Genomic DNA, 57,671 nt, shown 5'->3' on the forward strand with positions numbered 1-57,671 from the left:
GGATCGGAACCTCAGCCCTCATCCTGAGGAGCGCTCGCAGAGCGCGTCTCGAAGGATGCTCCAGCTGTCTCCGGAGCCTCCTGAAGCATCCTTCGAGACGCCGCTTCGCGACTCCTCAGGATGAGGGTTCAGATGGGATGCCGCCCGGCGTCAGTGCCGGGCGGCGATGTGCTGGTCAGACCAATGTCACTTCATCAGCGCTTCGGTCTCGGAGACCATGCGCTCGAGGCCGGCCTTGGGCTGGATCTCGCCGCGCATCACGCCGGCGATGACCTCGCGCTGCTGGCGCCAGATGCGGACCGAGTTGCCGCCCGGATAGCCCTGCCAGGGCGAGGCGCGGTTCACCTGGCCGTTGATGGTGCGGAAATTGGCATTGTCCTTGTAGAACGGGCCGAGAAAGGCCTCCTCGCCGGCGCGCAGATTGGTCGGCATGTAACCGGATGTCTCGACGACGATCTTCTGCGCCTCCGGCCCGGTCACGAACTTCACGAACTCCCAGGCCGCCTTCTGCTTGGCCGGGTCCTTGGCGGTGATGATCGCCGCATTGCCGCCGGTCGGCAGCGTGCCCTTGGCCTTGTCGTCGATCGGGAACACGGCGGTCTTCAGGGTGAAGCGCTCGCCGATCAGGTCGGTGACCTGGCGCAGGCGGGCCGGCGTGTCGAAGAAGATGCCGATCTTGCCGGCGATGAACTGCTGGCGCGACTGGTCCCAGTCGATCAGCGGCATGCCGTCCTCGGTGACGAGGCTGCGCAGCGTCTCCAGCGCCTTCAGGCCGACATCGCCGCCGAAGGCGACCTTCTTGCCGCTGGCGTCGAGCAGGGTGTGGCCGCCCTGCTGGACGATGCCGCGCCAGAGCCAGTCATCCGGCCAATCGTGGATGTTGTAGGCGAGGCCGGCGACATCGGCGGTGCGGATCTTCTTGGCGAGGGCGATGGTGTCGGCCCAGTTGTCCGGCATCTTCTCGGGGTCGCCGCCGGCCTTCTTCACCAGCTCGGCGTTGAAATACATCAGCGGCGTCGAGGCGTTGAAGGCAAGGCCCGCCTGCTTGCTGCCGACCTGCCCGAGCGAGAGCAGCGCGTCGGAATAGTTGGCCTTGCGCCAGGCTTCCGGCTCGGCCTTGAGCAGTTCGCCGAGATCGACAACTTGCTTGCGCTTGTCGAGCGTCTCGACCAGCTCGGTCAAAAGGTGGAAGCCGGAGTAATAGACATCCGGCAGCTGGCTGGTGACGGAGGAGCGCAGCATCGCCTGATGCCCCTCGTCATAGCTCGCCGCCGGGGCCCGGAAGTTGATCTTGATGCTCGGGTTCTTCTTCATGAACTCCGCGGCGATCGGCTCGTGGAACTTGGCGAAGGCCGGGAAGGCATAGAGCACGTCGAGCGTGACCTCCTGGGCGCGCGCCGCCGTCGAGGCGGCCAGCGCGAACGCCGCGGCGGCCAGGGTTCTGCCGAAAGCTTTCATCGGTCATCTCCTTGAGAGAACTGGATTTTCGTCAGGCTTAGGCGTTTCGGTGGTCGGCTTATTTCACGCCGGTCATTGTGATGCCGTCGATGAATCTGCGTCTGGCGATCAGGAAGGCGAGGACGAGCGGCGCGGTCAGGATCGTCGCTGCGGCGGTCAGCGCGCCGTAGTTCGAGCCGGTCTCGGCATCGGCGAAGAACATCATCCCGAGCGGCGGCGGCGCGAGCTTGGCGTCGGAGATGACGATCAACGGCCAGTAAAGGTCGTTCCAGTGCGCCACGGTCGAGAACACCGCAAAAGCGGCGATCGCCGGCCAGGCGCTGGGTGTGACGATGCGCCAGACGATCTCGAACTCGCTCATCCCGTCGAGCCGGGCGGCGTTGATGATGTCGTCGGGAAAGCTGCGGAAGAACTGGCGGAACAGGAAGATGGCGAAGACTGACAGGAAGAACGGCACCATCATCGCAAAATAGGTGTTCAGCAGGCCGAGCTGGGCGAGGCCGATATAGAGTGGCATCGCCGGCACCTGCACCGGGATGCACAGGCCGAGCAGCACCAGCACGAAGAGCAGGTTGCGCCCGGGGAAATCGAGCTTCGCCAGTGCATAGGCGCAGGGGATCGCGACGAGGAGCTGCACCACGAGGATGCCGGCGCAGAGGATGACGCCGTTCAGCGCGAAGCGCAGCAGCGGCGCCTTCTCCATGGCGAAGCGATAGTTCTCGATGCCATAGAACTGCTTCGGCCAGAGCGCGATCTCGGCACTGAAGATCTCGGCCGGCGGCTTGATCGAGGTGACCAGCATCCAGATGAACGGCGCCAGCATGAACAGCGCCCCGGCGATCAGCACGCCGTGGATCAGGACGAGCGAAAGAAAGCGGCGCGCCGTCGAATGTGCGGGAGAGACCGTCGCAGCGGGGAGAGCTGAGGCCGACATCAGTAGTGCACCTTCTTGTCGAGGGCGAAGGTCTGCACGGCCGAGAAGACGAGGATGAAGGCGAGGAAGATGAAGGTCAGCGCCGCGGCATAGCCGGTGTGGAAATACTGAAAGCCTTCGAGATAGATGTTGTAGAGCAGCACCTCGGTCGAGCCGACCGGGCCGCCGCGCGTCATCACCGCCACCGTGTCGAAGATCTTGAAGGCGGTGATCATCGTCGTGATCACCACGAACATCGTCGTCGGCCCGAGCAGCGGCCAGGTGATGGTCAGGAAGCGGTCGATGCCGCCCGAGCAGCCGTCGATATCGGCGGCCTCGTAGAGATCGCGCGGGATCGCGGTCAGCCCGGCCAAAAACAGGATCATGTTGAAGCCGAGGATCTGCCAGATGCCGAGCACGGCGAGCGTCGCCAGCGCGGTAGAGGGCTCGCTCAGGAAGGCGACGGGCGCAAAGCCGAGCCATTTCAGCAGGCCGTTGATCGGCCCGAGCGAGGGATGCAGCAGGAACTGCCAGACCGTCGCCATCGCGATCAGCGTCGAGGTCACCGGCAGGAAATAGATGACCTCGTAGAGCGAGCGCGAGCGCGTCCGCCGATGGATCAGGATGGCGATCAGCAACGCCCCAAAGACGCCGCCGGGCACCAAGATCGCGACGTAGATCAAGGTGTTGAGCAGCGAGCGGCGGATGATCGGGTCGGCCAGCGCCTTCTGGAAATTGGCGAGCCCGACGAAATCGAGGTCGACGCCGCCGAACTCATAATTGGTCAGGCTGAGCGCGACGAGCACGGCGAGCGGCGCCAGGATCGTCAGCACCAGCAGCAGCAGCGCGGGCGCGGCGAAGCCGAGCCCGGTGACCCGCTCGATCCAGAGCCGACGGCGCCGGCTGGAGGCGAGTTGCACGGGCATGTCGAGCGCGAGCGTCATGCTCAGGCCCTCAGCGGGACGATGGAAGCGGTCGCGACGCCCGGTCCGCGCGGCTCGATCCGCTCGCCATCGGCGGCGAAGAGATGGCAGGCGGCCTCGTCGAAGCCAAGCGTCACCTCGGTGGCCTCGCTGACGCCCGCTGCGATCGCCGGGCTCGTGCGCATCGTCACGCCCGGCACGTCGCGGCCGGCGAGATCGAAATGCAGGATGTACTCCGAGCCGAGATTCTCCTTGCGCCGCAAACGGGCCGAGAACCAGGCGCGCCCTGCCCCCGCGGGCTCGCCCTGTATGAGCGACAGCGCTTCGGAGCGAACGCCCAAGGTTACCGCCTGCCCCTGGGCCTGCTGCACGGCCAGCGAAAGCGGCCGGCCGAACAGCTCGAGCCGGCCGCCGACGCCTACGCTTGCGGGCAGGAGGTTGATCGCCGGACTGCCGATGAACTGCGCGACCTTGAGCGAGGCAGGCTTCTCATAGAGCTGGGAGGGCGTGCCGAGCTGCAGGATCGTGCCTGAATCCATCATCGCGACGCGGTCCGACATCGTCATCGCTTCGACCTGGTCATGCGTGACGTAGATGAAGGTCGCGCCCAGCCGCTTGTGCAGTTCGGCGAGTTCGGTGCGCATATGGACGCGCAGCTTGGCGTCGAGATTGGAGAGCGGCTCATCCATCAGGAAGACGTCGGGCTGCCGGACCATGGCGCGCCCCAGCGCAACGCGCTGGCGCTGGCCGCCGGACAATTGAGCCGGCTTGCGATCGAGCAGATGCTCGAGCTGGAGCTGGGCAGCGGCGGCGGCGACATCGGTTTCGATCCCACGCATCACCGTGCGACGCTGGGCCGAAAGCGCCCGCAGCAGCGGCAGGCGCTGCCAGAGCTTCAAGCGCGACATGGTCAGCGGCAGCGCGATGTTCTGGCGCACGCTCATATGCGGGTAGAGCGCATAGGACTGGAACACCATCGCCACACGCCGCTCATGCGGACGCAAATGATCGACCGGCTGGCCGCCGATCGCGACCGCGCCGCCACCCTGATGCTCCAGCCCGGCGATGATGCGGATCAGGGTCGACTTGCCGCAGCCGGACGGGCCGACCAGGGTCAGGAACTCGCCATCGGCGATGTCGAGATCGATGCCGCCGAGCACGCGGGTGGTACCGAAGGATTTGGCGATGGAGGACAGGGTGACCGTTGCCACGTCGCTCACCTTTCTGTGCGGGGGCCTGAGGGCTTCTTGCGTTTGACGTCGTCGGAGAGCGGCCCTTTCGGGCCAGCGACAGTCTCAGGCGGCGCGCGGCGGGTAGACCTCGTGAATCACATCGTCGATCCAGAGCGTCTTCAACGCAGCGATCTCATGGATCGCAGCGGCATAATCCCTGCCGTCGAACTCATAGGTCACGGCGCCCAGCGTCGTCGTGCCGGCCATGCCGGGCTGCAGCTCGGGACCGACCACGAAGCCGGAGGACGGGCCCCAGATGTAGCGGGTGCCGTCGACCGCGAAGTCGTGGGCGCGGTGCAGATGGCCGCTGGCGACGAAGGCGACCTCGTGCTTGCGGACGAGATCGAGCAGCTGTGCCCGCGGCTTGGGCGGCACGCTCCAATAGCCCTTGTCGCCCTCGTCGGGCGCTTCGATGAAGAGCGGCCGATGCAGGAACCAGCCGAGGCGGCGGCCATCGGCTTCGCCGATCTGCTGCTCCAGCCAGTCAAGCTGGCGCGCCTCATCGGCCTCGTCGCTGCCGAACAGCATCGAGTTGAGGCCGATCAGCCGCCAGCTCTCGACATCATGAACCCAGAAATCCGCACCGAGATGCCCGCGCCAGCGTGCCAGGCGCGGCGCATCGACCGGCTGGTGCGGATGATGGGCCTCGCCGACATCGTGGTTGCCGGGGACGCTGAGGACCGGCACGCCGAGGGCCGTCAGGAGGCCGCTGCAATAGCCGAAATCCTCGTCGACATCGGCGCCATCGACGGTGACGTCGCCGGTATGGATGACGAGATCGGGCTTCTGCGCCGCCAGCCAGGCCTTCAGCGGCTGCCAGTTGCCGGCGAAATGCGGCTTGTTCGGACTGAGATGAGTGTCCGAGATTTGCACGATCCGACGCATGACCACCCTCCGAACCGCCCCCCCATGCTGAGGATGCGGGCTGCCTCCATCCATGCGGGGCAGCGGTTTTGCCATGGACCATACAAATGAATGTTTGATGACACAAATGTATTTTCAGGGATCCCGTCGAGTTTCTCTGGGCTTCATGGCGGCTTGGTGCAGAGCTCGATGTCAGGCTCCGCGAACGAGACGCCATTCGCAGGGCCGTTCTCGATGCTCAGGATCGGCGTTCGACAAGACTTGTCTCGGAGGCCTGAAGCCACCGAGAGCGTGTGAGGAGGATTCCGTCCCAGGCCCATAGCTGCACTCGGAGAGCCTGCTCGTGGTCAAGCCGGTGAATGCCCCTCCCTTCCGCGCGACAGCTGCCTCAAACGAAGGCGAGCGGCCTGCCGCTGTCCGGATGGGGCATCACGCCGACCTCGACGCCGTAGATCGCGCGCAGGATATCTGGCTGCACGATCTGCTCTGGCGTCCCGCGCGCGACCAGGCGGCCGGAATGCAGCGCGACGATCTCGTCGCAGAAGCGGGCCGCCATGTTGACGTCGTGCAGCACGACGACGATGCCGAGGCCGCGCTCATGCGAGAGCTGCCGCACCAGCGTCAGCACCTCGAGCTGATGGGCAAGGTCGAGCGCTGCGATCGGCTCGTCGAGCAGGAGGCATTCGGCGTCCTGCGCCACCAGCATGGCGAGCCAGGCACGCTGGCGCTCGCCGCCCGACAAGGTGTCGACCAGGCGATCGGCGAAACGCTCGACATCGGTGAGCGCCATCGCCTCGCGAACCTTGTCGCGGTCGCGCTGGCCGAAGCGACCGAGGGCGCCGTGCCAGGGATAGCGACCGAGCGCGACCAGTTCGCGCACGAGCATGCCGGCGGCGGGGGGTGTCTGCTGCGGCAGGTAGGCGACCTTGCGGGCGAAGGCGCGGCTGTCCCAGCTCTCGATCGGGCGTCCGGCAAAGCGAAGGGTGCCGCGCGAGAGGCGCTGCTGCCGCGCCAGCAGCTTCACCAGCGTCGACTTGCCCGAGCCGTTATGGCCGAGGAGGCCGATCACCTTGCCCGCGTCGAGATCGAGCGACAGCGGTTCGAGCAGGACACGATCCGCGATCGAGAAGCCGACGCCCTCAAGGGTGAACCACGGGGTGCTCGTCTGCGGTATCGCCTCGATCGCTAGCGGCATGGCAGGGGAGCGCTCGGCCGCGCTCGCAATCGCTTCAGTCTGCATCACTCACCATGATCGTGCACATCGGCATGGCCCCGACGCCAATAGGCGGCGACGAGATGGCGGTCCTTCGGCAGCTGCCGTTCGCCGCGAAGATGCTTGCGGATAGCCCGCGCAGCGGCCTGCTCGCAACCGGCGAAGACGAAGGGGCTGCCCTGTTCCGGCAAGGCGATGCTGCGCACCGCTTGTGGCAACAGGTCGGTCGAGCCGGCCGGCGCGCCGTCGCGGTGCAGCCAGGTCACCTGGATCGATGCGTCGGAGGCGATCTCCTGCCGCTCGGCGGCGTCCGCCACTTCGATGACGATGCTGGCGCGGGCGGAGCTCGGCAGGCTCTCGGCGATGCGCGCAATCGCCGGCAGCGCGGTCTCGTCGCCGCAAAGCAGATACCAGTCGGCGGAGATCACATCGCCACCGCCGGGGCCGAGCAGACCGACACGGTCGCCCGCCTTCGCCTCGCGCGCCCAGAGCGAGCCTGGCGAGTCGTCATGGAGCACGACGTCGATATCGAGCTCGCCGCGGGCATGATCGATCGCACGGATCGTATAGGTGCGCTTCGCCAGGGCATCCTCGCCATCCGGCCAGATCACCCGGCTGTCGGGGCCGACGCTGGGCCAGACCGGCTCGCGCCCGCGCGGCGGGATCAGCACACGAACATGCAGGCCGCCGCTGGTGAAATGGCCGGGATCGTCGCAGGCAACGGTGACTCGGCGCATCGCCGGGGTGATGTCGCGGGCGCCGCGCACCACCACTTCGCGGAAATAGGGGATGCGGGTCTCCCCGACTGCGTCGCCTTGCCAGTGCAGCGCGATGCTCTCGCCATCAGCGAACTCGACGAGATGCTCGGCGATCGAGGATTTGACGACGAAGAGATAGCTTTCGCTCGGCGAGGTGACGGCGATGGCGAGCGCATTCGCTTCGAGCGTCAGCTGGACCGCTCCGAAGGTGCCATCAAGCCGGGCATTGCCAACCTCTCGCGTCACCGTGCCATGGTCGACGAAGTGGTCGCAGAGCCGGTCGAGCATGCCGGCCGGGTCGGTCAAGGCGACCCGCGTGCTCGCGTGCAGGGTGATGTCGTCAGGCATGCCGGCTTCCCGTGCGGTTCAACAGCCAGATCAGATAGGGGCCGCCGATCAGGGCCGCAAACAGTCCGGTCGGCACCTGATAGGGGAAGGCGACGAGGCGGGCGAGCCAGTCGGCCAGGATCATCACGCCGCAACCGATCAGGAGCGAGGCGGCGAGCTGATCGCGACTGCGGGCGAAGCCGGCGAGGCGCGCCACATGCGGCGCGATCAGACCGATCAGGCTGAGCGGGCCGATCAGCAGCGAGGCGACCGCGGTCGCCAGCGCCGCGACGGCAGCAAGGATGAGGCGGCTGCGCTCGACGCCGAGGCCGAGACTGCGGCTCGTCGCTTCGCCGAGCGGCATCAGATCGAGCCAGCGCGTCGCCAGGAAGAGCGGAGCGAGCAGGACCAGGCAGCCGGCCAAACCGACCCAGACTTCGATCTCGCCGGCCCGGTTGGTCGAGCCCGAGAGCCAGGTCAGCAGCACATAGGCGCGCAGATCCCCCTTGGCGAGCGCGATCGAGACCAGGGCCATGCAGAGCGCGCCCATGGCGATGCCGGCCAGCAGCAGGCGCTGCCAGCCGATAGCCGGTCGGCCCGCAAGGACCAGCATGAGGAGAAGCACGGCGAGCGAACCGCCGGTGATGCCGGCGAGCATCGAGAACGGGCTGAATGGCAGCAGCGCGAGCGCCAGCGTCAGGCCGACACCACCGCCGGCACTGACCCCAAGCACTTCCGGCCCGGCCAGCGGATTCGCCGTGAGACGTTGCATCAGGCAGCCGGCGGCGCCGAGCAGGGCTCCCGCGGCCCCGGCCGCAATCAGGCGCGGTCCGCGGAACGGCAGCAGTTCGGCAAGGAGGTCGCCGGTCGCCAGCCCCCAGCCCTGTGGCCCACGCCCAAGGACGAGACCAAGCATGGCGACTGCGGCAATCGCCAGGGCGAGCGCGGCAAGCCAGAGCGACGGCCGCGCGATCCGGCGCGTCAGAGCCATGGCATCGACGGCTTGCGCGGGCGGCGACGGCGGCACGCGATGCATCAGCCAGAGCAGCAAGGGGCCGCCGAACAAGGCGGTGGCAGCGCCGGTCGGCGCGAAATCGGCAAAGCCGGACCCGAGCAACTGGACGGCGCTATCGGTGATGGAGAGCAGCAACGCACCGACGGCCGGGGCCGCCAGCAGGAGCTGGCGCGGGGTGCGCGCGCCGATCTCGCGCGCCAAGGCCGGGGCGGCGAGGCCGACGAAGCCGATGACGCCGACCTCGACGGTGACGCTGGCCGCCAGCCAGATCGCGACGCCGAGCACGGCGATGCGGGTGGCGTGCAAGGCAAGCCCCAGGCTTCGTGCCGTAGCGTCGTCGAGGCTGAGCAGGGATAGAGGGCGCAACAGCAGCGCCGCAGCGAGCCAGCCGAGCAGAAGGCGCGGGCCGAGCGACAGGGCAGAATCCCAGCTCTGCTGGCTGAGCGAGCCCGCACCCCAGATGAAGAGCGAGAGCATGTACTCGCCCTTGGCCAGGATGACAGTTGCGCTCAGGGCGGCCGCGAGCATTGCGACGATCATGCCCGAGAGCACCACGGTCAAAGGTTCGAGCCCACGCCGCCAGCTCAGTCCGAGCACCAGCGCAACGGCCGCGATCGCCCCGGCTAGCGCGACGCCTTCGCGCGAAAAGACGATGGCCGCGGGAGCGAAGGCGGTCGCGAAGGTCAGCGCCAGTTGCGCGCCCGAGACAACGCCGAGCGTCGAGGCGTCGGCAATCGGATTGCGCAGGACGCGCTGCAGCAGCAGGCCGGCAAGCCCGAGCGCGGCGCCGCAGATCAGCGCGGTGACCGAGCGCGGCACGTGGCTGTGCCAGAGCAGGATCGATTCCAGCGTGCTCGCGAGTTCGGCCGGAGCCGCAAGCGGTGGCCGCGTCATCACGACGGCGGCGAAGAGCGCCGCGGCCGCGAGGGCGCCGGCGAGCCAGATCGCCGATGGGCGTAGCGGCGGCGAACGCATGGGCAGAGCCGCTTCAGCCATGAGCCCGCTCCGTCAGCAGCGCCTCGCTGAGAAGCCGCGCAAAACGCCGCGCCGCCGGCAGGCCACCAAACGGATTGATCGAGGCAAGCTGCAGCACGCGCCCTGTGCGCATGCTCGGCAAAGCGTTCCAGAAGGTGCTGGCCGCGAGGACGTCGAGCGCGCCAGGGGGGACCGGCGGGATCAGCGCGATCCAGGCATCGGGAATGCGAGCCAGCGCCTCGATGCCGACCGGAGCCATGGCGGAATAGCTCGTCGCCTCCGTCCAGGCATTGGCGAGGCCGAGCCGTTTCAGCACCTCGCCGAACATGCTGTCGGCGCCGAAGACGCGGAAATGCCTGGCATCGCCGAGATTGATTGGGATGACCGGCCGCGCCGCATGCGGCTTCAACCGCTCGCGCAGGCCGGCGAATTCCACCTCGGTCTCGGCGATATAGCGCTCGGCCTCATCGCTCCTGCCGAGGCGCGCGCCGATGGCGCGCATCATCGCCGCTGCCGGCTCGTAAGGCGGGCGACTGGGCACATAGATCGAGAAGCGCTCGACCGGCGCGATCCGGGTGAGCCTGGGCTCCGAGCTGACATAAAAGCTCGAGGAGTAGATCAGCTCCGGCCGCGAGAGCAGCAGCAATTCGAAATTGACGGTGCCGCGCAGGCCGAGATCGGTGACACCTGCCGGAATCACAGGCTCGACCGCGACCTCGCGGAACTGCAGCAATTCGGGAGCGGCAACCGGGGTTATGCCGAGCGCGATCAGGGTCTCCAGCACCGACCAGTCGACGGTCGCGACGCGAAGGTCGTTGGCCAGCGCTGGGCGCGGCAAGGTGGCCGCCGCCAGAATGGCGAGCGCGTCGCGCCGTCTCGGGAGACTAAAGCTCATGCGTGCGGGTCTAGCATGGACGAAGGCCGCGGCGGGGAGCCGCGGCCTTCCTATGTCGTGCGGGTCCCTTGCCCCTACCACCGGTAATTGGCCGAGACCGTGACGGTGCGGGCGTCGCCATAGCCGCAGCCGGACTGGCCGTTGCAGCTCTTCACATAGACCTTGTCGAACAGGTTGGTGACGTTGAGCGCCATGCCCCAATTGCCGATCTGGTAGCGGATCGCGGCATCGACGACGGTTGCCGCCGGCACCTTCAGCGTATTCTCGGCATTGGCGAAGGAGCGGCCGACATAGCGGACGCCGGCGCCGAGACCGAGGCCCTTGAAGGCGCCATCAGGCACGGTGTAGTCGAGCCAGGCCGAGCCGGTGACCTCCGGCACGACCACCGGCGTCTTGCCGACCAGAAGCGGGCGGGTGTCCTTCTTCGTCGTCAGGTCGAAGGCGGTGAACGAGGCGAGCAGCTTCAGGTCCTTGGTGATGTTGGCCTTGGCCTCGAGCTCGAAGCCGCGCGAGGTGACCTCGCCGAGCTGCTGCTGCGCGAACGGGTTGAGCGCGGTCGGGGCGGGATTCAGCACATTGCGCTTGCTGATGTGGAAGACCGAGGCCGTCAGCAGCGCGTCCATGAAAGTCGGCTTGTATTTGATGCCCGCCTCGAACTGCTGGCCTTCCTCGGGGCGGAAGGGCTGGCCGGGTCCGCCGAGCAGATTGGGCACGGCGTCGAAGACCGGGGTGAAGAAGGTCGCGGCGCTGACATAGGGGGTCAGGCCATTGGCGAACTCGTAGCCGAGGCCGGCGCGCCCGCTCCAGGACGCCTCCTTCTTGTCGTATGTCGGCGAGAACAGCAGGCCGGCCGGACTGACCGACTTCTTGTCGACATAGTCGTAGCGGCCGTTCAGCGTCAGCAGCCAGCCGCCGCCGAAGCGGATCTGGTCCTGGGCATAGAAGCCGATCTGGTGATGCTTCAGGTTCTGGTTGAGATAGACGCCGGTCGGGCCCTGCGCCGCGCCGTAGACCGGATTGGTGACGCTGATCGTGGTCGCGCCGCCCGAAGCCTGAGTGTGGTCGATGTTGAAGTATTTGTAGTCGACGCCAAACAGCAGCGAATGCTCGAGCGGCCCGGTCACGACCTTGCCGTCTATGCGGTTGTCGACCGTGAAGGTCCGTACCCGCGTCCGCTCCTGGAAGCCGATCCGATAGAGCTGATAGTCAGGCCCGAGCGGCTGCAGGCGGTCGCCGAAGGGCGCGTCGGGGCCGGCATAGCCGAAGCCGTAGGGGCCGAGCTGCGAGCCCTTCATCACGCCGTAGCGCAGGTTCTGGGTGAAGTTCCAGTTGTTGGCGAACTGATGCTGGAACTCGTAACCGAGCAGGGCCTGGGTGCGTTCCTGATCGTCGATTGCGGGCTCGCCGAAGAAGGCCTCGCGCCGGATCCTGCCGAAGGGCGCGTTCCTCACCGTGCCGATATAGGGCAGGAAGCCGCCGCCGACATGGACCTGGTCGAGCGCGGCATACATGCCATAGGCGGTGAAGCGGGTGGCGCCATTGGGCTGGTAGCTGATCTGCGGCATGATCATGCCGCGGAAATCCTTGGAATAGTCGGTGTACTGGTCGCCGCCGGAGAGCCTGCCGGTCAGGCGCGTGCTCCAGACGCCCTGCTTGTCGCTGACGCCGATATCGATGCCGGTATAAGCATTGCCCCAATTGTTGATGCCGGCCTCGACATAGCCGAAATTCTTACCCGTAGGACGCTTGCTGACGAGATTGACGATGCCGCCGGGCGTCGAGCCGCCATAGAGCACCGAGGCCGGGCCCTTCAGCACCTCGACACGCTCGAGCAGGAAGGGATCGATCTGGAAGCCGCCGAAGCCGTAGGAATAGAGCTGCAGCCCGTCCATGAAGACGCCGGTCTGCGTCGCCTGGAAGCCGCGGATGAAGATCCAGTCGGTATCGGGATCGGGGCCGAAGGTCTGGGCGGCGACGCCGGCGGTGTAGCGCAGTGCCTCGTCGACCTTGAGTGCCTTGCGGTCGTCGATCTCGTCGCGGCCGAGCACCGAGACGGCCTGCGGGATCGCGAGGATCGAGGTGTTCGCCTTCGAGCCGGTCGCCGAACGTGTTGCGACATAGCCGTTCACCGGACCGGCCGTGGTACCGCCATCGCCCTCGACCGTGATGGTGTCGAGCTGAACCGTCGGGGCGGACTGCCCTTGCGCGAGAGCCGCGCCGGCACAGAGCACCGCGAACGAGACAGTCGACCCAAGAATAAATCTAGTCTTCATCTTTTGCGTGTAGCACATTTGCAATCCAGGTCCCAGCAAATGCCGCCATTCCAGAACTGATCAAATTTAGAATCGTTCAAAGGCGGAGTTCAGCTTTCCGTTGGGCAATATCAGCAACGCGCAGGGCGGGATTGATCGTTCCTGTCATGCATTGAACGATCCTGGGCGTCAGTCTACAATTGTCTTGACCACGTTGCATTTTGATCACGCACCGCAAGGCGATTTTTCGCCGCCCCGGAGGCTAGCCATGGGTTTCCAGCCACGCATGCGTTCGATCCGCGAGGGCATCAGCGTCATCGGATCCCTCAAATACCGGGTCTGGAACGGTGTCGTCGCCGATCTCTGGCAGGCCGAATGCCAGGCCGGTGCGACCGGCGAGTACGTCTCGGAGCACCCGCGCCTGTTCGTGGTGCTCGACAAGGTCGGCGGCCATTTCGAGACAAGGCTCAATCCGAACGAGCCCGGCATTTCCAGCAGCGCCCGCGCCAACGCGATCAGCTTCATGCCGGCCGGCGTTCCGGTCTGGGGGCGCACGCAGCAGCGCATGCGCATCCGCCATCTCGACCTGCATTTCGATGCCGCGACGGTCAGCGAGCGGCTGGGCGAGGCGCTGTCGCCCGAGCGATTGGCGCAGCCGCGCATCGCCTTCTCGAACCCGCGCATCCTTACTTTGGCGCGTCTGATCGCCGGCGAATGCGCCGAGCCGGATGCACGCCATGATCTCTATGGCGACGGGCTCGTGCTCGCTGTCCTGATCGACCTGTTCGGCGTGCGTGCCAATGCGCCGCGCCGGCGCGCCCCGCTGAGCAACTGGCAGCTCAAGGCGGTGACCGATCACATCACCGAGCATGCGGCCGGGACGATCCGGCTGCAGGATCTCGCCGAGCTCGTCGGCATGTCGCAATCGCATTTCAGCCACGCCTTCAAGGCCTCGACCGGGCTGCCGCCGCATCAATGGCAACTCAAGGCCCGCATCGAGCGTGGCCAGCGCCTGCTCGCGGCCGGCGACCGGCCCTTGACCGAGATCGCGGCCGATGCCGGCTTCTCCGACCAGGCGCATTTCACCCGGGTTTTCCGCCGGCTGGTCGGTGAAACGCCGGCGGCCTGGCGCCGAGGCTCCGCGGGCCGGATAGCGAGCTGACCAAGCCTGCCCGTCCAGCATTGGCTCAACGTCTGCTCTTGCTGCGGTATCCGGCGGATCGCAGTCGACAGGCATGAAAGGCGAGCCTGTTCGTGCCGCCATCCGGTTTTTTTGTTGGTAGCCGGCCGGCTGCTCGGCATCATCGCGCCATGATCGACCTGCGCAATATCGAGACCTTCTTCTGGGCAGCGGCGCTCGGCAGCCTCCGTGCGGCCTCGGAGAAGCTCGGCACAACCCAGCCTGCGATCTCGCAGCGGATCGCCTCGCTCGAACAGGCGCTGGGCGTGCGCCTGTTCGAGCGCGATGCGCGCGGCGTCAAGCTCACGGCCAAGGGCCACGAACTGCTCGCCCATGCCGAACGGATGATGCAGGTACGCCGCGACATGATGAAAGCCGCGCGCGACCAGAGCACGATGAGCGGAACGCTGCGCATCGGCGTCGCCGAGACCATCGTGCAGACCTGGTTGCCGAAGCTGATCGAGGAGGTGCACGTCGCCTATCCGGCGCTTGTCCTCGAGATCGAGGTCGACAGCACCCATGTGCTGCAATCGCATCTGATGGCGCGCCAGATCGACCTCGCCTTCCTGCTCGGCCCGGTGCTCGAGGCGCGGGTGGAGAACCTGCCGCTCTGCACCTATCCGCTCGCCTGGGTCGTCAAGCCCGGTGTCGGCCTCGGCCCCGGTCCGGTCACGCTCGCGCGCATCGCCGGGCTCCCGATCATCACCTATCCCTCCAACAGCTCGCCCTATCGGCAGGTGCGCGACATGCTGATGCGCGCCGGCATCTCGACCCCGCGCATGTATGGCAGCGCCTCGCTCTCGATGGTGGTGCGCATGGTGCTCGACGGCATCGGGGCAGCCGTGATCACGCCGGTCTTCCTCGGCCGCGAACTCGAACGCGGCGAGTTGCAGATCGTCGAGGTCGAGGCCGATCCGCTGCCCGATCTCAGCTTCACCGCGAGCTGGATCGACGGGCCCGACAGTCATCCCTCCCGCGTCATCGCGCGCATGGCGCAAGCGGTCGCAAGACAGGATGGTCGTGGCACCGGGGAGTGATAAATCCGGCTTATACCTCCGTTCCAAACATACGATTGGACAGCAACGCCCCCGATACCCTGCAATGTCGATGCATAGACGGCTCTAAAGTCGCGGCAGAGGGGTCACATGTTGAACGTTGCAGACATCGCGATTTCGAAGCGTCTCGTCTTGGGCGCCGCTGTCCTCGTCTCGTCCTGATCCGCGATGACGGTAGGAGCGGCGCGCGACACCGTGGATCTGCTTGTGGAGCGGCGTAACGCTCTGCTGCATCTCGCGCGCGGCCAGGGCGCGGAAAATGTCGCCGTCTTCGGCTTTGGCAGCGCACTCGGCGCCGGCAGCGCCTCGCATGGCGCCCTGCGTTTCTTCAGCGGCTGGGACGGGCATGAAAGCCTGTCGCTCCTGCTCGCCAGCGCCGAGGGCACGTGCCTCATCGTCGGCAGCCCGTTCATGCTGCCGCTGGCGCGTGAGACGCGACCCGATCTGATCGTCGAATATGTCCCGCCGCTCGACTGGGGCAAGGCGCTAGCGGCACGGCTGTCAGGGGCTTCCCTCGCGACGGTCGGCTTCGGCGAACTGCCCCGGCAGATCGATGCCGCGCTGGCACGGACTGGCGTCACCACCGGTCCGGCCCTCGACGAAGCCGCGGCCCGGCTGCGGCTGGTCAAGGATGACCATGCCATCGCGCTGCACCGTGATGCCGCGGCGCTGTGCGATGTGCTCTTCGGCCGGCTCGGCGCGGAACTGGCCCAGCGGCGCCCGGCATGGGAGAGCCAGCTCAGCCTCGAAACCGAGGCGCGCCGGCAAGGCGCCGACTATTGCCGGACCTGGCTGACCATCGCCCCGGCAGCCGACTATCCGCGCTACTGGCCTGCCGAAGCGCAGCGAGTGCCCGAGCACGGCGATCAGGTCCTCTTCGGCATCGCTCTCACGGTCGACGGTCATTGGGGCCATGGCATCCGGATGGGCAGCATCGGACTGCAGCAAGCCAAGCATCGCGAACTCGCCGGCCATGTCGAGGCGATGCTGGAAGCGGGCTTGGCCGCGCTGCGCCCGGGCTTGCCGCTGACGGGCGCCGAGCAGGCCATGGAAGCTGTATTGGCCGGGCGCGTGGATGAGCAGAGCCGCCAGCGCCTTCGGCGTTTTCGCAACGGGCACGGGCTCGGCTGCTCCTATGAGGAGCCGCTGACGACTGCTGTGTTTCGCCAGCATTTCGATCCCGGCGCGCCGCCGGCAACAGCTTCCGATCTCGCGCTGGCACCCGGCATGCTTTTCGAGCTGCACCCCAACCTGTTCCTGCCTGGCCTCGGCGGCGCGGCGCTCGGCGAGATGGTCCTCGTCACGCCGGATGGCCCGCAATGCCTGCTCCGTCACCCCCGCGCCTGCCAGTCCTGGGACTAGGGTGCGGGAATATCTCACCACCAACCACCAACGAGGGGATAAATGATGAAAGCTTTCATTCTTGCCACCGGCCTGCTCGCGGCGACCGCCGCGACCGCGCAGGACCTGCCGAAGGCCAATCTCAAGGTCGTGGGCGGCCTCAGCAACCTCACCGCCTACCAGGACTACGAGCAACCCTTCTGGACCAAGACGATCCCCGAGAAGTCGAAGGGCCAGATCACCGCCGAGATCAAGGGCTTCAACGAAATGGGGCTGAAGGGCCCTGAATTGTTGCGATTGATGTCGCAGGGCGTGATCGAGTTCGGCACGGCGACGCTGTCCTATTTCGCCAGCGACAATCCGATCAACGAGGCGATCGACCTCGCCGGCCTCGCCCCCGACGCCAAGACGGCGCGCGCGATCACCGAGGCGTTCGAACCGGTCTACGCCAAGTTCTACGGCGACGGCTCGAAGGTCCGCCTGCTCGGCATCTCGCCCTATCCGGCGCAGGTGCTGTTCTGCAATGCCGAGATAAAGGGCCTCGCCGATCTCAAGGGCAAGAAGGTCCGCACCTCCAGCCGCACCCAGGCCGAGTTCGTCGAGGCCTTCGGCGGCTCGAGCGTGACGATGGCCTTCGGCGAGGTCGTGCCGGCGCTGCAGAACAAGGTCGTCGACTGCGCCATCACCGGCTCGCTCTCCGGCTATTCGGCCAAGTGGTACGAGGTCTCGACCCATCTCATGGCGTTGCCGATCAACTGGAACCAGCAGATCCACGCGGTCAACGAAGCCGCCTGGAACAAGATCGACCCGAAAGTCCGCGAGTTCCTCGCGACCAACATCAAGACCCTGGTCGGCCAGATCTGGGACGCCGCCGCACAGCAGACCCAGCAGGGCTATGACTGCAACACCGGCGCCGCCGCCTGCACCCTGCCGGTCAAGGGCAAGATGCAGCTCGTCGTTCCGACCGATGCCGACAAGGCGCTGCTCAAGACCGTGCTGCAGGAGAAGGTGCTGCCAAAATGGGCCGCCCGCTGCTCGGCCGATTGCGTCGCCGGCTTCAATGCCACGGTCGGCAAGGAACTCGGCCTGACCGCCAAGAAGTAAGCGCCCTCGCGGGAGGCCGGCGCATGCCGGCCTCCTCCTTAATCTCCTGGGAGCCGAGGATTCGATGACCAATCCGCCCCCGCCTAATGCTCTGGCGGCGCTGCTGCGCCATGCCGAGAGCCTGTCCCGCGTCGCCGTCTGGTGCGCCGGGGCGCTGACGATCGCGAGCGTGCTGCTGATCTCGTTCGACGTGCTCGCCCGCAAGTTCCTCGGCTTCACCACCGGCGGCGCGGACGAGTTGTCGAGCTACGCCTTCGCGATCAGCACGAGCTGGTCGCTCGCCTACGCGACCTTGCAGCGGGCCAATGTCCGTGTCGACGTGCTCTACCAGTACATGCCGGTGCGGCTCGCCGCGGTTCTCGACTGGGTCTCGCTGGTCGCGCTCGGTGTCTTCATGGCGATGCTGACCTACTACGCCTACGACGTGGTCGGCGCCTCGTTCGCCCAGAGCTCGCGGGCCAACACGCCATTGGCGACGCCGCTCGCGATCCCGCAGGGGCTCTGGTTCGCCGGCCTGCTCTTCATGTGCGTCATCCTCGCTCTGATGCTGCTGCGCGCCTCGATCGCGCTGGTGACAGGCGACATCGCGACCGTGAAGGCGATCGCGGGCGTGCGCTCGACCCAGGAAGAGGCCGAAGAGGAAGCCGCCGCCGGCGAGCGCATGGTCAAGGGAGACGCGGCATGATCGCCACCACCCTCATCCTCCTGCTCGTCCTGATCGGCCTATCGATCCCGGTCGGCGCCGCGCTCGGCGTGCTCGGCCTGATCCTCGACCCGCTCTATTCGATGCTGCCGCTGACCCGCGGCATCGGCGAGCTGGCCTGGAGCACCAACAACGAGTTCCTGCTCGTCGCCATCCCGCTCTTCATCCTGCTCGGCGAGATCCTGCTGCGCTCCGGCTTCGCCGAACGCATGTACGGCGCGATGAGCCTGTGGCTGTCCTGGCTGCCGGGCGGGCTGATGCACGCCAATATCGGCGCCTCGGCGTTGTTCGCGGCGACCTCGGGCTCGAGCGTCGCGACCGCCGCGACCGTCGGCACCGTCGCGCTGCCGCAGATCAAGCGCTATGGCTACAACGAGCCGCTCTTCCTCGGCAGCCTGGCGGCCGGCGGCACGCTCGGCATCCTGATCCCGCCCTCGATCAACCTCGTTCTCTACGGGGTGCTGACCAACTCCTCGGTGCCCAAGCTCTATCTCGCCGGCATCGTCCCGGGCCTGCTGCTCGCCGGCCTGTTCATGCTCACGGTCATCGTCGGCTGCATCGTGAAGCCGGAATGGGGCGGGCGCCGCATCACTGCGAGCTGGGGCGAACGCTTCGCCAGCCTGGCGCATCTGGCGCCGCCGCTCGGCATCTTCTTCCTCGTGGTCGGTTCGATCTATGCCGGCCTCGCCACCCCGACGGAGGCTGCCGCGCTCGGCGTCACCGGCGCGATGCTCCTCGCGGCCTGGTCGCGCCGCCTGACGCTGTCGATGCTGCGTGAGGCTGTCGAAGGCACGATGAAGGCGACTGCGATGATCATGCTGATCATCCTCGCTGCCGCCTTCCTCAACTTCGTGATGTCGGCGACCGGGATCACCGACGCGATCACCAGTTCGATCCGGGGGCTCGGCTTTTCGCCGGTGCAGATGCTGGTCGTGATCGTGGTGTTCTACCTGATCCTCGGCTGCTTCATGGAGACGCTCTCCATGATGATCACCACGATCCCGATCGTGGCGCCGATCATGATCGGGCTCGGCTATGATCCGATCTGGCTCGGCATCCTGATCATCGTCCTCGTCGAGGCCGCGCTGATCACGCCGCCGGTCGGGCTCAACCTCTTCGTGGTCCAGAGCCTGCGCAAGAGCGGCTCGATGAACGCGGTGATCGTCGGCAGCATGCCCTATGTCGCGGCGATGGCGGTGTTGATGCTGCTGCTCGCGGTCTTCCCGGACCTCGCACTCTTCCTGCCCCGCGTCTTCGAATAGCCGCGGCGCATCACCTTTCCCTGGACAATCAGCAGGACGTCATGGAACTCAATTTCACCGTCGAAGGCGGCGCTGCCACGCAGCCGCTCAAGGTCGAACTCGCCCAACTGGTCGTCGCCGGCTGGGCCGGACGGGATCGTGCCGCGATCGAGCATCATATCGAGGAGCTCGCCGCGATCGGCGTGCCGCGGCCGAGCAGCGTGCCGCTCTACTACCGCGTCGCCGAGAGCCTGGCGACGCAGGCCGACCGCATCCAGGTGCTCGGCACCGAGAGCTCCGGCGAGGTCGAGACCTTCGTCTTCAGCGCGGGCGGGCAGATGTATGTCAGCCTCGCCTCCGACCATACCGACCGCAAACTCGAGACGATCGGCGTCGCGATCTCCAAGCAGATCTGCGCCAAGCCGCTGGCGCGCAAGGCCTGGCGCTTCGCCGAGGTCGCCGGCCATTGGGACGAGATGATCATCCGCTCCCATATCGAGGAGAACGGGGCGCGGGTGCTCTATCAGGAAGGCCCGCTCGCCAGCCTGCGCCCGCCGCTCGAGCTGATCGCCGGCTTCACCGGCGGCGCCGCACTCCTGCCCGATGGAACCGGCATGATCTGCGGCACGGTCGGCGCGATCGGCGGCATCCGGCCGGCTCAGTCCTTCAGCATGGAGCTGTTCGACCCCGTGCTCGGCCGCAGCATCGAGCATAGCTACCGGAGCATCTCGCTGCCGGAAGTCGCGTGAGATGAGCCAGACCTTGATCGAACTGCAGGGCGCGCTCGAAAGCGAGCGCACCTCCTCGGTTGCCCTGACCGAAGCTGCACTGGCGCGCGCGCAGGCGAGCGATGGCGAAGGCGCTCGCGTCTTCACCAGGCTCCATGCCGAAGGAGCGCTCAAGGCGGCGCAGGCTTCCGACGCCCTGCGGCATGCCGGCTTTCCGCGCTCAGCCCTCGAGGGCCTGCCGATCTCGATCAAGGACCTGTTCGACGTCGCCGGCGATGTCACCATGGCCGGCAGCGCCGCGCTCGACGATGCACCGCCGGCCAAGGCCGACGCGCCCGTGATCAAGCGGCTGATTGCCGCCGGCGCGGTCCTTATCGGCCGCACCAACATGACCGAGTTCGCCTTTTCCGGGCTCGGCCTCAACCCGCATTACGGCACGCCGCTCAATCCGTTCGACCGGGCCGCCAAGCGCATTCCCGGCGGCTCGTCCTCCGGTGCGGCGGTCTCGGTCAGCGATGGCATGGCGGCGGCCGCGATCGGCACCGACACCGGCGGCTCGGTCCGGATTCCCGCCGCGCTCTGCGGCCTGACCGGTTTCAAGCCGACCGCCCGGCGCGTTCCGCGCGACGGAGCCTTGCCGCTCTCGACCAGCCTCGACTCGGTCGGGCCGATCGGGCGCAGCGTCGCCTGCTGTGCCATGCTCGACGCCATCCTCTCCGGGACCGGCGAGAGCCTGCTCGGCGAAGCCAGTCTCGCCGGCCTGCGGCTTGCCGTGCCCAGGACCGTCGCCCTCGACGGCATGGACGCAGCTGTCGCGGCCAGCTTCGACGCCGCGCTCGCAACCCTGTCGCGCGCCGGGGCGCAGATCCGCGAGATCGCCGTCCCGGAATTCGCGCAGCTCGGCGCGATCAACGCCAAGGGCGGTCTTGCGGCGGCGGAAGCCTGGCACTGGCATCGCGAGCTGATCCAGCGGGCCGGCGATCGCTACGACCCGCGCGTGCGAGTACGGATCCTGCGTGGCCGGGAGATCTCGGCTGCCGACTATATCGATGTGCTGGAGGCCCGCGCCGCCTGGATCGGTGCGGTCGAGGCGAGGATCGCACCTTTCGACGCCTTGGTCATGCCGACCGTGCCGGTCGTCGCGCCCCGCATCGACGAGCTCGCGGATGACGCCGTCTTCGGCGCCACCAACCTGCTGATCCTGCGCAATCCGACCTTCATCAATTTCCTCGACGGCTGCGCGCTGAGCCTGCCCTGCCACCGCCCCGGCGAGGCGCCGGTCGGGCTGATGCTTGCCGGCGCCGGCGGCCGCGATCGCGCGATCCTGTCGATCGGGCAGGCGGTGGAACAGGCGCTGCGCGCTGCAAACGGGAACTGAACTCATGGACCTAAACCTGCCCATGCTCGATCCCTACCAGGCGCGCCTGGCCGCTCGCTCGGGGGCCTTTGATGCGCCGACCGCGAATGTCGCTCCTGGTTTCGTCCAGGCCAATCTGGCGATCCTGCCGCGCGAGCTCGCCTTCGAGTTCCTGCTCTTTTGCCAGCGCAACCCGAAACCCTGCCCGCTGATTGGGGTGTCCGAGATCGGCGATCCCATGCTGCCGGCGCTCGGGCGCGAGCTCGACATCCGCAGCGACTTGCCGCGCTACCGCGTCTGGCAGGATGGCGAGCTGGTGGCGGAGCCGACCGACATCCGTGACTACTGGCGCGACGATCTCGTCAGCTTCCTGATCGGCTGCTCCTTCTCCTTCGAGGAGGCGATGCTCGCCGCTGAGCTGCCGGTGCGCCATATCGAGCAGGGCAGCAACGTGCCGATGTACCGGACCTCGATCCCGACCACGCCGGCCGGCCGCTTCTCCGGCCCGCTCGTCGTCTCGATGCGCCCGCTGATGCCGGCCGACGCGATCCGCGCGGTCCAGATCACCAGCCGGTTCCCCTCGGTCCACGGCGCGCCGGTCCATCTCGGCGACCCCGCCGCCATCGGCATCCGGGACATCATGGCGCCCGACTATGGCGACCCGGTCGAGATCAGGCTGGGCGAGATCCCGGTGTTCTGGGCGTGCGGGGTCACGCCGCAGGCGGTGATCGCCAAGACCCGCCCGGAATTCTGCATCACCCACGCCCCGGGCTACATGCTCGTCACCGATATCAGCAACGGTACGCTCGCGACGGGATGAGGCCAGACGAAGACGGCGATCCTCCATCGACCGTCGATCGCTCGAGATCCGGGCGGCCACCATCCTGCGACTGAGCAGGCAGCATCGCTTGCTCAGAGGGCGATGGCGCCGTCAGGCAGACCATGGCGCGTGATCCGTGTTCAGAGCATTTGGCGCTCGGCCATCGCCCGGAACCGCGTCCCTTTCGCCAGGAGTTCGAGATAGCTGCCGCTTTCGACGACACGGCCGTCCTCGATTACATGGATCAGGTCGGCCGAGGTGATCGTCGAGAAGCGCTGGGCCACGACGATCTGCGTGCAGTTGAGGCTGCGCAGCCCGGCGACTACCTTGTCCTGCGTGACGTTGTCGAGTGCGCTCGTCGCCTCGTCGAGCAGCAGGACACGCGGCCGGCGGATGATGGCGCGAGCCAGCAGGATGCGCTGGCGCTGCCCGCCCGACAGGCTGACACCGCCATCCGCGATGCTGGTCCGCAGCCCCATCGGCAGCGCGGCGACGAAATCGGCGAGTTGGGCGATACCCAACGCATCGAGGACCTGCTCGTCCGAAAATGGCAGGCCGCAGGCGACATTGTCGTAGAGCGAGCCGGCAAGCAGGCGCCCGTTCTGCAACACCACGCCGTAGCGCTGGCGCAATTCGTGGACGTCGAGCAAGCGCATATCGGTGCCGTCGACATGGACGGCGCCGGATTCCGGCACGTCGAAGCCGAGCAGCAGGCGGATGACCGAGCTTTTGCCGGCACCGGAAGCACCGACGATGGCGACGAAGCGGCCCTCTGGAATCCGCATCGAAAGTCCCTTCAACGCCAGTGGCGCATCCGGCGCATAGCGAAAGCGGACATCGCGCAGCTCGATCTCGCCGCGCAACCGGCCAAGCCTGGCGCCCTTCGCCTTCGGCTCTTCCGGCGCTTCGAGGATCGGCCAGACACGTTCGAGATGCGGCTTCATCATCGCCAGGAAGAGCAGCCCGCGGGTCATCGCGAGCATCGCTCCGACCGCCTGGCCGAGCGCCAGGTTGAAGGCGACGAAATCGGCCGTGCCCATCAGCGGCATGGCGACCACGCGCTCGTTGTCGGCGCGGAAAATGGCGAGGAGATCGCCGCTGGCGAGGCCGAGCACGACCAGAACGGTCGCGATCACCAGCGGATCGAAGGCAGAACGGGCGATCACCAGCCGGTTGGCGAGCCTGCGCTGTTGCAGGTTGAGGTCGACGGCCCCGCGATAGACCGACAACCAGCGCAGGAAGGCGAGCTTCTCCGCCCCCGCCACGCGCAGCTTGGCGATGGCACCGACGAGTTGCAGCACGATGCCTTGGGTCCGGCCTGCCAATTCCAGCGATTCGAAGTTCAGGCCGATCACTCGCCGGCCGACCAGATAGGCGCACGCCCCGAACAGGATCGTCGCGAGCAGGACCACGACAGTGACCTTCCAGCTGTACCAGGCCATCAGGACGAGGCTGAACAGAAGCGTCGCCGCAGCCGAGGCGAAGGTCGTCAGCGATTGGCTGAGCAGGCGCCAGACGGCGTTGAGCCCGCCGGCACGCGCAGCCAGATCCCCGGCTGTGAAGCTGCGGAAGAAGCTGGGCGGCAGGTTCAGCAGCCGGATCCAGAGCGCCGCCTGCACGCGATTGTCGGCCACCGATTGGATGCGCAGGGAAGCCAGTGTCTCGACGATGAAGCCGGTCGTCGCACCGATGCCGAGCAGCACCAGGAAAGCGGTCACGACCACCGCCTGCGACCTGTCGGCGTCCGGGATGATCGGGTCCATCAGCCAACCGAGAAGGATCGGGCTCGCGAAGGCGATCAGCCCGGCGACGAGCAGCGTCACGCCGATGACGGCGATATCTCCGCTCCTGCCCCTCAGCGCGAAGCTCAGCAGCGACTGACGGGAGAGATCGGCCTGCGGCAGTGGCCGGTAGAAGGCGTAGGCGGTGGTGCCGACCATCGCGGCATTGCCCGGGCCGATCGGCACCGGGCCGTCCGGCCCATGGGCAACGATACGGCCGCCTTCGGGCAGCAGGGCACAAGGCACCTCCTGCGGCCCCCAGCCCCCGACGAGCGGCCCGATGTCCTGGCTCCACCACGTGTCACCGAGGCCGACAGCCCGATACTGCAGGCCATTGTCGACCGCGATCTCGGCGATCGCCTCCTGCGCCGCCTCGGCCGGCAGGCGGCGGGGCGGCGACGCGTCCAGGCCATCATGGCGCAGCACGAGCCGTGCCGCTTCAGCGACCGTCTCGACCCGCTCGACGGCCAGCCGCGCGCGCGCCGTGCCGATCGCCTGGGCGATGGCTCCCAGCCCCGCGCTCAGAGCCCGCTCTGTCGCATGCCTGTCCCGCGTCCGACCACTCAGGCGCGCCTCGCGCTCCGCCTGCCTCGCCGCGACCACGGCCGCCAGCACGTCATGCACGAGGTTCGGCTCGGCGCGCACCTCCGGCGCCGTCTCGCCACCGCGGGCCGGGAGCCATTCCGCCAGCGCATCGCGCCAGCCGCGCAGCGCTTCGTCGAGCAATTGCGCAACCTGCGGATCGGCTGCGAGCCTGGCGAGCGCGCTGCCGTCGATCTCCAGGATCTCGGTGCTGATCGCCGGCACGCCGATGGCGCGCGAGCCGTCCTCCGGCACGGGAAGCGCGCCGATCAACCCGCCGGCCTCGATCCGGGTGACCGGAAAGCGCCCCTGCGCATCGGCAAGGAAGAGATCGACGGTGCCCGACAACACCAGCCATCCTCGGCCCGGCCGCGCCAGCTCGATGACGTCATGGCCGCCGACCACCCTGCGGGCGCCGGCGTTGCCGAGCGCGAGCGCGAGTGGGCCGGCAGGAGCCGCCCAGTCGGCCGCCAGCAATGCGTCCAGACCGCCAGCCTCGCCGATCAATTGTTCAAGCGCGTTCATGCCGCACTCACCAGCCTTGCGTAGACGCCTTCGGCATTCGTCAGCTCCGCATGCGTGCCCTGCTCGACGATGCGGCCGGCCTCGAGCACGAAGATGCGGTCGCAGTCGCGCACCGTACTCAGCCTCTGCGCCACGATGATGCAGGTGATGCCGCGCCGGCGGATATTGTCGTCGATCCGACTCTCGGTGATCGCGTCGAGCGCGGCCGTCGCCTCGTCGAGCACCAGGATGTCCGGATCGCGCGCCAGCGCGCGGGCGATCTCGAGCCGCTGGCGCTGACCGCCGCTGAAATTGCTGCCGCCCTCCAGCACCTCGCCGTCATAGCCGCCGGGGCGCGCCACGATCGTATCGTGAATGCAGGCGTCGCGAGCCGCCTGCGCCTGCCGGTCGGCCGCCAGAGACGGGTTGAACAGCGCGAGGTTGTCGCGGACGCTGCCCTCGAACAGGCGAATGTCCTGGTCGACCCAGGCGATAGCGTCGGTCAGCGCAGCGCGCGGCACATCGGCGAGCGGATGTCCGTCGTGCAGGATGCTGCCCCGGCTCGCTGGCAGCAGCCCCAGCAGCAGCTTGACCAGGGTGCTCTTGCCGCTGCCGCTGCCGCCGACGATGGCGACGCGCTGGCCAGGCTCGATGGAAAGATCGATGCCGTCGAGCACCGGCGGATCGAGCGGCCCATAGGCGAAGCTGACGCCGCGCATCTCGATGCGACCGTTCGGCCGGGCATCTGCCGCCTCCGTCGTCGCGGGTTCGGCGAGCAGCGGGTCCGTCGGACTCTGGAAGACGTCGTCGAGACGTGCCAGATGCGCCCGGGTCTCCTGGAGCTGGGAGCTCAGGCCCACGACCTGCTGCAGCGGCGCGGTGAAGCTGCCGAGCAGCATCTGGAAGGCGACCAGGCTCCCGATCGTCAGCTCGCCGTTCATGATCAGCAGGGCGCCGCAGCCGAGCACCAGCGCATTGGTGAGATGTCCAAGGAAGGTGGGCACCGCGTTGAGCCAGAGCGAGATGCGCCCGAGTGCCTGGGTCTGGTTGATCCAACGCGCCTGGTAACCCGACCAGATCCGAAAGAAATCCGCCTCCGAGCCGGAGGCCTTGATCGTCTCGATCGACATCAGCCCACCCATGCTCGTGGCGGCGATCCGGGCGTTCGTTGCGATCTGGACTGCGCTCGCCTCAGCCAGGCGCCGCTGCGCCAGCAGCGTCGCTGCGACCGTCGCAGCCGTGAGCAGGAGCGTCAGCGCCGTCAAGGGCAAGCTGTAGAAGCCCATCACCACGGCATAGAGCAGGGCCATGGCCGCCTGCACCGCCGCGGTGGGCAACGGGCCGGACAGCAGGATGGCAATCTGCTGGGCCGAATGCAGCCGCGAGACGATGTCGCCGTTCTGGCGCAAGGTGAAGAACAGGGCCGGCAGCCTCAGCACATGCCAGAGGAAGCGGGCCGAGATCACCACGGCGAGCTTCATCTGCAGGCGCATCAGCACGCGTTGCTGCAGCCAGGTCACCGCCGAGCTCAGCGCGACCGAGAGCAGCAGCACGGCGACGAGCGGCAGCAGCCAGGTGTCGAAACGACGGATCAGCACCTCGTCGATGAAGATCTTGACCACGGCGGGCGCCATGATCGCCGGCAGAGCGAGCATCAGCGTCGTTGCGCCCATCACCGCGAGCGCGGCCCGCGAACCTTCCGTCCACGCGAAGAGCCGGCGCAGCAGCGCTGGCGGGCGCCCCCCGGGGCGGAACTCGGGGCCGGGCCGGCACTCAAGCACCACGCCCGAGAACTTCGCCTCGAAATCGGCTTTGCCGACGACCCGCCGCCCCGAGACCGGGTCGTTGATCCGGATGCCGCCGCGGGCACGCCCCTCGACGACGACGAAATGATCGCCGGACCAGAAGGCGATGAACGGCAGGGCGACGCTCTCGATCGCCTCGGCCGGGACACGAAGCCCGCGCATCTCAAGCCCATAGCCGCGGCCTGCATGCACGATCGCGCTGGCACGCGCGCCATCGCGCGAGACGCCGCAGCTCTGGCGCAATTCGGCCAGCGGCACGAAACGGCGGAAATAGCCGAGGATCATGCCCAGTGCCGCAGCGCCGCATTCGGCCTGCTCCATCTGCAGCACGACGGGCGTCGTCACCGCCCGGCCCCAGCGCGCCGACCCCGGCATCGTCGCCGTCTCCGGCGTCGTCACGGCTGCGTCCATGTCCGCACGAGCGGCAGGATCAGCGAAGCCGGGCGCACCTGGTCAACGACGATCCGCGAGGCGACGGTCGTCCCGGGGGTGACGGGCGTCGGCGGCCGCGCCGCCGAGGTCCATTGCAGCGCGTCGCCAGCGCCCTGCGGAGCCGGATCGAACGTGATTTCGATTTCGATCGGCGCCCCCGCCTGCATCATCGTCGCGACCAGCGTCGGATCTCCGATCACCGCCTGCAGCCCCGCCTGGGACATCGGCAGCGTGCTGACCCGGGTCACATGCCCGCGGATGGCGCCATAGAGCCGATCGTCGATCGAGGTCGGGCTGACGAGCGCCGGCATGCCGACCGAGACGCGCTTGCCCTGGTCGATCGGGAGATAGGCGTGGGTGACGAGCCGATGCGTCGACGTGCCGGATTCGACGACCACGAGCTTGTCGCCGGCGACGACGGTCTGGTTGGCCTGCGTCGTGATCTCGCTGACGGTGCCGTCCACCGGACTGCGGATCGTCGCACCGATGCCGAACTGGATATCGAGGTCCTTCAGCCGCGACTCGGCATCGATCGTCTGCAGGGAGAGATTGGCCAGATTGCGCGCGACGCCGTTCTCGAACTCGACCTGGCTCGTCTGCGCAGAAGCGACGCTGTCGGTCATCTGCCGGATCGACTGCTCGACCGCGTCGAGCCGGTCGAAGGCCGCCTGCACCTGCTGGCGGGTCGTCAGTCCCTGCTGGAGCTGCTTGGTGTAGTCGTCGTAGAGCGACTGCAGCATGTCGCGATTCTTGTTCGCCTGGGCGAGATCGGACTGCAACGAGGTCAGGCGCTGCTGCAGATCCGCCTGCCGGCGCTGGATATCGGCATCCGAGCTCTGCTTGTAACGATTGAACTCGGCCTGCTGGGCATCGCGGCCCTGCCTGGCCGCATCGCGCCGCTCGGCGATCTCGTCGAGCGTGACGGTGACGAGCAGGTCGCCCGCCTTGACCTTGGTGCCGGCCGGCGCGTGGATCTGCGCCACCGTGCCGCCCGCTTGCGCCACGACATTCGCCACCTCGCTGCCGCGCAGCAGGATGATGCCTTGTCCCTGCGCGTGGAAGTCGAGACGGCCGAGCAGACTCCAGCAGACGATGCCGAGCACGCAGAGCCCGAGCCCGGCCAGCAGGATCCAGGTCGAGCGCGAGGTGAGGTGGATGGCTTCGTTGAGGCGCTCGGGGTCGCCGAAGGCCGGGGAAGCCCTGCGCTCCTGTCGATCATCGGCCGTCTTGTCGGTTCGTGCGTGCATGGCGGGTCAGGAGGCCAGACGCAGTTGCGGGAGCCGGCGCTCGAAATATCCGCCCGGAAAGGCACTCGGCGCAGGCATCAATATATGCGGCGCCCAGACCGGGAGCCCGACCAAGCGCCCGTCCAGCCGCAGCACGAGCCTGGCTTCGACCAGCTCGGCGATTGCGGCCTCGATGGCGGCGGGGCTGAAGCCGGCCTGTTCGAGGCGCTCGCGGGTACGCGCCTCCGGCGCTCCCTCGTCGGCCGCGAGCAGGACCTGCCGCGCCAGCCCGGTGACTTCGCGCTCGCGCATGGCAGCGATGGCACGCGTATCCTCGACGAGCAGCGCACCATCGACCTGCCGCATCGACAGCATGGGCAGCTTCGGGGCGTGCCAGGATCGCAGCCAGGCGTCGAGCCCGCGCGCCACGCTATGCAGACCGGGGCGGAGCGCGACATCCTTCGCGGCGCGATGGCCGCCGGGGTCCTCGGCGCCGATATCTTCGAAGTAGTAGACCAGATCGGAGAGCTGGTCCCGCGTCAGTGGATAGACGTGCCTGAAGGGTTCGGCCGGAGCGAGCTGCAGCCCGTAGTGCTCGGCGCGCTGGTGATAGGGGCTGTAGCGCTGGTAGCGCAGCCGCACCGCGCGGCCGGGCTGGAGATGATGCAGCGCCTCCAGCCACGGCGTCATCTGAGCGTACCAGTCATCGCTCTCACCGGGGAAACCCCAGAGCACGCTCCAGCTGACGCGCACGCCATATTGCCGGCACCATTTCAGCAGTTGGACATTGTGCGCGGCAGTCGTGCCCTTACCCATCAGCTTGAGCACGCGCGTATCGAGACTCTCGATGCCGGGCTGAATCCAGCGCACACCGGCGGCGGCGAGCTGCTCGACCTCGTGGCGCTTCAGATTGGCCTTGACCTCGAAGAACACGGAGAGCTTCTCGGGGTGCTCCGCCAGCCGGGGCAGCGCATCCTCGAAATAGTCGAGCGCCAGAATATTGTCGACGGCCTCGATCCGCGTGGAGCCATAGCGTTCCGCCATCGCGATCATCTCCTCGGCGGCCTGTGTCGCCGGCTTCTGGCGGTAGCTCATCGTGCCGCCGTTGAGGCCGCAGAACGTGCAGTGGCTGCGTTCGCCCCACCAGCAGCCGCGCGAGAACTCCATCGGCAGACCGGGGACGATCATCTCGCCATAGAGGCAATCGGCGAGCTCGGCGAAATAGTCGGAAAAATCGGGTAGCGGCTGCCCGCGCATGTCCTCGACCACGGCACGCGGAACCTTGTCGCCATTGCCCGAGACCGGATAGCCCCCGGTGCGATGCCGGGGACCGAAGACGCCGAAAGGCAATTCGTCCGCCGGGATGTCGCGGCCCCGCACCAACAGCTCGCGGCAAAGCGGGCCGATCAGCGCGTCCGCCTCGCCCGAGACGACATAGTCGACCCAGGGAAAGGCCTGATGCGTGGTGCGCCCCATCACGGATTCGCAATTGGCGCCGCCGAGCAGCGTCACGATCTCCGGAGCGCGTTCGCGGAGGCGGCGCAACAAGGCGAGCGACGGCACGTGCTGGCTGAAGGTCGAGGTGCAGCCGACCAGCGCCGGCCGCATCGCCAGAATCCTGTCCGCCGTCCAGTCGACGAAATCGGCCATGCCGGCGCGCAACCGCAGGAAGGTGGCGCGCAGCTCACCCTCGCGCTTCGCATGCAGCGAATTGCGCGCGAAATAGAGATCCAGGAAGCCGTCGTCCGCCGGCATCTCGGGAAAGGCGACGCCGGCGAAGAGCCAGTCGACCAGTGCCTCCTCGGGCAGGCAGCCTTCGAGCAGATGATAGTCGCCGACTCCGATATATTCGAGCAGCCACATATTGGGGTGGACCGCTCGGGCGGCGATGCCTTCCCGTTCCAGCAGGGCCTTGAGCAGGCCCAATCCCAGCGATGGCCGCTCGACCGCCGCCATCGGCATGTTGACGAGCACCACTGGGCTGCCCTGCACCATCTCACGCCACCTTCTTCATGGTGGTGCAGCCATAGGCCAGCCGGCTGAGCCAGGGCCGCATCCGCCTGAGCGCGAAGCGCGCCATGCGGGGCTCCGTGACCGGCACCGTGAACGAGAAATCGGTCAGCTCGGGACACCGTGCCTGGCGGTGCACCACTGCGAGCCAGAGCGCGCGCATCAGCCCCAGCCGCTGCAGCTCCGGACGCAGGAACGAACAGGTCCAGCGCAGGCCCGTTTCGTCGATCCGGTGCGTGATCACCCAGCCCTCGACCACGCCGCTCTCGCGGTCGCGGAGCGCCACGCTGGTCTCGCGGTCATGCCCGGGCTCGTGCAGGAAGGGATCGATCTCGTCATGGCCCCAATTGGCGAGCGCAGCCGCGAGCGTCCCGCGTTCGCCGGCCGAGAGCTCGTTCCAGCCGCGCACCTCGTAGCGGGCCGGCAATTCGGCCTCGACGAGCCAGGGTGTGCTCAGCGCATTCGCCACGGTGGTCGCGCAGACCAGTCGGGCCAGCACCGGGCGCGACCAGCCGCAGGCCATGAAGAACCGGGCATTGCCCTGGTCCTGCTCGGGCACGCTGAAGAAATGCACGCCGAGCCGATAGCCGCTTCCGCCGAAATGCGCTTCTACCGCCGAGAGCAGGGCACGGCCGAGGCCGAGCCGGCGGAAGAACGGCGCGACATGGAGCGAAAGCAGCTCGAACTGCCCGTCCGGACCCGGCACGGCGATGGCGAGTCCGGCGGCTGCGTCGTCGCCTCGTGCGGCAATCGCCACCGCCATATCGCCATGGCGCGCCTGGGCAACCGCGCGGACGGCCGGAAAGGTCAGGTGGCCAAGCCCGTCGAGCTCGGCCATGCCGATCCGCTCAAGCCGGAACGGCATGGCTCTCGCCGCGCGAAGCGGCCCGCTTCATGCGCATGTCCAGCCCTTCATTGCGTTGACCGGCGAAACGATCGTCGAGATCCTCCTCCAGCACCCCGGCCTCGTGCAGCTGATCGAGCAGATCGGCCACCGCCATGATTTCCATCCCGTTGCCGGCCACCTCAGCCACCAGGCTGGAAGCGGTATGCGAGCCGGCGGCGATCAGCTCGCCGATCGGGCGCCGGGCCACATCGTCGCGGATGTCGTAGTCCATGTTGCTGCAGTGCAGCCGGAAGCGACCGCTGTCCTGGCTGTAGGCGAGATCGCGCCGGAAGCGGATCGGCCGCTGCGCCGGCAGACCCGGCCGCATGTGCTCTTCGATGATCGCCGCGACGGCATCGCGGAAATCCTCGATCGAGGCGAAGTTGCGCTCCGCGACGATGCGGTAGCCGAGCGGCCAGCGCTCGCTGCCCGGCACCGGCGTCACCAGCTGGATACGCTTCTGCGGCATGCTGACGAGGAAACCGGACACGCAGGCGATGGTCGTGTGGTCGCGCTGCAGCAGCGAGATCGCGTCGTCCATATTGGCGGCGCGCAGCTTCTCGCGGCGGTCCCGCGCCCGGCCGGCCTCGGCCTTGGCGGTCAGCGATTCCTTGCTCTGCATCACCAGCTCCACCCCCATCAGCTCCTCGGCGGAGAAGGTCGCATGGATCTGGTCGAGCTGGCGGCGGGTCAGCACCGAGAAGCGGTTGGTCACCGTGCGATACTTGTCGAACAGCGCCAGCACGCGGCGGGTCAGGTCGAGATTCTTCAGCGGCGCAGCCGTCGTCGTCTGCGGCAGCGCGCCGGTGACCCGATAATAATCGTGCAGGAAGCGATCATAGTCGGGATTGTCGCAAGGATCGGTCGCCCAGTAGCAGAAGCCGGTCCGCACTGCCGGGCCGAACAGATCCTGCGCCACGCCGACCACGCCGCGCCAAAGCTCGGCGCTCTCGTCGGTATAGGCATAGTGTCCCTTGAAGCGGTCGGCCGACAGTCCGCAGAACCAGCAGCCGACGGTGCAGCCCTCGCTGAGCTCGAAGGCGATCACCGGATGGGTCACCGAGGCGGCGGAGCCGCCGAGTTCGGCTGCGCAGCGCCGCATCTGGCGCTCCCGCCAGGCATGGAAGCGCGGATTGGCCTGGGCCATGTCGCCCTCGTCGCGCAGCATGTCGCGATGCTGCAGCATCTCGCGCATGTAGACGTCCCAGGTGCCGGCGAGCGGCCATTGCTCGCCCTCCGGCTTGAAGCGGTAGTGCAGATAGTTGCCGCGCCAGAGCGGCAGCATCAGCCGCGGGTCGACGTCGATGCCGTAGCGCTCGGTGACACGCTGCGGCTCGTCGATGTTCTGCGCGAGCGCGTCGCGGAAGGACTGGTCGCCGACCAGCCGCTCCATGAAGCGCTTGATGTGCGCCAGCTCGTGAAGCTCCTTCGCCGAGCGGCGGGCGAACATCGTGCGATAGTGCCGCGTTGCGGCGGAGATCGCCCCGGTCATGTCTCGTCAGATCAATACGGCGGCGACGACGACTACGGCTTCGGCGGCGGCGGCGACGTCGGCCGCCGCTTCCGTCACTTGCACAGCGGTGGTGGCGACTTCGGCCGCCTCGACCGCACTCGTCGCCACGGCGGTCGTCTGGACGACCTTGGTGCTGGTGGCGACGGAGCTGTGGCCGCCATGGTGCTTGCCGCCGGCGATCGCGTCGAGCTGCCTGTCGGTCAGCTCGCGCGGGCTGTGCGACTGGATGTATTTCTTCGCTTCATCGAGGGTGAAATCATAGCCATGGGCCTTGCCCAGCGCGACGACTGCGGCAAGGCCGGTCGCCAGCGGCTTGACCTGAGCCAGCAAAGCCGGCTTCGTGGCGAGATCATTGACGAAACGTTCGGCTTCGGCGGCGGACATGGCGCAATACCCCCCTGGCTTGGTCGCCTAGACAATAAAATGTCGGATTTCTGCCCCGATCTATTTTGTAGATTTCGTTTCCTAACGTGATGTGAAATTGATTCCCGGCTTCTGAGTGAACGATCTTCTTGGTACGACCTGGATGCAGGAATTCTCGCTCGAGATCGCCCGCACGTTGGCCTTAAATAGAAGGGCGTCAACCGGATGAAACCCAATCAATGGCTCGATGTCTGAGAATATCATGACCTATAACGGGTGATAAGCTTTCTGATTTTTGTCGTATGGAAGCTTTAAATTCAAGATGAATGACTTTGTCTTTGATTCGTACTTGTGAAAGATTATGCGGAGACGCGCCGGCTAGAGCGAGAACCATCGGCGCCCCCTCAAACGACCTCAGCAATCGAACTCGCCTGCCACGTTATCATTCACGGCAGCGGCCGCTGCGAGCATCCCACCTGTCCATCCGCCCTCGTCATTACGGGCGGCTGGGAACCCAAGATTTGCTCGCCGGAGCCGCTGCCTCGATGATCATCAAGGCGGCAAGCAGCCTCAATAGGTCGAGAATTTCCAGTTCAAGCCGGCGCGCACGATGCTGCCATTGACCTTTCGCCGTGCGTTCGCTCCCAGGAACTCGTCATCCGGGTCGGTGGAGAAGCCAGTTACCGCATGTTTGGCGCGGCCGAGATCGTAGTAGAGATACTCCGCCTTCAGCGTCACGTTCTGGGTCAGCGCGTATTCCACACCGCCGCCGAGGGTCCAGCCGGCCCGTGTTCCGCTCCGCTGTCCGAACCATGCGCCGCTGAAGGTACCGTCATCGTCGAAACCGACGGTGGTGATGGTGGTCCGGTCCGCCGATCGCCCGAAGGCGACACCGCCGGTGGCAAAGACCAGCACCCGGTCGAAGGCGACGCCGACCCGGCCTCGAACGGTGCCCAGCCAATCGATGCTGGAACGCGTTCCGGTGGTAACGGTCGCGCTGCCGATGCCATCGGTCACCGTGGTCGCGTAGGCCGCCTGCTGCCGGGCGCCAAGATATTGCAGATCCGCCTCGGCACCGAGGACGAGCCATCCGATCTGGTGGTTGTAGCCGAGCTGGCCGCCGACGACGAAGCTGTCGTTGTCACGACCGAGTTGCTGCGGGACGAGCCTCGCCGCGTTGAATTCGGCGAAGTCGGCCGTATTGGCAAGCGAGTAGCCATACCGTGTCTGGCTCCTGTTCCAGGAGTAGCCGGCATTCGCGCCAAGATAGAAGCCCGTCCAGGTGAAGGCGGGAGGGGCTGCGACCGGCGGCGCTGCGCTACGGTTCGGGAGATCCGCGGACAGGGCAATGCTCGCATGGAAGACAGCAGCGGCAGAACATCCGGCAAATAGCTTGTTCATCAATGATCTCGACGCATGAGGAAACGAAGGTGGCGAAAAGGAGCTCTCTCGGAACCGAAAAGGAGCGCAATGTCAGCGTCCTGCCGGCATGTCAGGTTCGGCATGCTCATCCCGGGGCGCATGCGTTCGAATAGAGGATCTGCCGCCGGCCATTGGTCTCGACGAGCTTCACAATGTAGCCGGTCCGGCCGGCGTATCTCATCCGGCACCATTCGGCGCCATCGCCCTGCCTCGCACAGGAATCGGCGATGACGCAGGTGTCGACAGGAACGCGCGCGAGCAAGGGAGCGCTCAGGGACGGAAATTGGCGAAGATTAGCCGGATACACAATTCGGACCGTTGCGGTCTGTCCCTGTGCGAGACGCGGCGCCGCGAGATCCCGGGCTTCGGCACAGCGCTCGGACTGCCCATAATAGACCTGACACCCCCAGCTTGGGGATGTCGGCTCGTTGAACAGCGATCCGAATCCTCCGCGCTGCGCGCCGGAAGCGCTCAGCCGGATCGGGCGCCCGGCCTCGTCGGTGCCTGAGAGCTCGCCCCGGCCAGCGCGAAGCCTGATAAGCGGCCGCCCGGAGACATCGTCCAGCGAGATGCCCCCACGCCGCGGCTGCCAACGAGAGACGCTGACCAGTGCGGAACCGCATCCACGCGGATTGGCACGGTATCCGCCCATGATGCTGCCGGCCGCCGTCAGCTCGATGCTGCAGCTTTGCCGGGATCCAAAGGCATCGGTGAGCCTCACCGACCAGACACCTGCAAAGGGCGCCCCGCCGCGCTCCCATTGAGCGAGCGCGAGAGCGGGCGCGAGCAAGAGCACGGGACCCGCTATCGCGACGATGGCGAGGCATCGCGCGAGCCGGACACATGCCGCTCCCGGCAAGACGCGTAGACGAGGCGACAACCTTCTTCTCCAGCAGGGTCGTCTACAGTCTGGACCGCCCGCGCAACGCACTGTTAGGCGTAGTGTCTCATGTCGCCTTGTCCGCTCATCTCATCACGGTCAGGTTGTCATGCCGGGCTTGATCGTCTCCAATTGCTCGGGTGCGATTCGGTCTGACGCGCCCGGCACGGGGCATCGCCGGCGGCCTCTACCGGAGAGCAGACTTGGCATGATGGAGATCTCCACCGACGGGCTTCCACATAGCAGCCGCCTCGATTTCTGGTCGCAAACCGTGTTGAAGCGCATGGAGATCGACAAGCGCGCGGAGGACACGGCCGCCTTTCGCGCGGCGCTGCGGCGTATGAGAGGCGCTGCGGGCGAGTTTTGGGATCATGTCTCCACCGCGATCCATGTCGAACGCTCGGAGCAGCGATGCCGCGCCGACAGCGGCGCAGAGATTTATGTCGGGCTCGTCGTCGATGGACGATCCGAGGTGAGCCTCGGAGATCGACGTGTTCGGCTGCAGCCGGGCGACGTGTATGTGACGGATTTTGCCCGGCCCATCAGAGCTCATTGGCTCAGGCATCGGGAAGTCGGCGTGGTGTTCGCACCGGGCCCCAGCCCGCAGAACGTCGGACGCCTGGCCCCAGCCGGAGCCGTCAGACTTCTCTCGTCGCATCTGCGCACGCTCGCGAATGAAGCGCCGCGCTTGTCGCGCGAAGAGCAGGGCGCCGCCGTCGATATCGCCATACAGTTCGCTCGCCTGGCTCTTTCAAACGGCGATACGCGACAGCTGGAGGACGATGCGCCGACAGTGCTGGCTGCGATACGCCAGACGATCGCCCGGTACTGCGCCGACCCGGAGTTTTCGGTCGAGACGCTGGCCGTCTCGCTGGGCTGTTCGCGTGCTTCGCTCTATCGCGCATTCGAGCATGAGCCGATGAGCGTCGCAGCGGCGATCTGGGCGGCGAGGTTGGAAACCGCGCGCGCACTCCTGCTGGCCGAGCCCGAGGCGCCGATCGGCATGGTCGCGTTTCGCTCGGGCTTCCTCGATCAGGCCAACTTCAACCGCATGTTCCGGCGCGAATTCGGCATGGCTCCGGGGGAGTTCAGACAGGCGGAAAGAATGGCCCGCTCCGATACGAGGCGCTCGGCCGAGACCGCTTGAAAGCTCCGGCCCGTTGCAGAGCTGCCGAAGAGGCGCCCGAGCCTTCGGCAGCGACGGGACACTGCGAGGTTCTTCCTGCACGGGAGCACACCACCGGCTTGGGATGAAGCGAAGCAATGCAGGTTGGCACGGCACGTTGCCCGACCCAGCTGATGTGACGGGCGGATGCTCGGCCGAAGCCTGCGAGCCGAAACTTCCCCGAACCGTCGTGACGTTGTGAGCTCGCTATGGCATCGGACCGAAAAGTGGAATCCATTTTTTGGAAGAATCTGATGCGATAACAATGTGATAGATCATCATGATCGCGTCCGTTCGGACGCGTGATGATCTAGACGCGGCCGTCCGTAGCGCCGATCACGGCATCGACGTCCGTCACGACGCAGACGTTCTGCAGCGCATAGTTGACCGAGGCCGTGTGCCATTCGGCGTTCATGGTCGAGCAGGCGTCCTCCGGCACCAGCATGAAATAGCCCTTGTCGGCGCCGGTGCGGGCGGTGTGCTCGATCGACATGTTGGTCCAGGCGCCGGTGACGATGACGATGTCGCGGCCGAGCGCCTTGAGTACGGTCTCCAGCCGCGTGCCCTCCCAGGCGCTCATGCGCTGTTTCTCGACGACATGGTCGCCGTTCTGCGCCTCCAGGCCCGGCACGGGGGCTGCGCCCCATGTGCCGCGAACCAGCGCCTTGGCGTCGGCGAGCCCCTCGAACAGCGGCGCGTTCATGGTGACGCCGGGCGCGCCGGCCTCGACGATGAACCAGACATGGATCACCGGGATGCCGCGTGAACGCACCGCCTGCGCCAGGCGCGCGCCATTGGCGATCGCGTTCTGCTGGCGGCAATGCTCAGGCGAGCCCGAGGCGGCGAAGGCGCCGCCCTCCATGACCACGTCGTTCTGCATGTCCTGGATGATCAGGGCACAGCGCGACGGATCGAGCCTGTAGCCCGCAGCGGCCTTTTTCACGCCGCTGGCTGAGATCGAGGCGGCAGGGCCAGCATCGGCCATCGGCCTCTCCGTCGTCGCGCTGCGGCTTGAATGCGCGCTCCCTCCCGCCTTCATGTAAGGCTCGATGCGCGGCCCGACCTTGGTCTCGACTGCATAGAGCGAGTGGCTTGCGGTCAGGAAGAGCGTGCGCCAGTCCGGCCCGCCCCAGCTGAGGTTGCCGACCAGCTCGGGCACGCGCAGCTTGCCGATCAGCTCGCCCTTGATCGAGTAGACCCAGACGCCGCCGGGGCCGGTGACCCAGATATTGCCCTGCGCATCGCATTTCATCCCGTCGGGGACACCGGGTTCGGAGCCGACGATGCCGGAGGCGAAGATGCGGCCGGAGCCGAGCCGTCCGTCCGGGAGAACATCGAAGACGCGGATATTGTGCTGGACGGTGTCGTTGACGAAGAGGCGGTCTTCCGTGGGGCAGAAGCAGAGCCCGTTCGGCTGGTCGAAGAGATAGCGGTCGACCAGCAGCTGCGGCGCTCCGCCTTCGGGGGAAATGCGGTAGACGCCCTGAAAGCCCAGCTGGCGCGGCCGCTCGACGCCGAAGACCGGCATGCGGCCATACCAGGGGTCGGAGAAATAGATAGACCCGTCCGACTTCACGACGACGTCGTTGGGGCTGTTGAGCTCCATGCCCTCGAAATGGGAGGCGATGACCTCGCGCTGCCCGTCCGGCCGCTCGCGCAGCAGCAACGAGGTCGCGTGCTCGCAGACGATCAGGTTCAGTGCGGCGTCGTAGGTCATGCCGTTGCATTTGTTCGCCGGCCGCCTGACCTCACGCACGCCGTTCTTGTCCCAGCGGCGGCGGACATCGCCCGGCATGTCCGAGAACAGCAGATGCTGTTCCTGCGGATGCCAGATCGGGCCCTCGCAGAACTCGAAGCCGGTGCCGAGCTGGCGCACCGGCGCCCAGAGATCGATCAGGTCGGCAAAGCCGGGCTGGACGGCGACATGCGTGGTCATGGGCGCCCCGTCAGGCCGCGAACCAGTTGCGGGCCGGCAGCGACTGCACGACCGGGCCGGGCACGGCCATGTCCATGCGGCCCACGACCTGGCCATGGGCGATCTTGGCCGGCTTGTCGTGCACCGGCAGCAGGAAGGCGCCGTTGGCGAGCAGCTTCTTGATCGCCGCCTTCTCCTCGCGCTTGGAGACGCCGTGATTGCCGGTGGTGCGCGGCTCGTTGGCGTGGAGCTCGTGGAAAGGCGAGACGATCTGGTCGTTGAAATCGTAGATCACGTCGCCGCAGATGATGGCGCGCCCCTCATTGGTATCGACATGGACGTTCATCGAGCCTTCGGTATGGGCGCCGGCAGCTTCGAGATAGCAGCCGGGGAAGAGCTCGATCATCCCGGACAGCTCGAGATCCTCGAAGCGCAGCGCGTCGCGCGTATGCAGGCGATCGATCAGATGCTTGATGTCGGGCGCCGGATATTGCGGGTGCATCAGCCCGGAAACCGAGTATTCGAGCTCGCGCCGGTTGACGAGCACCGTGGTGTTCATCGGGAAGAGCTCGTCCTTCCCGGCATGGTCGATATGGAGATGGGTGTGCATGACATAGCGCACATCACCCATCCGCACGCCGTGCTTGGCGAGCTGGTTCTCGATCATGTTCTCGTGGAACTGGAGGCCGCGCATGCCGAGGCTCTCCATGATCTGGTTGTGGCGGTAGCCGGTGTCGACCACCACCGGCCAGGGCCCGCCGAGGATCAGGAAGCCATAGGTCGGCACGCGGCGGGTGCGGCCGCAATCGCGGCCGAGCACGAGGAAGCTCGATTCCAGCTCGATATCGCCATAGTCGAGGATCTTGATTTCGAGGGCCATGAACGTCCTCCCCTTGATTATTGGCCGAGGCGGTAGACCCGCCTCGCGGTCTCGTTGAACACGGCTGCTTGCGCCGCCTCGGGCACCGCGGCGCGATGCGCAGCGATCAGCTCGGCATAGGTCGTCCAGAGCTTCTCGATCGGGAAATTGGAGCCGAACAGGCAGCGCTCGGGCCCGAACAGACGAAGCGTCTCGCCGATGATGAAGGCGATCTGCCCGGGATCGTTGCGGCGCAGGAAAGTGCCGAGGCCCGAGAGCTTGCTGGTGATGTTGGGCTGCGCCGCCAGCAACGCTATGCCTTCGCGCCAGGCGGCGATGCCCTCCGACGAGAGGTCCTCGAGCATGCCGGCATGCTGGAGGACGAAGGTCACTTTCGGGCAAGCGGTGGCGAGCTCGGCCGCGCCCGCCATCTGGCCGGCGAAGACCTGGAGGTCGAAGCTGAAGCCGTACTCCGCCAGCCGCCCGACATTGGCGGTCAATCGCGGATCGCGGACGAGGTCGGGTCCGCTGGCGAAGCGATAGAGCGTGTTCTCGTGCCAGTGCAATTGCATGCGCACGCCGCGCACCCGGCCATTGCGCGCGAGCTGGTCGAGCTGCGGGCGGGCATCGCCGGCCAGCATGTCGGCATAGGCGACGATGGCGATCGGGAAACCGGATTCCTCCGAGGCCTGCGAGACGTAAGTCACCTCGTCGAGATAGCGGCCTGTCGCCCAATTCGCCTGGACATAGACGGCTTCAGTCACGCCGGCCGGTTGGCAGTCGCCGAGATATTCCGTGATCGGATAATCGCGCCGGATCGGCTCGTAGGGCCCGAAGATGCGCGGCTGCATCGGCCCGAGCAGCCAGGGCAGATCGGCCTGCCGCCAGATGTGGAAATGGGAATCGACGAGACCGGTCATGCCGCCAGCGAGCCTCCGAGTGACAGGATGTGCCGGCAGATCCGCGCCGTGCTGCCGCCGTCCGAAAGGCTGGCGAGACGTGGCGCGATCAGCCGGAGCGCTTCGGTTTCGGGCCGGTAGCCGGGATCGGCGGCGAGCGGCGTCAGCCAGTCGATGCGATGGGCGCGCTGCGCCAGCCTTGCGACAGCCGTGACCAGCGCCGAGGGATCGCCGCGTTCGAGACCGTCCGAAAGCACGACGACCACCGCGCCGCGGGCATAAGAGGCGAAGCGGGGCACGGCGAGGAAGGCCTGCAGCGCGTCGCCGATGCGGGTGCCGCCATCCCAGTCGGCGACGAGGCCGGAGGCTTCGGTGAGCGCCTGCTCGCGGCGCTTGCGCCTGAGCGCCCGCGTCACGCGGGTGAGGCGCGTGCCGAAGGTGAAGACCTCGACCTGTCGGGTTGCGTGGACGATCGTATGCGCCAAAGCGAGATTGGCGTCGCTGCGCTGCTTCATCGAGCCGGAGACGTCGATCAGCAGCAGGATCGGCCGCGGCCGGCTCACGCGCCGGAGCCGCTTCAGGCTCATTACCTCGCCGTCATGGCGGATCGCGTCCTTGAGGCTGCGGGCGAGATCAACCATCGGCCCGCGCCGCGCGGCCCGGTGGCGATAGCCGCGGCGGCGCGGCAGCGCGGTCGGCAATGCCCGGCCGAAGCGGCGCAAGGTCTCACTGTCGTCGAGCGTCTTCAGCTGGCGGATCGAGAGGGCCTCGGCGCCGGTCGCGGCCTGGCCGGTCTCGTTGGCCTCCTCGCCGATCAAAACCTCGCGCGAGCCGGAATCCTCTTGGACCGAGATGTCCTCGTCCGGCGCGAAATCGTCATCGCCGGGTTCGGCGAGCGCACCGCCGAGGAAATGCATCTCGAACAGCGCATCGAAGCGCTCGCGCTGCTCGGGGTGGGGCGCGAGCGTCGCGATCGCGGCCTTATGGATGTCGGCGATGCTGCGCGGGCCGAGCAGTTCGATCGCCATCAGGAAGCTGGTGGTCTGTTCTGGGGCAGCCGCGATGCCGTGCTCGCGCAGCAGCGTCGGGAAGGCGACGAAGAGCCGGGCGGCAGGAGGCAGCGGCGCGATCATGCCGCCAGCCCCGGAATGAACAGCGGCAGACGCGGCCGCAGATGGGCGAGATCTTCCTCGTCCTTGATCGCGGCGCCGAGCGAGCGGCGAAAGGCCTCCGGCCAGGGCGCGCCGCTCTGCGCCAGCGCCGTCGCGGCCTCGGCCCAATCGACCGCCTCGGCGACGCCCGGCGGCTTGGCGAGCGGCTCCTGCCGCAGCAGCCCGACCGCGTGGACGACGGCGCGGGCCGTGCTCTCGGCGACGGCCGAGGAGCGCAGCATGATGATCTGCGCTTCGCGCTCCGGCTCGGGATAGGCGATGTAGTGGTAGACGCAGCGGCGACGCAGCGCTTCGTGCAGTTCGCGGGTGCGGTTCGAGGTCAGGATCACCACCGGTCGCTCGGCCGCGCGCAGCGTGCCGCGCTCGGGGATCGAGATCGAGAAATCCGAGAGGAATTCGAGCAGGAAAGCCTCGAACTCATGGTCGGAGCGATCGATCTCGTCGATCAGCAGCACGACCTGGTCCGGCCGCCGCAGCGCCGTCAGCATCGGCCGCTCGATCAGGAAGTCGTCGCGGTAGATGTCGAGCTGCTCGCCCTCCTTGGCCTGGCGGATGGCAAGCATCTGGCGCGGATAGTTCCATTCGTAGAGCGCCGCGGCAGCGTCGATGCCCTCGAAGCATTGCAGGCGGATGAGCTGGCGCCCGAGGATGCCGGCGAGCGCCTTGGCGGCCTCGGTCTTGCCGACGCCGGGAGCGCCCTCCAGCAGCAGCGGCTTGCCGAGCGCGAGCGAGAGATAGCCGGCCGTCGCGATGCCGTCATCGGCGAGATACATCGCCGCCTGCAGGGCCTCGGCGAGGTCCTCGGGGCTGGAGATGCCGGCGACGGTCGTCCTCAGCGCCATCAGGTCACCGCCAGTTCACCGGGCCGCCGCGGCGCGGGCCGGGCTTGACGCCGCCATTGGCCTTGAGGCCGCGCAGGATCTTCTCCGGCGTGATCGGCAACTCGTCGACCCTGACGCCGACGGCGTTGTAGACGGCGTTTGCTATCGCCGGCAGCACAGGGTTGGCGCACATCTCGCCCGGCCCCTTGCCGCCGAACGGCCCGTCCGGCGCCGGCCGTTCCAGCACGGTGACGTGATAGGGCGCGATGTCGCCCGGGCCCGGCATCAGGTACTCGTTGAAGTCGCGCGGGCCGTGTTCCGGATTGGGGTAGTACGGCTCCGGAGTCTCATAGAGCGCGTGACTGATGCCCATCCAGGCGCCGCCGACCAGTTGCTGCTCGACCATGCGCGGGTTGATGACGCGGCCGAGCTCATAGGCGCTGGTCATGCGGAGCACCTCGACCTCGCCGGTTTCGTCGTCGACCGAGACGTCGGCGACGAGGCAGGCATGGGCGAAGGCGGTGTTCGGGTTCATCTCGCCGGTCTCGGCATCGACGGCCGAGAGCGGGATCAGGAAGATGCCGCGGCCGGCGATGGTCTTGCCCTGCTTGAACTGCGCCGCCTGCGCCGTCGCCTTGACGGTGATGCTGCGCGAGGGCGCGCCACGGACATGGATGTTGCCGCGCCCGTCGGTGACGAGGTCGGCGGCATTGACCTCGAGCTCCTCCGCGGCTGCTTCGAGCAGGACGCCGCGCGCCTCGCGGGCGGCGACGATGATGGCGTTGCCCATGCGGTGCGTGCCGCGCGAAGCGAAGGAGCCCATGTCGTGCGGGCCGGTATCGCTGTCGGCGGTGTCGACATAGACGTCCTCGACGGGCACGCCGAGCGTCTCGGCCGCGATCTGGCGCGAGACCTGCTTCATGCCCTGGCCGAGATCGATCGCCGAGAGCGCGACGGTGAACTTGCCGTCCGGGTTGGAATGGATCAGCGCCTGGCTCGGATCGCCGCCCAGGTTCATGCCGATCGGATAGTTGACCGAGGCCATGCCGCGGCCTTCGTGACGGGCCATCTCAGCGCCTCCTCGTGCCGAAGACCGACGAGAATCGTACCGCGCCATGTTGCGGCTGCGCCGGCGCGACCGGCGGAGGCGGGGCAGGGGGCGGGCTCGGCTGATGGAGGGGCGGCGACGAATAGGCAGGCGGCGGCGCAGGCTGGTAGGCCGGAGGCGGTGGCGGGGCGGCCGGCCGCTGCGGCTCGTAGCGCGGCACCTGCGTCGGCGTGGCGCGGCCGTCGCGCGCGCCTTCCATCACCGGCTGCTTGCTCGGCGCGATCCGTGTCGTGCCGGCGGGCAGGACCTGCGTCACCGGCCCATTGCGGGTATCGGGACGGCCGATCTGGCCACGGGCATCGAGCTGCGTCGCCGGGATCTGCGAGCGCTCGCCGACGCCACCGCCGAGCAGCGAAGACGCCCGCTTCGCCTGCTCGGAGAGCGGCCAGTTCGCCTTCTCGGCCGCGACCTGCACGCATTCGACCAGTGCCGTGTTCTTGGCGGCGCGCCGGTGAGGCTTCATGTCCCCATCGCGATAGGCGTTGAGGATACGCAGCTCCATCGGGTCCATGTTCGCCGCTTCGGCGAGGCGGTCCATCTGGACCTCCAGCGCGAAATCAACCGCAGTGACGCCGAAGCCGCGCATCGCGGTCGAGGGGCAGCGATTGGTGTAGGAGACATAGATGTCGGAGGCGACGTTGGGGATCCAGTACGGCCCCGGCACATGCGCGGTGCACTTGATCGCGGCGTAGCTCGACAGCCGCGTATAGGCGCCGGCGTCGAAATAGCTGCGGATATGGCGGGCGACGATGCGCCCGTCGCGCATCAGCCCGTCCTTGATGTAGATGCGCTCGGCCCCGCGCGGCGAGCCGTAGAGCATCTCCTCCTCGCGATCGAGCACGAAGCGCACCGGCCGGCCGGTCAGCATGGCGCCGACCACGGCGAGCGGCTCGGTCAGCGAGTCGACCTTGCCGCCGAAGCCGCCGCCGACCGTGCCGCCGATGAAATGCAGCTGGTTCGACTCGACATCGACGATCTTCGCGGTCGTGCCGAGCGCGAAGAACAGGCCCTGGGCGCAGGAATGCACGAGATAGCGGCCGTTCTGCTCGGGCGCGGCGATCGAGCCGTTGGTCTCGGTCGGCGCATGCTCGATCGGCGACATCTGGTAGCGATGTTCCATCACGATGTCGGCGCCGGCGAAGCCGCGCTCGACATCGCCGAAGCGCAGCTTCTGATGGTCGAAGCGCTCGTGATATTCGAAGTAGTTGCCGGGATAAGTCTCGTTGACCACCGGCGCGCCGGCTTTCAGCGTCTCCTCGACGTCGAACACCGCCGGCAGCGGGTCATAATCGATCCGGACCAGCTTGAGGGCCGCCTGTGCCTGTGCCTCGCTGTCGGCGAGAATGGCGACGACCGGCTCGCCCTTGTAAGCGACCTTGCTCACCGCCAGCGACGGTTCGTCGTCCTTGCCGAAATTGATCAGGCTGAGCAGCGTGTTCTTGTTCACGGGCACATCGGCGCCGCGCAGCACGCGCTTGACGCCCGGCGCGCGCTCGGCCGCCGAGATGTCGATCGCGCGGATGCGGGCATGGTGATGCGGGCTGCGCACGACCTTGAGATGCAACATGCCGTCGAAGGCGTGATCGTCGAAGAAGCGGGTGCGCGCCGTGACATGGCCCGGCATGTCCTGGCGCTGCACGCCCTTGCCGACGACGTTGAGATTGTCGTCGCGCTCGTCGGCGAAGAGGTCCTTGCGCATCTCCATCGTTGCCATGGCGACCTCCCTCAGGCTCGGCGCGCGCCGGGCGCGTTCGCCGCGGCGAGGATGGCGGCGATGATCGGCTCGTAGCCGGTGCAGCGGCAGATATTGCCGCTGATCGCCTCGACGACCTCCTCGCGGCTCGGCTGCGGGTTCTTCGCCAGCAGCGCCCGCGCCGCGGTCAGCATGCCCGGGGTGCAGAAGCCGCATTGCGCGGCGAAATGGTCCATGAAGGCGTCCTGCAGTGGGTGCAGGTTCGGGCCGTCGGCCATGCCGGATGTCGTCTCGATCTGGCGCCCCTCGCAGGACACCGCGAGCGTCAGGCAGGCGAGCTGCGGCTCGCCGTCGACCAGCACGGTGCAGACGCCGCAGGTGCCCTGGCCGCAGCCGTATTTGGGACCGAAATCGCCGAGCCCGCGCCGGAGCGTATCGAGCAAATTGCTCGCCGGGTCGACGAAGGTGGCGCGGTCGCTGCCATTGAGCCGGAACTGGAGCGGGAGCTTGGCCATCGGCGCCTCCTCAGCGCGGCTCGCCGGCGAGCAGCCGGCCGAGATGGACGGGGAGGACCTCGCGCCGATACCACTCGCTGGCGATCGCATCGGTGGCGGGGCGGCAGCCTTCAAGCGCCGCCTGCTTCGCCTGCTGGATCGCGCTCTGGTCGAGCGGCTTGCCGTCGAGGGCACGCTCGACGCCGCGGGCCCGGATCGGCGTCGGCGCCATCGCGCCATAGGCGACACGCGCCTGCGCGATACGGCCGCCCGAAAGCGGCAGATGCGCCGCGATCGAGAGCAGCGAGATGCCTTTCGGCTTGACCCGGCTGATCTTGCGGAAGTGGAATTCGGCCGGGTTCTGCGGCCGGGCGAACTGCACCGCCGTCACCAGACCCTGGCCGCCACGCTCGCGGGCGCTGAGGAAATCCTCCAGCGGCACCGCCCGGCCCGAGCCATAGCCGGATTGCAGGACGACCTGCGCATCGAGCGCCAGCAGCGCGACGGTGAAGTCGCCATAGGGCGCAGCCGCGAAGAGATTGCCGCCCATCGTCGCCATTGTCCTGATCGCCGGCCCGCCAATGGCGCGCGCCGCGGCGTGCAGGCAGGCAAGGTCGCGATTGGCCAGCACCATCGCCATGGTCACGCCGGCGCCGAGCTCGACGCGGGCGCCGCCGGTGCTCATCTGCCGGAAGGCCGGATCGGTGACGCGCACCAGCGTGCCCTCGGTCAAACGGCCCTCGTTGACGTCGCGCATCACCAGCGTGCCGCCTCCGATCAGCAGCGCCTGGCGGTCGCCGGAGAGGATGCCGGCTGCTTCCGACAGGCTGGCGCAGGTTCGCAAGTCGAGCATGTCAGGCCTCCTCGCCGACGATCGCCGGCAGGCGGCGCACCGCCTCGATGCCGTTGGTGTAGACCTCGTCGCCGACCAACTGCGCCAGTTCGGCTTCCCGCCCAGGCGGCGTGGTGAAGCGGCTTTCCCAGTGCCAGAAGCTGCGATTGCCGTCGGTCACCGGCAGCAGACGGACATGGGCGACATAGTTGAACAGCGGGATCGGCGTATCGAGCAGGCAGTAGCTGAAGGTCATTTCAAGGTCGGAGAGGGTCAGCAATTGCTCGCGCAGCTCGCTGCCGTCGCGCAGCAGGAAGCGCCGGATGCAGCCGACCCGGTCCGGCGGATAGGCGCGCTCGATCTCGCTCCTAGCCACGATCGGGTGCCAGCGGTCATGTCCGTTGAAGTCGCGCAGGACCGACCAGAGCCGGTCCACCGGCGCATCGATGATCGTGCTGCGGACCACATGGGGCATGGCTATCCCCCGAAGGCGCGCTTGAGGGCGTCGAAGCCGCCCTGGAAGACATTGGTGCCGATGCCGGCGACGAGCTCGGCCTCCTTGTCGGGCGCGCAGTCGAAATCGGCCGACCACTCGATGAAGGTGCGCTCCTGGTCGGTGATCGGCGTCAGCCTGAGCGTCGCGACGTAGTTGGTCAGCGGCATCGGCGAATCCAGGATCGAATAGGTGCAGAACATGTCGTAGTCGGAGAGGCCGAGCAGCTGCTCGCGCAGACGGTCGCCGCTGCGCAGCGAGAAGGCGCGGATGCAGCCGACCTTGTCCGCCGGCTCGCCGTTCTCGATCCGGCTCTCGGCGATGCGGGGATGCCAGTTCGGCAGGCCGTTGAAATCGCGTACCCGGGCCCAGACCTTGGCGGCCGGGGCGGCGATGACGCTGGAGACGTAGACGCGGGCCATCGGTCAGCGCCTCACGACTTCTTGCCGGAGCCGGAGCGGCCGCCGCCGCCATCCGGGGCCGGATCGCTGCCATCCTTCGGCTTGGCCGGCTGCGCCTCCTTGGCGACGCGCTGCATGTCGGAGGCCTCACGCATCAGCCCGCCCATCTTGGCGAGGTTGCCGCCCTCGATGCCGATCTCCTTCAGCACCTGGTCGATCATCGGCGCCTGGACGCGGTAGCGCAGGGCGGATTCGATGACCTCGTCGGTGGGCGAGCGTGCCGCCCCGCCAGCACCACTTGCTCCCGCCCCGCCTGCGAGCCCGTCGACATGGAGGATGCGGATGCCCTCGATCTTCTCCATCGGCTTGACGCTTTCGCGCACGATGCCCTCGATCTTGTCGAGCAGGCGGCGGCGGAACAGCCCGTAGCGGGCGCCGTCGCTGAGCACATTCTCCGCCTCGTAGAGCAGCTTCTGCGCTTCGGCCTCGACCGCGCGGCGGACCTTCTCGGCCTCGGCGGCGATGCGGGCTTCCTCCGCCGCCTTCTCGGCGAGCAGGACCTCTACGGTCTTGCGGCGCCTCGCGCCCTCGCTCTCGCGGACGGTCTTGACCTTCTCCTCGGCCTCGACCGCCTTGGCGCGGGCAATCTCGGCATTGGCCTGTGCCGCCGATTCCTCCAGCGACTTGGCGTAGAGCGCGATCGCCTTGTCCATGGCGGCGGACTCGACCTCGCGCTCGCGCTCGATCTCGAGCTTGCGCAGTTCGCGCTGGCGGCCGACGCGCGCCTCGTCGAGGCCGCGATCCGAGGAGATGCGGGCCCGCTCGATCTCCTCGTTCGAGACGATCTGCGCCTCCTGCAGCGCCTGATTGCGGGCGATCTCCAATTGCTCCAGCGCGCGGCGGCGCTCGATCCTGACCGCTTCCAGCGCCTGCTCGCGGGCGATGTCGACGGTCTCGACCTGCTGGCGCGCGGTGATCTCGGCCTGGCGCAGCGCCTTGTCGGCGTCGGTGCGCTCGACCTTCTTCGCGGCGAGCACGATGGCGCGCTCCTCCTCGGCGACCTCGACCGCCTTCTTCTGGGCGATCTGCAGCATCTCGCGGGTCTTGCTGGAGTCGATCCGCTCCTTCTCCAACCCGAGCTCGGTGGCGATCCGCTGGCGCTCGACCGCGTCGCGGCGCTTCAGTTCGGCGGCGTCGAGATCGGCATTGCGCTTGATCTCCAGCTCCTTCGTCGAAAGCTCGGCGGCGATGCGCTCGGCGGCGACGACCTTTTCCTGCGCGATGCGGGCGGCCTCGATAGCCTCGCGCGCCGAGATCTCGGCGGTGTCGATCGCCTGGTTGCGGGCGATCTCGAGGTTGCGGACCTCCTCGTCGCGGCGGATGCGCTCGGCCGAGACGATCCGCTCCTGGCTGATCCGGGCCTTCTCCACGGTCTCCCGAGCGGCGATCTCGGCGGCGTCCACCGTCTCGGTGCGGCCGATCTCCAGGAGCCGCTTGCGCTGCTCCAGCGCGATCCGGTCGGCCGTGATCACGTCCTCCTGGGCGATGCGGGCCTTCTCGACCGCTTCGCGCGCCGCGATCTCGGCTTCGTCGAGCGCCTTGTTGCGGGCGATCTGGAGGGAGCGCACGCGCTCTTCCTGGACGATGCGCGCCGACTCGACGGCTTCGCGCGCCGCGATGTCCTCCTGGTCTAGCGTGCGGGTGCGCTCGATCTCGCGGTTGCGGACCTCCTGCTCGCGAGCGATGCGCTCGGCATTGACCGCGCTCTCCTGCAGGATGCGAGCCTTCTCGGTCGCCTCGCGTGCCTCGATCTCGGCGGCCTCCAGCACCCTGGTGCGCTCGATCTCCTTCTGCCGGATCTCGCGCTCGGAGGCGATGCGGGCGGCATTGATCGTCTGCTCGTTGGCGATGCGTGCCTTCTCGACCTGCTCGCGCGCGGCGATCTCGGCCTCCTCGACGGCGCGGGTGCGGGCGATCTCCTGCTGGCGGATGTCCCTCTCCGAGGCGATGCGCGCCTCGCTGATCGCGCGCTCATTGGCGATGCGCGACTTCTCGATCTCCTCGCGCGAGGTGATCTGCGCCTGCTCGGCCTCGGTATCGCGGACGGCGCGCTCGCGGGCGACCTCGGCGCGCTGCATGGCGCGCTTGATCTCGATCTCGCGCTGCTGCTCCAGCCGCGCCGCCTCGCTCTCGCGCTCGATGTCGAGCGCCTGGCGCTCGGCTTCGAGATTGCGGGTGCGGATGCGGATCATCGAGTCCTGCTCGATATCGTTGCGCAGCTTCCGCTTGTCCTCGATCTCCTCGATGATCCGGGTTAGGCCGGCAGCGTCGAAGCGGTTGGACGGGTTGAAATATTGCAGGTCGGTCTGGTCGAGATCGGTGAGCGCGACCGATTCCAGCACGAGCCCGTTCTGGTCGAGCGCCTCGGCGGCGGCGTCCTTGACGCGCTGGACGTAGGAACCGCGCTGCTCGTGCATCTCCTCCATCGTCATCTCGGAGGCGACGGTGCGCAGCGCCGAGATGAACTTGCCGGAGAGCAGCGCATTGAGCTGGTCCGGCTGCAAGGTGCGCCGGCCAAGCGTGGCGGCGGCGACCGAGACCGACTGCCGCTCCGGCTTCACCCGAACATAGAATTCGGCGTCGATGTCGACGCGCATCCGATCACGGGTGATCAGCGCGTCATTGTTCGCCCGCGTCACCGCCAGCTGCAGCACGTTCATGTTGACCGGCGTGACGTCGTGGATGATCGGCAGCACGAAGGCGCCGCCATTGATCACCACCTTTTCGCCGAACAGGCCGGTGCGGACGAAGGAAACCTCCTTCGACGAGCGGCGATAGAGCCAGTTCACCAGATAGACGACGATGGCGATGACGATCACCGCCACGATCAGCCAGAGGATCAGCGATCCGATCAGTTGCCCGGTCATGTCAGCATCCTCCCGCCCGTGTCCGGGTCATTTCGTCTTGCCGGCCTTGCGCGCCGGCTTTCCCGTCGCCGCCGAGCGGCTGATCTGCTTGAAGGCGCGCGTCTGGTCGCGGATCGCGACCTCGACCGGCAGGCGCTCCATCGAGGACGCGCCGTAGAAGCCGTGGCAATGCGTCGTGTTCTTCATGATGAAGTCGGCATCCGCCGGTTCGGCGACTGGCCCGCCATGGACGAGGATGATCGCATCCTTCTTCACGGCGAGCGCAGCCTTGGCCCAGCGCTCGACCAGCGCCGGGCAGTCCTTCAGCTTCAGCGCCGTCTCGGCGCCGATCGAGCCGCCGGTGGTCAGGCCGAGATGGCAGACGATGATGTCGGCGCCGGCCTTCGCCATGGCGCGGGCGTCCTCCTCGCAGAAGACGTAAGGCGTGGTCAGCAGGCCCTTGGCGTTGGCGAGGGCGATCATCTCGACCTCGAGGCCAAAGCCCATGCCGGTCTCTTCGAGATTGGCGCGGAAGGTGCCGTCGATCAGCCCGACGGTCGGGAAGTTCTGCACGCCGGCGAAACCGAGGCGCTTCACCTCGTCGAGGAAAACGTCCATGCGCCGGAACGGGTCGGTGCCGCAGACGCCGGCGATCACCGGGGTGTTCTTCACCACCGGCAGCACCTCGGCCGCCATCTCCATGACGATCGCGTTGGCATCGCCATAGGGCATCAGACCGGAGAGCGAGCCGCGGCCGGCCATGCGGTAGCGGCCGGAATTGTAGATCACGATCAGGTCGATGCCGCCGGCTTCTTCGCATTTGGCCGAGAGGCCGGTGCCGGCGCCGCCACCGACGATCGGCTCGCCCTTGGCGATCATCGCCCGGAAGCACTTCAGCAGGGCCTTCTTGTCGAAACCCGTCATCACCTGCCTCCGCCGGCCCGCTCGCGACGCCGGCCGGCATGCAGCGCGCGGAACTGCTGCACCAAAGCGGCGGCGAAGGCGGGATCGTTGATGTGGAGCGGCAGACGGATGAGCTGCCGGTTCGGGCCGGTGCGCACCGTCTGCTCCAGCGCCTGGAAGAGGGCGCTATCGGCGGCCGGGTCATGGAAGGCCTGGCCGGGCGCATCGAGCGCGGAGACGCCGAGCTCGGGGATCAGGAAGCGGACCGGCCCTTCCATCTGGTTCAACCGCTCGCCGATCCAGCGGCCCATGCGGGCATTCTCTTCCACCGTGGTCCGCATCAGCGTGATCTGCGGGTTATGCGGGTAGAGCAGCCGGCCGCGATAGCGCTCCGGCACCGTCTCGGGCGCGAAGAAGTTGACCATGTCGAGCGCGCCGACCGAGCCGACATAGGGAATGCGGGTGCGTATGACCGCACCGAGGCGGTCTTCGGTTGCCGGCAGGAGGCCACCCATCAGCAGATCGCAGATCTCGGTGGTCGTGACGTCGATCACCGCGCCGACGAGGCCGGACTCGACCAGCTTCTCCATCGAGCGCCCGCCGGTCCCGGTGGCGTGGAAGACGAGCGGCTCCCAGTCGTCGGCAAGGAACCTGGAGACCTGCTGCACGCAAGGGGTGGTGACGCCGAACATGGTGAGCCCGACCAGCGGCTTCTCGACTTCGCGGCGGCGGGAGGGCTCGGGCTTCAGCTCGGCGAGGCGGGCCTTGGCCATGGCGGCGATGGCGTGTGCGCCATTGCCGAGCACCAGCCGCGAGACGCGGTTGACGCCCTGCACATCGGTGACGGCATGCAGCATCGCGATGTCGGTGGCGCCGACATAGGCGCGGACGTCGCCGGAGGCCATGGTCGAGATCATCAACTTGGGCAGGCCGACCGGCAGTGCCTGCATCGCCGGCGTCACCATCGCGGTCGCGCCCGAGCCGCCGGCCGAGATGATGCCGAGCAGGCCCTGCTGGCGCGGCAGCCAGGCCTTGAAGGCCTCGGTCATCGCCGCCACCGCCGTGCCGCGATCGCCCGAGGAGATGCCGGCCGAGCCCTTCGGCGAGGCGAGGGCGATCTCCTGCGGGGTGACGTCGCCGCCGGCGCTGCGGCCGGAGGTCGAGAGATCGACGAGGCGGGTGCGCAAGCCTTCGGCCCGGATCAGGTCGCGGATGAAGCGTAGCTCCTCGCCCTTGGTGTCGAGCGTGCCGGCGATGACGACATAGGGCTCGCTGCTCGCCGCCGCCGCGAGCGGCCGGATCGCGCCGACCGGCTGGCCGTCGCGCGTCGCCAAGGTCGGACGCGAGATGGTGCGGGCCTGCGCCTCGATCCGCGCCGCCGGCACCGCTTGCGACCAGCGGTTCGGGATGACCGGGTTCGAGATGTAGACACGGGTCGGACCAGCCGGCGCTGGAGCGGCAGGCCGGTTGGTTCCGGTTGTCGGAGCCGCTTCCGATGCCGCGTCGGTCTCGTCATGGCCGTGCCGGCCGACGCCGAGCAGGCGCTGCTGTAGGTCGCGGTCGCCGGCCAAAGTCGCCGAGGCGATGATGCGGTTGATCCGGCCATTGACCATGATCGCGACGGGATCGGACATCTGCGTGGCGACACCGATGTTCTGCTCGATCACCAGGATGGCGACATCGCCCTGCTCGGCAAGGCGGACCAGCATCTCCTCGACATGGGCGACGATCACCGGCGCGAGCCCCTCGGTCGGCTCGTCCATGATCAGCAGGCGCGGATTGAGCAGCAGCGCCCGGCTGATCGCCAGCATCTGCTGCTCGCCGCCGGAAAGCTGGCCGCCGCCATTGTTGCGGCGCTCGGCCAGGCGCGGAAAGACCTCGTAGATGCGCTCCGGCGTCCAGGCGCCGCGCTTGCCGCGCTGCATCAGCCGCAGATGCTCGTCGACCGTCAGCGAGCGCCAGAGCCGGCGGCCCTGCGGGACATAGCCGATGCCGAGCCGCGCCACCTCGGCCGGCGAGCGGCCGGCGATCTCCTCGCCGAAGAAGCGGATCGAGCCTGAAGCGATGGGCACCAGCCCCATGATCGCCTTGCACATGGTGGTCTTGCCCATGCCGTTGCGACCGACGACGGAGAGGACGCCGTGCTGCAGCGTGAGGTCGACGCCCTGGACAGCGTGCGAGCGGCCATAGAAGACGTTGAGGCCGGCGATCTGCAGGGTCGGAACACCGGCAGCGGGCGGGGCTTTCAGGCGCTCAGCCATGGCCGCCCCCGAGATAGAGCTCCTGCACCTCGGGATCGGATTCGATCTCGTCCGGCCGTCCTTCCTTGAAGATGCGGCCGTTGTGCATCATCGTCACGCTCTCGACGACGCGCAGCGCCACGTCCATGTCGTGCTCGATGATGATGTAGCCGATATGGGCCGGCAGCGAGGTCAGGATCTGAACGAGATCGGCCCGCTCGGTCGGCGACAGTCCCGCCGCCGGTTCGTCGAACAGAATGAAGCGCGGCGCGCCCGACAGAGCGAGCGCGATCTCGAGCTGGCGCTGCTGGCCATAGGCGAGCTCGCCGACCAGCCGGTCCTTGACCGCGCCGAGATGGACGGCGTCGACCAGGCTTTCGGCGGCGTGCTGGAGCGTGTCGTCGCGGCGCGGCCGGCGCAGCGAGAAGCGGTTCCGCGAGACGCCGCGACAGGCGAGATAGACATTGTCGAGCACCGTCAGCCCGGCGAAGAGCGAGGAGATCTGATAGGTGCGCCGCAGGCCGCGACGGATGCGCTCATGCGGCGGGAAGGCCGTCACATCTTCGCCGAAGAAGCGGATGATGCCGGAGCTCGGCGAAAAATCGCCAGTGACGCAATTGAACAGCGTCGTCTTGCCGGCGCCGTTCGAGCCGAGCACGGCGCGCCGCTCGCCGGGGCGCACTGAGAGCGTGACGTCGGACAACGCCGCCAGCGCCCCGAACAGGCGCGAGACGCCGCGTAACTCCAGCGCATTGGCCGAACCGGCGCTGCTCAATCCTTCGAGGCTCGGCACGGCGCTCATGGCGCGCCTCCGCCGGTCCGCATCTGCGCGTCCTGCGCTTCGCGACTCCTGCGATAGCGCTCGCGCAGGCGCTGCCAGATGCCGATCAGGCCGTCGGGCGAGAACAGCACGATGACGAGGAAGCCGAAGCCGATCAGCAATTGATAGCGCTTGCCTTCGAGCCCGACCCAGTCGAGCAGGTCGAGCGCGAAGGTGCGCAGCAGCACATAGACCAGCGCGCCGATGAAGGGGCCGATCGGACGGCTGAGGCCGCCGACCACCGCGATGATCAGCATGTCGACCACCGGGCCGACACCGCCCGTCCCGGGCGAGACCTGGCGCTGGTACCAGACCAGCAGCACGCCGGCGAAGGCGGCGATCACCGCGGCGAAGGCATAAGCCGCGATGCGATGAGCGACGACGTCGAAGCCGAGCGCCGCCATGCGCCTGGGATTGTCGCGAGTTCCCTGCAGAGCGAGGCCAAAGGGCGCGCGCGAGACATAGACGACCACCGCATAGGCCAAAGCGGCGCAGCCGAGCGTCAGGTAGTAGAACGGCACGGTGCCGCCCCAGTCGATGCCGAGGAAGACCGGCGGCATGACGCCGTTGAAGCCGCTGAAGCCGTTGAAGATCGTGTAGTTCTGCAGGGTCAGATAGTAGAACGCCGAGCCGATCGCGAGGGTGATCATGATCGTGTAGATGCCCTCGGTCCTGACCGAGAGGGCGCCGCCCAGCGTGCCGAACAGGGTGGCGAGCAGGATCGCGACCGGCACCGCCGTCCACCAAGGCCATTTCAGGCTGATCTGGGTGATGGCGCTGTCGCCGAAGATGGCGACGAGATAGGCGGCGAAGGCCGCGACGGTCATCTGGATCAGGCTGACGATGCCGCCATAGCCGGCAAGGAACATCAGGCTGAGCGCGATCATGCCGAGGATCATCGCGTAGGCGAGGATCTGGACGAGCCAGAACGGGTTCGCGATCAGCGGCATTACCAGGAGCAGCGCCGCGACGATCCAGAAGCCCGTGCCCTGCCGGGCGATCACCTCGGCGAGCCCTTCGCGGGCGCGCGGCGTCGCGATCGCGAGGCGGGGTTCGGCCAGCGCCATCTCAGCGCCTCACCGCGGCCAGGCCCTGCGGCCGGATCGCCAGCACCACGACCATGATGACGAAGGTCAGCATCACCGCATAGGTCGGCATGTAGACCGAGCCGAACTGCTCGGCGAGACCGACGATCAGCGCCCCCATCGCCGCGCCGGGGATCGAGCCCATGCCGCCGACGATGACGACGACGAGCGAGGACAGCAGGATCTTGGTGTCCTCGCCCGGCTGCAGCGACTGGAAGGTGCCGCCGACGACGCCGGCGAGACCGGCGAGCCCGGCGCCGAAGGCGAAGACCATGATGAAGACGAGCTGGACGCGCACGCCGGTGGCGGAGAGCATGTCGCGATCGTCGACGCCGGCCCGCACCAGCATGCCGATGCGCGTGCGGTTGAGCACGAGCCACATCGCGACGCCGAGGATGATGGCGCCGATCAGGATGGCGATGCGGACCAGCGGATAGGTCATCATCACCGCCTCGCCATTGCTGCGCAGCGCGACGATGAAGGGCAGCTGGATCGGCCCGGAGAGCCAGTCCGGCGTCGTCACCTGGAAGGTGTCGCCGCCATAGCTCCAGAGCAGCAGGTCGGCGACGATGATCGAGAGCCCGATCGTGACCAGCGTCTGGCGCAGGTCCTGCCCCTCCATCCAGCGGAAGAGCAGCACCTGCATCAGCATGCCGGCAAGCGCGACGATCACGAAAGCGCCGATCAGCGCGGCGAACCAGGATCCGGTCAGGTTGCCGATGCTGTAGCCGACATAGCCGCCGAACAGATAGAGCGAGCCATGCGCCAGATTGACGTTGCGCATCAGGCCGAAGATCAGCGTGAAGCCGCTGGCGACGAGGAAATAGAGCCCGCCGAGCGTGATGCCGTTGAAGAGCGCGCTCAGGAAGACGCGCTTCCTGCCGAAGGTCAGCTCCATCCACGGCGTCCAGACCGCGAAGATCAGGAAGAGGAGCAGGGCGACCGCGATCAGGATCACCAGCGACCAGATCGGGCGGCGGCCGATGAAATCAGACATGGCTCGCCTGCAATTGCGGGAGGCCTACGGTCCGCAGCACCCGGCGATAGTCGCGCGGCGCCATGCCGACATGAGCGGTGAAGAAGCGGGTGAACACGCTCTGGCCGGAGAAGCCGAGGCGGTGGCTGATGCTGGTCACCGGGTCGCTCGACAGCACGATCCTCTCGAGCGCTGCGTCGATTCGGGCGGTATTGGCGAAGATGGTCGGGGTAACGCCGACCTGTTGCCGGAAGAGCTTGAAAAAATGGGCGCGCGACAGCCCGGCTTCGCGCGCGATCTGGGCGAGCGCGCCTTCGGACGAGGTATGCTGCTCCAGCAGACGGCAGGCGCGCAGCACCCGCCGATCGAGGGCACCTGCCGAGGTGTCGTGCAATAGCGAGGAGACAAGCTCCGGCCCGATCGGTTCGCTGGAGGCCTGCGCCAGCGCCATGAGCACCGGAGCGAGGTTGAGATCGCGATGCTGTGACAGCAGCATCTCGACAGCCTGATCGCGCCAGGCGGCGAGCTCGCGGGTCACGACCAGCTCGGATGACGGGAAGACCAGCGAACCGGCCGACGGCATGGCCTGCGCCGCCAGCCATTCCGGCTTGAGATAGATGACGAGGAACAGGCCGAAGGAGCCGGGCTGCTCCGGTTGGAAATTATGCGGCTCCCAGGGATTGACCGCAACGCCCATGAAGGGATCGACCCGGACCGTGTGGTCGTTGACCGTCACCAGGCCCCGCGATCCCTCGAGGAAGAAGATCAGATGCGCTTCGCGGTGGGCATGCACCACCATCGGGCGATCGAGATTGTAGATCGACACCCGTCCGAACGGACCGTGGCAGACCGCGACTGCGCGACTCATGGCTCCTCGCGTAGCAATGCCCGGTGGGCCTAAGGCTGCCTCATCAGGTGAGCCTTCGCCCAACGCCGCGCTCAAAGATGCGCGCGACGTCGTTGACCGGAGCGGGACGGCTGGCCGGGCAGGACAAAATCGATCGTGTCCTGCCCGTGGAGTCAGTCGGTGAGGACGACTAAGGCTTGCATTCCGGATTGGTCCGGGACGGCAGCCCCACCGCCTTGAAGGCGTCCGCCGACAGCCCCATCGTCTTCGAGACATTCGGGACA

Annotated in this window: 48 protein-coding genes (1 of these 48 running past the window's edge); 10 read left to right on the forward strand and 38 right to left on the reverse strand. The window is 67.6% G+C overall.

Going from position 1 to position 57,671, the window contains the following annotated elements; all coding sequences use genetic code 11:
- Positions 1-186: 186 nt before the first annotated feature.
- The 10 genes from ACQKLX_RS20235 to ACQKLX_RS20280 form a co-directional block, all read right to left on the reverse strand.
- Positions 187-1,458, reverse strand: a complete 1,272-nt coding sequence (locus ACQKLX_RS20235; RefSeq protein WP_427363360.1) for an ABC transporter substrate-binding protein — start codon at positions 1,456-1,458, stop codon at positions 187-189.
- 58 nt (positions 1,459-1,516) lie between these two features.
- Positions 1,517-2,281: a carbohydrate ABC transporter permease gene (locus ACQKLX_RS20240; RefSeq protein WP_427363495.1), complete on the reverse strand. Its 765-nt coding sequence runs from the start codon at positions 2,279-2,281 to the stop codon at positions 1,517-1,519.
- A 110-nt stretch (positions 2,282-2,391) separates the two neighbouring features.
- Positions 2,392-3,315 (reverse strand): carbohydrate ABC transporter permease, encoded by a 924-nt coding sequence (locus tag ACQKLX_RS20245; RefSeq protein WP_427363361.1) that lies wholly within the window; start codon positions 3,313-3,315, stop codon positions 2,392-2,394.
- Positions 3,316-3,317: 2 nt separating this feature from the next.
- A complete protein-coding gene (locus ACQKLX_RS20250) occupies positions 3,318-4,505 on the reverse strand; it encodes an ABC transporter ATP-binding protein (RefSeq protein WP_427363362.1) in 1,188 nt (395 codons plus the stop codon).
- 84 nt (positions 4,506-4,589) lie between these two features.
- Positions 4,590-5,411, reverse strand: a complete 822-nt coding sequence (locus tag ACQKLX_RS20255) for a metallophosphoesterase family protein (RefSeq protein WP_427363363.1) — start codon at positions 5,409-5,411, stop codon at positions 4,590-4,592.
- Positions 5,412-5,778: 367 nt separating this feature from the next.
- Complete coding sequence (locus ACQKLX_RS20260) at positions 5,779-6,585, reverse strand: ATP-binding cassette domain-containing protein (protein WP_427363496.1); 807 nt, start codon at positions 6,583-6,585, stop codon at positions 5,779-5,781.
- A gap of 44 nt (positions 6,586-6,629) precedes the next feature.
- The gene (locus tag ACQKLX_RS20265) at positions 6,630-7,709 is read right to left on the reverse strand and encodes a DUF2218 domain-containing protein (protein WP_427363364.1); all 1,080 of its coding nucleotides are present in this window, start codon (positions 7,707-7,709) and stop codon (positions 6,630-6,632) included.
- A complete protein-coding gene (gene fhuB / locus ACQKLX_RS20270; RefSeq protein ID WP_427363365.1) occupies positions 7,702-9,699 on the reverse strand; it encodes a Fe(3+)-hydroxamate ABC transporter permease FhuB in 1,998 nt (665 codons plus the stop codon). Before fhuB ends, ACQKLX_RS20265 begins: the two co-directional genes overlap by 8 nt.
- Complete coding sequence (locus tag ACQKLX_RS20275) at positions 9,692-10,573, reverse strand: iron-siderophore ABC transporter substrate-binding protein (protein ID WP_427363366.1); 882 nt, start codon at positions 10,571-10,573, stop codon at positions 9,692-9,694. The genes fhuB and ACQKLX_RS20275 overlap by 8 nt, the downstream gene beginning before the upstream one ends.
- A gap of 74 nt (positions 10,574-10,647) precedes the next feature.
- Complete coding sequence (locus ACQKLX_RS20280; protein WP_465247610.1) at positions 10,648-12,846, reverse strand: TonB-dependent siderophore receptor; 2,199 nt, start codon at positions 12,844-12,846, stop codon at positions 10,648-10,650.
- 247 nt (positions 12,847-13,093) lie between these two features.
- Here ACQKLX_RS20280 and ACQKLX_RS20285 point away from each other — a divergent pair, with 247 nt between their 5' ends.
- The 9 genes from ACQKLX_RS20285 to ACQKLX_RS20325 all read left to right on the forward strand — a co-directional run bounded on the left by ACQKLX_RS20285 (position 13,094) and on the right by ACQKLX_RS20325 (position 22,354).
- On the forward strand, positions 13,094-13,987 hold the full coding sequence (locus ACQKLX_RS20285) for a helix-turn-helix domain-containing protein (protein ID WP_427363368.1): 894 nt from the start codon (positions 13,094-13,096) through the stop codon (positions 13,985-13,987).
- A gap of 149 nt (positions 13,988-14,136) precedes the next feature.
- Positions 14,137-15,042 (forward strand): LysR family transcriptional regulator, encoded by a 906-nt coding sequence (locus tag ACQKLX_RS20290; protein ID WP_427363369.1) that lies wholly within the window; start codon positions 14,137-14,139, stop codon positions 15,040-15,042.
- A gap of 213 nt (positions 15,043-15,255) precedes the next feature.
- Positions 15,256-16,422 carry a M24 family metallopeptidase gene (locus ACQKLX_RS20295; protein WP_427363370.1) on the forward strand — a complete coding sequence of 389 codons (1,167 nt, stop codon included), beginning with the start codon at positions 15,256-15,258 and terminating at the stop codon, positions 16,420-16,422.
- A 45-nt stretch (positions 16,423-16,467) separates the two neighbouring features.
- Entirely contained in the window at positions 16,468-17,505 is a 1,038-nt protein-coding gene (locus ACQKLX_RS20300; RefSeq protein WP_427363371.1) for a TRAP transporter substrate-binding protein, read from the forward strand.
- A 64-nt stretch (positions 17,506-17,569) separates the two neighbouring features.
- A complete protein-coding gene (locus ACQKLX_RS20305) occupies positions 17,570-18,190 on the forward strand; it encodes a TRAP transporter small permease subunit (RefSeq protein ID WP_427363372.1) in 621 nt (206 codons plus the stop codon).
- Positions 18,187-19,470: a TRAP transporter large permease gene (locus ACQKLX_RS20310; protein ID WP_427363373.1), complete on the forward strand. Its 1,284-nt coding sequence runs from the start codon at positions 18,187-18,189 to the stop codon at positions 19,468-19,470. Before ACQKLX_RS20305 ends, ACQKLX_RS20310 begins: the two co-directional genes overlap by 4 nt.
- 41 nt (positions 19,471-19,511) lie before the next feature.
- Positions 19,512-20,198 (forward strand): DUF2848 domain-containing protein, encoded by a 687-nt coding sequence (locus tag ACQKLX_RS20315; RefSeq protein ID WP_427363374.1) that lies wholly within the window; start codon positions 19,512-19,514, stop codon positions 20,196-20,198.
- 1 nt (position 20,199) lies between these two features.
- On the forward strand, positions 20,200-21,555 hold the full coding sequence (locus ACQKLX_RS20320; protein WP_427363375.1) for an amidase: 1,356 nt from the start codon (positions 20,200-20,202) through the stop codon (positions 21,553-21,555).
- Between the two features lie 4 nt (positions 21,556-21,559).
- The gene (locus tag ACQKLX_RS20325) at positions 21,560-22,354 is read left to right on the forward strand and encodes a putative hydro-lyase (protein WP_427363376.1); all 795 of its coding nucleotides are present in this window, start codon (positions 21,560-21,562) and stop codon (positions 22,352-22,354) included.
- A 140-nt stretch (positions 22,355-22,494) separates the two neighbouring features.
- Here ACQKLX_RS20325 and ACQKLX_RS20330 read toward each other — a convergent pair whose 3' ends face one another.
- The 9 genes from ACQKLX_RS20330 to ACQKLX_RS20370 form a co-directional block, all read right to left on the reverse strand.
- Positions 22,495-25,242 carry an ATP-binding cassette domain-containing protein gene (locus ACQKLX_RS20330; RefSeq protein ID WP_427363377.1) on the reverse strand — a complete coding sequence of 916 codons (2,748 nt, stop codon included), beginning with the start codon at positions 25,240-25,242 and terminating at the stop codon, positions 22,495-22,497.
- Positions 25,239-27,425, reverse strand: a complete 2,187-nt coding sequence (locus tag ACQKLX_RS20335) for an NHLP family bacteriocin export ABC transporter peptidase/permease/ATPase subunit (RefSeq protein WP_427363378.1) — start codon at positions 27,423-27,425, stop codon at positions 25,239-25,241. The genes ACQKLX_RS20330 and ACQKLX_RS20335 overlap by 4 nt, the downstream gene beginning before the upstream one ends.
- Complete coding sequence (locus tag ACQKLX_RS20340; protein ID WP_427363379.1) at positions 27,422-28,705, reverse strand: NHLP bacteriocin system secretion protein; 1,284 nt, start codon at positions 28,703-28,705, stop codon at positions 27,422-27,424. Before ACQKLX_RS20340 ends, ACQKLX_RS20335 begins: the two co-directional genes overlap by 4 nt.
- Before the next feature lie 6 nt (positions 28,706-28,711).
- Positions 28,712-30,679, reverse strand: a complete 1,968-nt coding sequence (locus ACQKLX_RS20345) for a RiPP maturation radical SAM C-methyltransferase (RefSeq protein WP_427363380.1) — start codon at positions 30,677-30,679, stop codon at positions 28,712-28,714.
- A gap of 1 nt (position 30,680) precedes the next feature.
- Positions 30,681-31,559 (reverse strand): GNAT family N-acetyltransferase, encoded by an 879-nt coding sequence (locus tag ACQKLX_RS20350; RefSeq protein ID WP_427363381.1) that lies wholly within the window; start codon positions 31,557-31,559, stop codon positions 30,681-30,683.
- Positions 31,543-33,072, reverse strand: coding sequence for a radical SAM family RiPP maturation amino acid epimerase (locus ACQKLX_RS20355; protein WP_427363382.1), 1,530 nt, complete (start codon positions 33,070-33,072; stop codon positions 31,543-31,545). Before ACQKLX_RS20355 ends, ACQKLX_RS20350 begins: the two co-directional genes overlap by 17 nt.
- 6 nt (positions 33,073-33,078) lie before the next feature.
- On the reverse strand, positions 33,079-33,477 hold the full coding sequence (locus tag ACQKLX_RS20360; protein ID WP_427363383.1) for a Nif11-like leader peptide family natural product precursor: 399 nt from the start codon (positions 33,475-33,477) through the stop codon (positions 33,079-33,081).
- Positions 33,478-34,026: 549 nt separating this feature from the next.
- A complete protein-coding gene (locus ACQKLX_RS20365) occupies positions 34,027-34,857 on the reverse strand; it encodes an outer membrane protein (protein ID WP_427363384.1) in 831 nt (276 codons plus the stop codon).
- Between the two features lie 106 nt (positions 34,858-34,963).
- Entirely contained in the window at positions 34,964-35,809 is an 846-nt protein-coding gene (locus ACQKLX_RS20370; protein ID WP_427363385.1) for an AprI/Inh family metalloprotease inhibitor, read from the reverse strand.
- 157 nt (positions 35,810-35,966) lie between these two features.
- Here ACQKLX_RS20370 and ACQKLX_RS20375 point away from each other — a divergent pair, with 157 nt between their 5' ends.
- Positions 35,967-36,905: a helix-turn-helix domain-containing protein gene (locus ACQKLX_RS20375; protein WP_427363386.1), complete on the forward strand. Its 939-nt coding sequence runs from the start codon at positions 35,967-35,969 to the stop codon at positions 36,903-36,905.
- Positions 36,906-37,233: 328 nt separating this feature from the next.
- Here ACQKLX_RS20375 and ACQKLX_RS20380 read toward each other — a convergent pair whose 3' ends face one another.
- The 19 genes from ACQKLX_RS20380 to ACQKLX_RS20470 all read right to left on the reverse strand — a co-directional run.
- A complete protein-coding gene (locus ACQKLX_RS20380; RefSeq protein ID WP_427363387.1) occupies positions 37,234-38,859 on the reverse strand; it encodes an isochorismatase family protein in 1,626 nt (541 codons plus the stop codon).
- Positions 38,860-38,869: 10 nt separating this feature from the next.
- Entirely contained in the window at positions 38,870-39,718 is an 849-nt protein-coding gene (locus ACQKLX_RS20385) for an N-acyl homoserine lactonase family protein (RefSeq protein WP_126111056.1), read from the reverse strand.
- Between the two features lie 17 nt (positions 39,719-39,735).
- Complete coding sequence (locus tag ACQKLX_RS20390) at positions 39,736-40,617, reverse strand: amidohydrolase family protein (protein WP_427363388.1); 882 nt, start codon at positions 40,615-40,617, stop codon at positions 39,736-39,738.
- Positions 40,614-41,729, reverse strand: a complete 1,116-nt coding sequence (locus ACQKLX_RS20395; RefSeq protein ID WP_427363389.1) for a vWA domain-containing protein — start codon at positions 41,727-41,729, stop codon at positions 40,614-40,616. Before ACQKLX_RS20395 ends, ACQKLX_RS20390 begins: the two co-directional genes overlap by 4 nt.
- Positions 41,726-42,610, reverse strand: coding sequence for an AAA family ATPase (locus tag ACQKLX_RS20400; RefSeq protein WP_427363390.1), 885 nt, complete (start codon positions 42,608-42,610; stop codon positions 41,726-41,728). Before ACQKLX_RS20400 ends, ACQKLX_RS20395 begins: the two co-directional genes overlap by 4 nt.
- Before the next feature lie 4 nt (positions 42,611-42,614).
- Positions 42,615-43,658: a xanthine dehydrogenase family protein molybdopterin-binding subunit gene (locus tag ACQKLX_RS20405; RefSeq protein ID WP_110489453.1), complete on the reverse strand. Its 1,044-nt coding sequence runs from the start codon at positions 43,656-43,658 to the stop codon at positions 42,615-42,617.
- A 1-nt stretch (position 43,659) separates the two neighbouring features.
- Entirely contained in the window at positions 43,660-45,411 is a 1,752-nt protein-coding gene (locus ACQKLX_RS20410; RefSeq protein WP_427363391.1) for a xanthine dehydrogenase family protein molybdopterin-binding subunit, read from the reverse strand.
- A gap of 11 nt (positions 45,412-45,422) precedes the next feature.
- Positions 45,423-45,905, reverse strand: coding sequence for a (2Fe-2S)-binding protein (locus ACQKLX_RS20415; RefSeq protein WP_137879628.1), 483 nt, complete (start codon positions 45,903-45,905; stop codon positions 45,423-45,425).
- A gap of 10 nt (positions 45,906-45,915) precedes the next feature.
- Complete coding sequence (locus ACQKLX_RS20420; RefSeq protein WP_427363392.1) at positions 45,916-46,737, reverse strand: FAD binding domain-containing protein; 822 nt, start codon at positions 46,735-46,737, stop codon at positions 45,916-45,918.
- Position 46,738: 1 nt separating this feature from the next.
- The gene (locus ACQKLX_RS20425) at positions 46,739-47,191 is read right to left on the reverse strand and encodes an SRPBCC family protein (RefSeq protein WP_427363393.1); all 453 of its coding nucleotides are present in this window, start codon (positions 47,189-47,191) and stop codon (positions 46,739-46,741) included.
- Between the two features lie 2 nt (positions 47,192-47,193).
- Complete coding sequence (locus tag ACQKLX_RS20430; protein WP_091838493.1) at positions 47,194-47,631, reverse strand: SRPBCC family protein; 438 nt, start codon at positions 47,629-47,631, stop codon at positions 47,194-47,196.
- An 11-nt stretch (positions 47,632-47,642) separates the two neighbouring features.
- Positions 47,643-50,537, reverse strand: coding sequence for a flotillin family protein (locus ACQKLX_RS20435; RefSeq protein WP_427363394.1), 2,895 nt, complete (start codon positions 50,535-50,537; stop codon positions 47,643-47,645).
- 27 nt (positions 50,538-50,564) lie between these two features.
- On the reverse strand, positions 50,565-51,440 hold the full coding sequence (locus tag ACQKLX_RS20440; RefSeq protein ID WP_427363395.1) for a phosphoenolpyruvate hydrolase family protein: 876 nt from the start codon (positions 51,438-51,440) through the stop codon (positions 50,565-50,567).
- A complete protein-coding gene (locus ACQKLX_RS20445) occupies positions 51,440-53,680 on the reverse strand; it encodes an ABC transporter permease (RefSeq protein WP_427363396.1) in 2,241 nt (746 codons plus the stop codon). The genes ACQKLX_RS20440 and ACQKLX_RS20445 overlap by 1 nt, the downstream gene beginning before the upstream one ends.
- A complete protein-coding gene (locus ACQKLX_RS20450) occupies positions 53,673-54,461 on the reverse strand; it encodes an ABC transporter ATP-binding protein (protein WP_427363397.1) in 789 nt (262 codons plus the stop codon). Before ACQKLX_RS20450 ends, ACQKLX_RS20445 begins: the two co-directional genes overlap by 8 nt.
- The gene (locus ACQKLX_RS20455; RefSeq protein ID WP_427363398.1) at positions 54,458-55,546 is read right to left on the reverse strand and encodes a branched-chain amino acid ABC transporter permease; all 1,089 of its coding nucleotides are present in this window, start codon (positions 55,544-55,546) and stop codon (positions 54,458-54,460) included. The genes ACQKLX_RS20450 and ACQKLX_RS20455 overlap by 4 nt, the downstream gene beginning before the upstream one ends.
- A gap of 1 nt (position 55,547) precedes the next feature.
- Positions 55,548-56,561, reverse strand: coding sequence for a branched-chain amino acid ABC transporter permease (locus tag ACQKLX_RS20460; RefSeq protein ID WP_427363399.1), 1,014 nt, complete (start codon positions 56,559-56,561; stop codon positions 55,548-55,550).
- Positions 56,554-57,408 carry a helix-turn-helix transcriptional regulator gene (locus tag ACQKLX_RS20465; RefSeq protein ID WP_427363400.1) on the reverse strand — a complete coding sequence of 285 codons (855 nt, stop codon included), beginning with the start codon at positions 57,406-57,408 and terminating at the stop codon, positions 56,554-56,556. The genes ACQKLX_RS20460 and ACQKLX_RS20465 overlap by 8 nt, the downstream gene beginning before the upstream one ends.
- A 169-nt stretch (positions 57,409-57,577) precedes the next feature.
- Positions 57,578-57,671 carry the end of an ABC transporter substrate-binding protein gene (locus tag ACQKLX_RS20470; RefSeq protein ID WP_427363401.1) on the reverse strand. It continues 1,157 nt past the right edge of the window, so only the last 94 of its 1,251 coding nucleotides appear in the window; its start codon lies off the right edge, out of view — the gene reads right to left on this strand; the stop codon is at positions 57,578-57,580.

Origin of the sequence: Allobosea sp. NPDC003192 (genome assembly GCF_050275675.1) — a bacterium.
Taxonomy (GTDB): domain Bacteria; phylum Pseudomonadota; class Alphaproteobacteria; order Rhizobiales; family Beijerinckiaceae; genus Allobosea.

Excerpts from the sequence above, each read along its gene's own strand:
- fhuB (WP_427363365.1), bottom strand. The coding sequence starts at position 9,699 with ATGGCTGAAGCGGCTCTGCCCATGCGTTCGCCGCCGCTACGCCCATCG.
- ACQKLX_RS20320 (WP_427363375.1), top strand. The coding sequence starts at position 20,200 with ATGAGCCAGACCTTGATCGAACTGCAGGGCGCGCTCGAAAGCGAGCGC.
- ACQKLX_RS20330 (WP_427363377.1), bottom strand. The coding sequence starts at position 25,242 with ATGAACGCGCTTGAACAATTGATCGGCGAGGCTGGCGGTCTGGACGCA.
- ACQKLX_RS20340 (WP_427363379.1), bottom strand. The coding sequence starts at position 28,705 with ATGCACGCACGAACCGACAAGACGGCCGATGATCGACAGGAGCGCAGG.
- ACQKLX_RS20455 (WP_427363398.1), bottom strand. The coding sequence starts at position 55,546 with ATGGCGCTGGCCGAACCCCGCCTCGCGATCGCGACGCCGCGCGCCCGC.
- ACQKLX_RS20245 (WP_427363361.1), bottom strand. The coding sequence starts at position 3,315 with ATGACGCTCGCGCTCGACATGCCCGTGCAACTCGCCTCCAGCCGGCGC.
- ACQKLX_RS20425 (WP_427363393.1), bottom strand. The coding sequence starts at position 47,191 with ATGCCCCATGTGGTCCGCAGCACGATCATCGATGCGCCGGTGGACCGG.
- ACQKLX_RS20310 (WP_427363373.1), top strand. The coding sequence starts at position 18,187 with ATGATCGCCACCACCCTCATCCTCCTGCTCGTCCTGATCGGCCTATCG.
- ACQKLX_RS20450 (WP_427363397.1), bottom strand. The coding sequence starts at position 54,461 with ATGAGCGCCGTGCCGAGCCTCGAAGGATTGAGCAGCGCCGGTTCGGCC.
- ACQKLX_RS20260 (WP_427363496.1), bottom strand. The coding sequence starts at position 6,585 with ATGCCGCTAGCGATCGAGGCGATACCGCAGACGAGCACCCCGTGGTTC.
- ACQKLX_RS20235 (WP_427363360.1), bottom strand. The coding sequence starts at position 1,458 with ATGAAAGCTTTCGGCAGAACCCTGGCCGCCGCGGCGTTCGCGCTGGCC.
- ACQKLX_RS20285 (WP_427363368.1), top strand. The coding sequence starts at position 13,094 with ATGGGTTTCCAGCCACGCATGCGTTCGATCCGCGAGGGCATCAGCGTC.
- ACQKLX_RS20240 (WP_427363495.1), bottom strand. The coding sequence starts at position 2,281 with ATGCTGGCGCCGTTCATCTGGATGCTGGTCACCTCGATCAAGCCGCCG.
- ACQKLX_RS20400 (WP_427363390.1), bottom strand. The coding sequence starts at position 42,610 with ATGGCGCTGAGGACGACCGTCGCCGGCATCTCCAGCCCCGAGGACCTC.
- ACQKLX_RS20380 (WP_427363387.1), bottom strand. The coding sequence starts at position 38,859 with ATGACCACGCATGTCGCCGTCCAGCCCGGCTTTGCCGACCTGATCGAT.
- ACQKLX_RS20305 (WP_427363372.1), top strand. The coding sequence starts at position 17,570 with ATGACCAATCCGCCCCCGCCTAATGCTCTGGCGGCGCTGCTGCGCCAT.
- ACQKLX_RS20405 (WP_110489453.1), bottom strand. The coding sequence starts at position 43,658 with ATGGCCCGTCACGAAGGCCGCGGCATGGCCTCGGTCAACTATCCGATC.
- ACQKLX_RS20315 (WP_427363374.1), top strand. The coding sequence starts at position 19,512 with ATGGAACTCAATTTCACCGTCGAAGGCGGCGCTGCCACGCAGCCGCTC.
- ACQKLX_RS20390 (WP_427363388.1), bottom strand. The coding sequence starts at position 40,617 with ATGACCGGTCTCGTCGATTCCCATTTCCACATCTGGCGGCAGGCCGAT.
- ACQKLX_RS20265 (WP_427363364.1), bottom strand. The coding sequence starts at position 7,709 with ATGCCTGACGACATCACCCTGCACGCGAGCACGCGGGTCGCCTTGACC.
- ACQKLX_RS20415 (WP_137879628.1), bottom strand. The coding sequence starts at position 45,905 with ATGGCCAAGCTCCCGCTCCAGTTCCGGCTCAATGGCAGCGACCGCGCC.
- ACQKLX_RS20280 (WP_465247610.1), bottom strand. The coding sequence starts at position 12,846 with ATGAAGACTAGATTTATTCTTGGGTCGACTGTCTCGTTCGCGGTGCTC.
- ACQKLX_RS20275 (WP_427363366.1), bottom strand. The coding sequence starts at position 10,573 with ATGAGCTTTAGTCTCCCGAGACGGCGCGACGCGCTCGCCATTCTGGCG.
- ACQKLX_RS20345 (WP_427363380.1), bottom strand. The coding sequence starts at position 30,679 with ATGGTGCAGGGCAGCCCAGTGGTGCTCGTCAACATGCCGATGGCGGCG.
- ACQKLX_RS20430 (WP_091838493.1), bottom strand. The coding sequence starts at position 47,631 with ATGGCCCGCGTCTACGTCTCCAGCGTCATCGCCGCCCCGGCCGCCAAG.
- ACQKLX_RS20385 (WP_126111056.1), bottom strand. The coding sequence starts at position 39,718 with ATGGCCCTCGAAATCAAGATCCTCGACTATGGCGATATCGAGCTGGAA.
- ACQKLX_RS20435 (WP_427363394.1), bottom strand. The coding sequence starts at position 50,537 with ATGACCGGGCAACTGATCGGATCGCTGATCCTCTGGCTGATCGTGGCG.
- ACQKLX_RS20300 (WP_427363371.1), top strand. The coding sequence starts at position 16,468 with ATGAAAGCTTTCATTCTTGCCACCGGCCTGCTCGCGGCGACCGCCGCG.
- ACQKLX_RS20365 (WP_427363384.1), bottom strand. The coding sequence starts at position 34,857 with ATGAACAAGCTATTTGCCGGATGTTCTGCCGCTGCTGTCTTCCATGCG.
- ACQKLX_RS20350 (WP_427363381.1), bottom strand. The coding sequence starts at position 31,559 with ATGCCGTTCCGGCTTGAGCGGATCGGCATGGCCGAGCTCGACGGGCTT.
- ACQKLX_RS20255 (WP_427363363.1), bottom strand. The coding sequence starts at position 5,411 with ATGCGTCGGATCGTGCAAATCTCGGACACTCATCTCAGTCCGAACAAG.
- ACQKLX_RS20325 (WP_427363376.1), top strand. The coding sequence starts at position 21,560 with ATGGACCTAAACCTGCCCATGCTCGATCCCTACCAGGCGCGCCTGGCC.
- ACQKLX_RS20395 (WP_427363389.1), bottom strand. The coding sequence starts at position 41,729 with ATGATCGCGCCGCTGCCTCCTGCCGCCCGGCTCTTCGTCGCCTTCCCG.
- ACQKLX_RS20360 (WP_427363383.1), bottom strand. The coding sequence starts at position 33,477 with ATGTCCGCCGCCGAAGCCGAACGTTTCGTCAATGATCTCGCCACGAAG.
- ACQKLX_RS20290 (WP_427363369.1), top strand. The coding sequence starts at position 14,137 with ATGATCGACCTGCGCAATATCGAGACCTTCTTCTGGGCAGCGGCGCTC.
- ACQKLX_RS20440 (WP_427363395.1), bottom strand. The coding sequence starts at position 51,440 with ATGACGGGTTTCGACAAGAAGGCCCTGCTGAAGTGCTTCCGGGCGATG.
- ACQKLX_RS20355 (WP_427363382.1), bottom strand. The coding sequence starts at position 33,072 with ATGACCGGGGCGATCTCCGCCGCAACGCGGCACTATCGCACGATGTTC.
- ACQKLX_RS20465 (WP_427363400.1), bottom strand. The coding sequence starts at position 57,408 with ATGAGTCGCGCAGTCGCGGTCTGCCACGGTCCGTTCGGACGGGTGTCG.
- ACQKLX_RS20420 (WP_427363392.1), bottom strand. The coding sequence starts at position 46,737 with ATGCTCGACTTGCGAACCTGCGCCAGCCTGTCGGAAGCAGCCGGCATC.
- ACQKLX_RS20445 (WP_427363396.1), bottom strand. The coding sequence starts at position 53,680 with ATGGCTGAGCGCCTGAAAGCCCCGCCCGCTGCCGGTGTTCCGACCCTG.
- ACQKLX_RS20460 (WP_427363399.1), bottom strand. The coding sequence starts at position 56,561 with ATGTCTGATTTCATCGGCCGCCGCCCGATCTGGTCGCTGGTGATCCTG.
- ACQKLX_RS20410 (WP_427363391.1), bottom strand. The coding sequence starts at position 45,411 with ATGGCAACGATGGAGATGCGCAAGGACCTCTTCGCCGACGAGCGCGAC.
- ACQKLX_RS20375 (WP_427363386.1), top strand. The coding sequence starts at position 35,967 with ATGATGGAGATCTCCACCGACGGGCTTCCACATAGCAGCCGCCTCGAT.